The 42511-nt window shown below is 62.9% G+C and carries 26 protein-coding genes and 7 pseudogenes; 7 read left to right on the top strand and 26 right to left on the bottom strand.

Annotated elements, in window-relative coordinates; genetic code table 11:
- The 16 genes and pseudogenes from pgaB to IQK56_RS22650 all read right to left on the bottom strand — a co-directional run.
- Nucleotides 1-1132: poly-beta-1,6-N-acetyl-D-glucosamine N-deacetylase PgaB (gene pgaB / locus IQK56_RS22725; protein ID WP_193901838.1), on the bottom strand; the 1132-nt coding region annotated here is incomplete at its 3' end.
- Between the two features lie 12 nt (nucleotides 1133-1144).
- Nucleotides 1145-3622: pseudogene (gene pgaA / locus IQK56_RS22720) on the bottom strand (poly-beta-1,6 N-acetyl-D-glucosamine export porin PgaA).
- A gap of 298 nt (nucleotides 3623-3920) precedes the next feature.
- Nucleotides 3921-5416, bottom strand: a pseudogene (locus tag IQK56_RS22715) (YdgA family protein).
- Nucleotides 5417-5562: 146 nt separating this feature from the next.
- Nucleotides 5563-6195: an NADH:ubiquinone oxidoreductase subunit N gene (locus IQK56_RS22710; RefSeq protein WP_112192895.1), complete on the bottom strand. Its 633-nt coding sequence runs from the start codon at nucleotides 6193-6195 to the stop codon at nucleotides 5563-5565.
- An 81-nt stretch (nucleotides 6196-6276) separates the two neighbouring features.
- Nucleotides 6277-7719 carry an efflux transporter outer membrane subunit gene (locus tag IQK56_RS22705; protein ID WP_193863625.1) on the bottom strand — a complete coding sequence of 481 codons (1443 nt, stop codon included), beginning with the start codon at nucleotides 7717-7719 and terminating at the stop codon, nucleotides 6277-6279.
- On the bottom strand, nucleotides 7716-8606 hold the full coding sequence (locus tag IQK56_RS22700; protein WP_193863626.1) for an efflux RND transporter periplasmic adaptor subunit: 891 nt from the start codon (nucleotides 8604-8606) through the stop codon (nucleotides 7716-7718). Before IQK56_RS22700 ends, IQK56_RS22705 begins: the two co-directional genes overlap by 4 nt.
- Nucleotides 8603-8812 carry a DUF1656 domain-containing protein gene (locus IQK56_RS22695; protein ID WP_003187469.1) on the bottom strand — a complete coding sequence of 70 codons (210 nt, stop codon included), beginning with the start codon at nucleotides 8810-8812 and terminating at the stop codon, nucleotides 8603-8605. Before IQK56_RS22695 ends, IQK56_RS22700 begins: the two co-directional genes overlap by 4 nt.
- Nucleotides 8809-10887 (bottom strand): FUSC family protein, encoded by a 2079-nt coding sequence (locus IQK56_RS22690; protein WP_193901837.1) that lies wholly within the window; start codon nucleotides 10885-10887, stop codon nucleotides 8809-8811. Before IQK56_RS22690 ends, IQK56_RS22695 begins: the two co-directional genes overlap by 4 nt.
- Entirely contained in the window at nucleotides 10884-11294 is a 411-nt protein-coding gene (locus IQK56_RS22685; protein ID WP_122307069.1) for a MarR family winged helix-turn-helix transcriptional regulator, read from the bottom strand. The genes IQK56_RS22690 and IQK56_RS22685 overlap by 4 nt, the downstream gene beginning before the upstream one ends.
- Nucleotides 11295-11793: 499 nt before the next feature.
- Nucleotides 11794-12181: pseudogene (locus tag IQK56_RS22680) on the bottom strand (hypothetical protein); the annotation flags it as partial.
- Nucleotides 12182-12236: 55 nt separating this feature from the next.
- Nucleotides 12237-12482, bottom strand: coding sequence for a DUF2789 domain-containing protein (locus tag IQK56_RS22675; RefSeq protein ID WP_122307071.1), 246 nt, complete (start codon nucleotides 12480-12482; stop codon nucleotides 12237-12239).
- A 9-nt stretch (nucleotides 12483-12491) separates the two neighbouring features.
- Nucleotides 12492-13103 (bottom strand): adenylyl-sulfate kinase, encoded by a 612-nt coding sequence (cysC, locus tag IQK56_RS22670; protein WP_193863752.1) that lies wholly within the window; start codon nucleotides 13101-13103, stop codon nucleotides 12492-12494.
- Nucleotides 13087-14601 (bottom strand): TolC family protein, encoded by a 1515-nt coding sequence (locus tag IQK56_RS22665; RefSeq protein ID WP_122307073.1) that lies wholly within the window; start codon nucleotides 14599-14601, stop codon nucleotides 13087-13089. The genes cysC and IQK56_RS22665 overlap by 17 nt, the downstream gene beginning before the upstream one ends.
- A 40-nt stretch (nucleotides 14602-14641) precedes the next feature.
- Nucleotides 14642-20648, bottom strand: a pseudogene (locus IQK56_RS22660) (Ig-like domain-containing protein).
- A gap of 53 nt (nucleotides 20649-20701) precedes the next feature.
- Nucleotides 20702-21543, bottom strand: a pseudogene (locus tag IQK56_RS22655) (sulfotransferase family protein).
- Nucleotides 21544-21653: 110 nt separating this feature from the next.
- Entirely contained in the window at nucleotides 21654-23258 is a 1605-nt protein-coding gene (locus tag IQK56_RS22650; protein ID WP_193863537.1) for a glycosyltransferase family 39 protein, read from the bottom strand.
- 177 nt (nucleotides 23259-23435) lie between these two features.
- On the opposite strand from IQK56_RS22650, the gene IQK56_RS22645 reads away from it, so the two are divergent.
- Together IQK56_RS22645 and IQK56_RS22640 are read left to right on the top strand one after the other, a co-directional pair.
- Entirely contained in the window at nucleotides 23436-24023 is a 588-nt protein-coding gene (locus IQK56_RS22645) for a phage tail protein (RefSeq protein ID WP_122308395.1), read from the top strand.
- 57 nt (nucleotides 24024-24080) lie between these two features.
- Nucleotides 24081-24389, top strand: coding sequence for a hypothetical protein (locus IQK56_RS22640; RefSeq protein WP_150762223.1), 309 nt, complete (start codon nucleotides 24081-24083; stop codon nucleotides 24387-24389).
- On the opposite strand, the gene IQK56_RS22635 is transcribed toward IQK56_RS22640, so the two are convergent.
- The 4 genes and pseudogenes from IQK56_RS22635 to IQK56_RS22620 form a co-directional block, all read right to left on the bottom strand.
- On the bottom strand, nucleotides 24365-24880 hold the full coding sequence (locus IQK56_RS22635) for a GNAT family N-acetyltransferase (protein WP_122308393.1): 516 nt from the start codon (nucleotides 24878-24880) through the stop codon (nucleotides 24365-24367). The genes IQK56_RS22640 and IQK56_RS22635 overlap by 25 nt on opposite strands.
- A gap of 15 nt (nucleotides 24881-24895) precedes the next feature.
- A pseudogene (locus IQK56_RS22630) lies at nucleotides 24896-26990 on the bottom strand (efflux RND transporter periplasmic adaptor subunit).
- Nucleotides 26990-28309, bottom strand: a complete 1320-nt coding sequence (locus IQK56_RS22625; protein ID WP_193863538.1) for an efflux RND transporter periplasmic adaptor subunit — start codon at nucleotides 28307-28309, stop codon at nucleotides 26990-26992. Before IQK56_RS22625 ends, IQK56_RS22630 begins: the two are co-directional and overlap by 1 nt.
- Complete coding sequence (locus IQK56_RS22620; RefSeq protein WP_425274580.1) at nucleotides 28306-29037, bottom strand: efflux RND transporter periplasmic adaptor subunit; 732 nt, start codon at nucleotides 29035-29037, stop codon at nucleotides 28306-28308. The genes IQK56_RS22625 and IQK56_RS22620 overlap by 4 nt, the downstream gene beginning before the upstream one ends.
- 202 nt (nucleotides 29038-29239) lie before the next feature.
- On the opposite strand from IQK56_RS22620, the gene IQK56_RS22615 reads away from it, so the two are divergent.
- From IQK56_RS22615 to IQK56_RS22595, 5 genes are all read left to right on the top strand, one after another.
- Nucleotides 29240-31399 (top strand): PA5441 family protein, encoded by a 2160-nt coding sequence (locus tag IQK56_RS22615; RefSeq protein ID WP_193863539.1) that lies wholly within the window; start codon nucleotides 29240-29242, stop codon nucleotides 31397-31399.
- Nucleotides 31396-32100, top strand: coding sequence for a DUF3142 domain-containing protein (locus tag IQK56_RS22610; protein ID WP_193863540.1), 705 nt, complete (start codon nucleotides 31396-31398; stop codon nucleotides 32098-32100). The genes IQK56_RS22615 and IQK56_RS22610 overlap by 4 nt, the downstream gene beginning before the upstream one ends.
- 80 nt (nucleotides 32101-32180) lie before the next feature.
- Nucleotides 32181-32876, top strand: coding sequence for a hypothetical protein (locus IQK56_RS22605; protein ID WP_193863541.1), 696 nt, complete (start codon nucleotides 32181-32183; stop codon nucleotides 32874-32876).
- A gap of 14 nt (nucleotides 32877-32890) precedes the next feature.
- Nucleotides 32891-33577, top strand: a complete 687-nt coding sequence (locus IQK56_RS22600) for a hypothetical protein (RefSeq protein ID WP_193863552.1) — start codon at nucleotides 32891-32893, stop codon at nucleotides 33575-33577.
- Complete coding sequence (locus tag IQK56_RS22595; RefSeq protein WP_193863542.1) at nucleotides 33574-34245, top strand: PP2C family protein-serine/threonine phosphatase; 672 nt, start codon at nucleotides 33574-33576, stop codon at nucleotides 34243-34245. Before IQK56_RS22600 ends, IQK56_RS22595 begins: the two co-directional genes overlap by 4 nt.
- Before the next feature lie 5 nt (nucleotides 34246-34250).
- Here the strand turns inward: IQK56_RS22595 and IQK56_RS22590 are convergent, their stop codons facing one another.
- The 6 genes and pseudogenes from IQK56_RS22590 to IQK56_RS22565 all read right to left on the bottom strand — a co-directional run bounded on the left by IQK56_RS22590 (nucleotide 34251) and on the right by IQK56_RS22565 (nucleotide 42377).
- Nucleotides 34251-36704 (bottom strand): TonB-dependent siderophore receptor, encoded by a 2454-nt coding sequence (locus IQK56_RS22590; RefSeq protein ID WP_193863543.1) that lies wholly within the window; start codon nucleotides 36702-36704, stop codon nucleotides 34251-34253.
- A gap of 92 nt (nucleotides 36705-36796) precedes the next feature.
- Nucleotides 36797-37746: pseudogene (locus tag IQK56_RS22585) on the bottom strand (FecR domain-containing protein).
- On the bottom strand, nucleotides 37743-38252 hold the full coding sequence (locus tag IQK56_RS22580) for a sigma-70 family RNA polymerase sigma factor (protein WP_193863544.1): 510 nt from the start codon (nucleotides 38250-38252) through the stop codon (nucleotides 37743-37745). Before IQK56_RS22580 ends, IQK56_RS22585 begins: the two are co-directional and overlap by 4 nt.
- Nucleotides 38253-38325: 73 nt before the next feature.
- Complete coding sequence (locus tag IQK56_RS22575; protein WP_122305257.1) at nucleotides 38326-39771, bottom strand: efflux transporter outer membrane subunit; 1446 nt, start codon at nucleotides 39769-39771, stop codon at nucleotides 38326-38328.
- The gene (locus IQK56_RS22570; protein WP_122305256.1) at nucleotides 39768-40826 is read right to left on the bottom strand and encodes an HlyD family secretion protein; all 1059 of its coding nucleotides are present in this window, start codon (nucleotides 40824-40826) and stop codon (nucleotides 39768-39770) included. Before IQK56_RS22570 ends, IQK56_RS22575 begins: the two co-directional genes overlap by 4 nt.
- A gap of 15 nt (nucleotides 40827-40841) precedes the next feature.
- Nucleotides 40842-42377: an MFS transporter gene (locus IQK56_RS22565; protein WP_193863545.1), complete on the bottom strand. Its 1536-nt coding sequence runs from the start codon at nucleotides 42375-42377 to the stop codon at nucleotides 40842-40844.
- Between the last annotated feature and the right edge of the window lie 134 nt (nucleotides 42378-42511).

Genomic DNA, 42511 nt, shown 5'->3' with positions numbered 1-42511 from the left:
GGTCGGCGCGCACCGGCAGGTGGCGGTTGGGGAAGTACAGCGAGTGCACCAGCCCGTCACCCTTGGGGTCGGCGAAGGCTTGCAGAAATACGGTACCGGCGCCCATGTCCACCACGCGCTGCACCAACTGGTCGAGGTTGCGCGCTTGTTGGGCGGCATCCGGGTCGTAGACGTTATCCAGGTCCACATGCAGCACCCGCAGCGGTGCCGGGGTTTGCACCGCGACGATGCTGTTGGCGAAATGCTCGCCGTCCGGGTCGGAAGCCACCAGGAAGCGCGGGCTGTTCATCAAGTCACTGGAGCTGTCGAGGCCGTCTTCCAGGGTCAGGGCCATCTGGTAGCCCTGCTCGCCGACAATGGCCAGCGAGGTGCCTTTGGCGGCGCCGTATGGCCAGACCCAGACCCGTGGTTTCTTGCCGGTCACGGTTTGGATTTTGTTGGAGATCGCCACCACATCCGCACGCAACCGCGCATCGAACTGCGCCTGGCTTTCATAACGCCCGGTTGCCGGGTCATAACGCAACGAGGTCGCCGCCGGCTCCAGGTTGCCCTGGGGGTTGGCGAGGATGCCTTTGTGATTGGCGTCGGTGTGCGCGGCGATTTCCACCAGGCCGGACTGGGACACCTCACGAATCTGCTGCCAGGTCAGGAACTCGCCACGCGGCCGGGGCGAGCCGGCAAAGTCCACCGGCTGGTTGAGCGGTGTGTCGATCCAACTGCCCACTGGCGCCAGCAGGGCCGGCCAGTGGTAGGCGCGCAGAATCGGCAGCACGCGGGTGTAGAAGCTCGAATAGCCATCGTCGAAGCTGAGCATGATGGCTTTGGGCGGCAATGCCGGGCCGCCACGGCGGGCGGCCAGGATCTGGTCAACGCTGACCGCCTGGTAGCCGTTCTCGCGCAGCCAGGCCAATTGTTCGATCAAACGCTCGGTGCGCACCGCCACCACGGCCTGGTCGGGATCGCGATCCGACACGTCGTGGTAGGCAATGCCCAGGAAATGGTTTTTCGGCCACGCCTGTTCGTTGAGCGGGGTCGGCCGCTCGGCGGGTGGAGTGAAAGGTGCGGGTTGCTGGGCGCAGGCACTGGCCAGCAATACACCCAGAACCAACAAGCAACGGCTGAGGAAGGTCATGGTCAGGCTCTTTTAGAAACGGTAAGTGAGGTCGACGAGCAGGCGCAGATCGCGTTCGCGATCACCGTCGTAAGGTCGGCTGATCAGGCTCAGGTTGGCGCCAACGTCCAGTACGTCGTTCCAGCGATAGCGTTGGCCGTAGCCGATCAACGCCATGCCGCCGGTGGAGTAATCACGCTGGCTGTACGTACCCGCACCGACCTGGAACTGCTGACTCCACTGGGTCTCGTAGCGGTGATAGAGCACATGGTTGATGGTGAGGACGGCAGCACGGTGAAATCCGACTTCGGATTGAAGTACACCGTGTCTTCCTTGCTGTTGCGGCTGGCGCCGACTTCCAGGCCCAGGTCGACTTGCACCCTCGGCGAGCTGTAGAGGCCCTCGCGGCCGCTGAGCAAGGCTTCGAAGCGGTCGTTGCCGTCGCTGAAATGGGACGGGCTGAGGGTCAGTTTCCACTCGCGGCTTTCGTTGGCGCGCCAGCGGATAAACCCGCTGCCGCCGTTGGCGGTGATGCCGTCATTCAGCGCGCGCAACGGCGTGGTGCTCAGCAGGTAGCCGAGGCTGCCGCCGTATTGCCAGTTGTCGTTGATGTCGCGGGCAATCAAGATCGCGGCGCCTTGTTTGGAGCCATCGCCATAGGAATGGTTGGAGACCTCGGCTTCGATGGTCATGTCGCGGGTGCGCCGCTCTACGCCGACCACCTGCCAGCGATGCTGGCCGGTGCCCTCTTCGAAATCTGCACGGGCGTAGCCGGCACCTGCGAACAGGCGCCAGTCTTCGTCGATGGGCGGCGTGTAGAGACGGCTTTCGATGCCCCAGTCGCGACTCCCAGACACCGCCCCCGCCTCGCTGTCGTTACCGCCGCCGAAGCTTTTACCGGTGTAGGCCTCGACGCGCAGCTCAGCCATGTCATGCACATCGCGCAGGCGGCTGAGGCGTTGCACTTGGCGGTTGTCCGGGTTGCGCGCAACCACGTCGTCGGTGAGCACGTCGAGCTGGCGCCACTCCTGCAAGTCCATCGCGGTGTACGCCTGGCTCACTTCCAGGCCGATGTCGCGCGGGGCCTGGGCTTCGGTTTCCTTGAGGATGCCTTCGGCGCGCGTGGCAGATCGCGGGCGCGGTACATGTCGGCCTGGGCCAGGCGCAGGCGACGTTGCCCGGGGCCTTGGCGACCAGCGCTTCCAAACCGGCTTCGCTGCCCGGCAGGTCGCCGCCGTAAACGCCGGCCTGGGCCGACAGTTGCTGAGCGTCCATCCACGCGTCGTTGGGGTTGCCGACGGGCAGGCCTTTGAGTTCGACACGAGGCTGCTGGCTGTTGGCGAGCCCCTTGGCGACCTCGTTGGCATCCTCGCCTTTGTCGCTTTCCTGCAAGGCGTAGAACAACGCGGTGGTGTCTTCGACCCGGTCATCGGGCTCGGCGTCGGTGGCGCTCAGGGCCTGGCGATACAGCGGCTCGGCTTTTTCCGGCTGGCGTTGGTCGAGGTAGGACGCGGCCACCCAGCGCACGGCGTAGGTCGGCAATTGCACGCCTTCGCCTTTAAGAATTTCGTACTCACGGATCACTTCGGCGGTACGCGCCCGGGCCTTGAGCGCCCCCAGGCGGTCGATGCGCCAGCGCACTACGTCGTCATGGGCGGTGGCGTCCGGGGTCCAGCGGGCGAGCAGTTTGTCGTAGTCCGCCAGGGCGCGGTCGGCAATCACGTAGCGGTCTTTTTCGCTGCGCGTGGCGAACTCGGCCATGCGCACGCGCTCGGCGGCCAGATCGCCTTCCAAGCGGCGCTGGGTTACCGGGTCCAGCAGGCCCGGACGTTGGGCCGAAAGGCGCAACGCGGCTTCCGGCAGGCGGGCCTTTTGCAGGGCAACGATGTATTCGCGGGCGACTTCAGGCTTGTCGCCGGCGCGGATAAACGCCTGGTCGAATTCAAACAACGCGTCGTAGTTCAAGCCGGCGCGGGTCAGCGCGTACCCCAGGGCCATGCGGCGGTTGGGGTCATCGGGCTTGGCGGCCACCAGCGCACGGGTGCGTTGCACGGCTTCGGTGGTCTTGCCGCCGTCGGCCTGGGTCAGGGCGAGGCCCAGTTGCAGGTCGATGTTATTTGGCTCACGCAGCAGCGCCTGGCGATAGACCGCCTCAGCCTGGGCCCACTGTTTTTGATTGCGATAGGTGCGTGCCACGGTGGCGAGCGCCTGGGTGCTGAGGTTGCGATGTTTACCCTCGGCCTCGTACACCTTCAGTACTTCAGCGTCCTGGCCGGCCCAACCGGCGATCACCACATGGTCGCTGACCTGGCCTGGCGTCTGACGCTCGGCCGACAGCTGGCGCAATTGGGTAAGGGCGGGTGTGAAGTTGCCGTTGCGCGCCTGGATGATCAGCGCGTCATAGGCCGGATCGGCCATGGCGAACGCGGGCACCAATAGCTGGCTGCATAAAGCTGCCCCGACGAGCAGTCGCAACCGGCCTGATGCACTGAGTGGTAGGTTTCGCAACATATCGTGAGCTTCCTTACACACGGAAAGCTGTAACGATAGGTGGTCCTGCGCGATTTGCTGCAGGGTGCCGGCGTCTAATGACCCGGCCTAGCTTTCCTGTGTGAACTATCTCTTAGGAAAGTTGGCAGAAGTCCAATTCAGAACAATTGTTCAGAATTGCGGGCAAATCTGAAATGTGAATGCGCGAGCAGACTTGCCTGCAACAGAAGGGCTCGGTAGGCATGAACGCCAGCCGTTTGACCTCTGTTGCGGGCAGGCCCGCTGCCCCATTATTTATTTGCGAGCCAGGGCAGACTATTTACTGCGCGCCGCTCACCGCACCGACTTTGGCCATCACAAAACCAATGAATTGCTCGACAGTCATCTTCTGGCCGTTGAACGTCACTTCATTGTTGGCGTAGTGCAGCTTGGACACCACGTCGCTGCCGACCAGGGTCGCCAACTGCGTGCCCACCGCCATACCGCTGACCATCTCGGCGGCCATCTGGGATTGCTGTTCGATGGCTTTCGGGTCGGTCAGGCCGCCGAGTTGCGCTTGCAACGCGGAAACGTCAGCGATCATCGGCTTGGACATGGTCAGGTTGGCATCCAGCAGCGCAATCATCTGCTTGCCCAGTTCAACCGGTGGCAGCTCCATGGACACCGGCTTGGCCAGGTCGACCAGCAGGCTGAACTTGCTTTCGCCGTGGGTGGTTTTCAGCGACAGGTTTTCCACCGCCACTTGCGGCTTGGCGGCCAGGACCTGGTTGACGTTGGTTTCGGCCAGGGCCTGCTCGGCTTCGGTCAGTTGCAGCTCAGGTGCCGGCTGGTTGGCGGCAGCGGCGGCTTGCACCGGCTGCATCTTGTCCTGGTAAAGCTTGGTCAGCACCAGCATGGCCGGGATGTCGACATTCTTCATGCTCACAGCCAGCGCCGCCGAACCCACGGGTTTGCCTTGGTAGCCGATCTCGTCGATCTTGTAGTCGACACGCCGGCCAGGTTGTTGTCCTTGGTTTCGCTGGAGTCTTTCTGCTCGAAGCCTTTGACGGTCAGCACGGCTTTCTGCGGACCGAAGGTGAACTTGCTGTCGGTCAGCTCAACGGTGTTCTGCCCGGTGTAGAAACCGAAAGTGGATTTTTCCAGGTTGCTGGCGATGGTCAGCCCGGACAGTTCAGCTTCGAAGTGCTCGCCCTTGCCGTCCTGCCCGGCAACCTTGAAGCTGTTCATGAAGCCGTCAGCCTTGACCTTCTGGCCTTCGGCGGTGCTGTCGAAGTTCAGGTTGGCGCCGGAGAAGCTCACAGAAGCCGTCTCGTCCTTGAACTCCAGAGGCAGAAATTCGACGTTGCCGTTGACCGAACGGGTGTAACCGATATTGGCCACGCCTTTGAGCGGCGACACGTCTTTGGCGGCGGCGAACCACTTCTCGGTAGTGGCGTTCTTTTCCAGTTCGTAGTGACTGGTGGCCATGACCGGCAGCCACTTGAGCGTCACCAGGCGCGAGAACGGCAGCGGGCCATGTTCGATATGGTCGACGAACAGCAGTTCCGGATTCGGGTTGTCTTCGCCGAAGACCGACCCTTGGCCTTTCAACCGGTAATGGGCGGTGCTGCTGAACACCCCACGATCCAGGGAGACCAGCTCCAGGGCCACGGTGCCATCGACGCCGGCCATGGAGGTCTGCAGTTCCTTGTTGGCGTTCTGGATTGCGGTTTGCAGCACCGGCTCCAGTTGTTTACCGGTGTACCAGGCGCCGCCTGCACTGACGACGCCAACGGCGACAACAAAACCCAAAAGAACGACTGCTGGCTTATTCATGAAGTGACCTGATCAAATCCTGTGAGAAGTGGGCTGTCTTCCTTGAACCCCGTAGGGGTTGGCTCAAGCCCGCCGAAAGCGGGGGAAGATTAGCACTGGCGGCCTTAAACGGCCCAGCCTTTCAGAGGGATCAGTTCAGTAGTAGTTCAGGAATACTCCAGCTCGATTTCATCCAACTGGTGATCAAAACTCTTCAAGCGCGCCGTCCAGGTGTACACCAGCACCTCAAACTCGCGGTGTATCACCGCGTTGCCGGGGGTGTCGGCCTTGGGGTCGCAGAAGTCCAGCTGATAGCGTTCACGGGCCATCTGTGTCGCAACATCAGACAATTCCCGCGCATTATTGAGCCAGTGCCTACCCTCGGCGACCTGCTGATCGAGGGCCACGCACTGTTTTTTCAGGACTTCGAGGCTTTTTTCCAACGGCGTGCCGGTGAGGTCGCCCATGACTTCCTGGAACGTGCGCCCCGGCTGCCAATAGCTGCCCCAGAAATAACGGTCGAACACCGTTTCCACCCGGCGCAGCGCAACCTTGGTGTCCCAGATCGCCACGCGGGTCTTGCCTTGTTCGAGGAGTTTTTTCTTGATGCGTTGATTTTGGTAAGAAGCCCAGGCCACCACGCCGATGGACAAGGTACCGATCACCAGGCAGGCGCTGTCGAGAAAGACCATGGCCTTGTCGAGCTGGTGAGCGAGCATGACGCCGTAGAAATACGCGGCCGATAACAGCACCAGTGCGAAGAGCACGCACCAGAAAGCGGGAGCATAAGGGTTTTTCATTATTGGAATCCCCATGAGCAAACGCGAGCAGTGTCAGGCAGGGCATCACGGCGCCCCACCTGACAAAGCATAGCTATCTGCTCAGGGTTTGCTGGCTTGTGCAGGTTGCGTTCGTCCGCTTTCCCAGCCGCCGCCCAACGCCAGGAACAGGTCGATCTGACTCATCGCAACCTGGGTGTTGGCCGCCGCCAACTGCGCACGCACATCGGTGTAGGTGCGAGTGGCTTGCAGATCCGCCAGGAACGACGCACGGCCGGCCTGGAAGAAGCGGTGGGTCTGCCCCGCTGCTTCCTTGGCGGACGCGCCGGCTTCCGCCAGCGCGTCTCGGCGTTGCAACTGCGCCGTGTACTGCGCCAGGCCGGTCTGGGTTTCGCGGATGGCGTTGAGTACCACTCCGTCGAAATGCGCCAGGGCGCCCTGGGTCGCCGCTTCGGCTTCGTGGATACGGGCGCGGGCGCCGTTGGTCGGCACGGTCCAACTGATCATCGGGCCAAAGCCCCAGCGGTTGGTCGCAGGCGTGCCGAGGTTTTCGAGCAGGCCGACGGTGCCCACCGTGGCGCCGATGGCGATGTCCGGGTACAGGGCGCCGGTGGCCACGCCGATACGAGCAGTGGCGGCGGCCAGTTGGCGTTCGGCCTGGCGCACGTCGGGGCGGCGCTTGAGCAGGGCCGCGCCATCACCCACGGGCAGCAGTTGGGCGATGTGCGGCAGCTCGGCGCAGCTGCCGGTGCCCGCTGGCAACTGGTCCAGCGGCTTGGCCAGCAGCATCGACAGGCGGAACAACCCGGCCTGGCGCGCCGCTTCGTAGCGCGGCATGTCGGCGCGCAGGGATTTGTACTGGGTTTGCGAACGGGTGACCTGGGTTTCGTCGCCACGGCCGGCGTCGCGCAGGCGTTGGGTCAGTTTGGTGCTCTGGGCTTGCAGGTCCAGGGACTCGTTGGCAATCGCCAGTTCTTCGTTGGCCGCGCACACCTGGGTGTAGGAACGCACCACATCGGCCACCAGGGTGATGCGTGCGATATCGGCAGCGGCCTGGGCCGCATCGGCGCTGGCCTGGGCGCTTTCGATGCCGCGTTGCAAGGTGCCGAACAGGTCGAATTGATACGAGGTGGTAATGCCGACGCTGCCGATGTTACCCACCGGCACTTTGTCGGCCAGCAAAAATGCTTCGCCGGACTCCTGCAGGCGCTGCGCCTCGGCCTTGGCGCCGAGGCTCCAGCCGCCGGCGGATTCAGCCTGTTGGGTCTGGAAACGCGCACGCTGCAGGTTGGCGGCGGCCACGCGCAAGTCGGTGTTGGACGCCATGGCCTGGCGCACCAGCTCATCCAGGCGCGGGTCCTTGTACAGCTTCCACCAGTCGCTCGGCACCGGCGCCGACACCACGTTGGCGCCCTCGCCCGCGAGTTGCCCTTGCAGGTCGCCACGGTTGACGGCGGCCTGACCCGGCAGTTGGTAATCGGGGCCTACCACTTGGCAGGCCGACAGCAGCACACCCAGCGCGGCGGTTGCCAACAGCTGCTTCATGGCGTGGCTCCGTCACTGGGTTTGTCGCCAATGATCGACACTGTGGCTGTGCGCCCGGCGATCATGCGGAAGTCCGCCGGCACGTCGTCAAAGGCGATGCGCACCGGAATCCGCTGGGCCAGGCGTACCCAACTGAACGCCGGGTTGACGTTGGGCAGCAGATTGGAGCCGCTGCTGCGGTCGCGGTCTTCGATACCGGCGACGATGCTCTGCACATGGCCGCGCAGGCGGGCGTTGTCGCCGATCACGCGGATGTCCACGGCCATGCCGACGTGGATGCCGTCGAGCTTGGTCTCTTCGAAATAGCCGTCGATATGGAAGGAATTGCTGTCCACCACCGACAGTACTGGGCGGCCAGCGGTGACAAATTCCTGGGTTCGTGGCGCACGGTCGTTGACGTAGCCGTCCACCGGGCTGCGGATCACCGAGCGATCCAGGTTGAGTTGGGCCGAATCCACTGTCACTTGCGCTTCGGCCAGGGCCGACTGGGCACGGGCCACGCGGGACTGGCTTTCTTCCAGTTGCTCGCTGGGCACCAGGTTGCCGAGGCCACGGTTACGCTTGTACTCGCGGCTGGCCTGGGCCAGGGTTTCCTGGCGGTCGGCCACGGCGGCCTCGGCCTGGCGCAGGGCCAGCTTGAAGCGGTCCTGGTCGACGGCAAACAGCACCTGGCCCTTGGTCACCAACTGGTTATCGTGCACGTCCACGCGCTGGATCAGCCCGGACACGTCCGGAGCGATCTGCACGATGTCGGCACGGATGTGGCCGTCGCGGGTCCAGGGCGCAAACATGTAGTACATGACCATGCGCCACACAACGACGACCGCGAAGCTCACGATCAACAGCGTCAGGACTACACGGCCGATGGTCAAAAAAGGTTTTTTCATGTCATCAGGTATCGACTGAGTGAGTCCACCGCGCCCAGCAACAGCGCGTAGAGCCCCACATTGAACAATGCCCGGTGCCAGACCAGGCGATAGAAGTGCATGCGCGTCAACAGCCCGTGCACCACCAGGAACAACACGTACGTAATGCCCATCAGCACCAGCAGCGTGGGCAGGAACACCCCGCTGATATCCAGATCACCGATCATAAAGGCGCTCCATCCGGCAGCGGCGCTTCAAGCTCCGTGCCACCAATAAATTCGACGCCGGGCAGCAGCGCCAGGCGCAGGCCGGCCAAGGCGTGCAACAGGTGCAGGCGGGTATCGTCTTCGTCTTGCAGGCCTTGCCCGTTGAGGGCGCGGCGCGTGCGGTCCAGGGTCATCAGCAGACCGCTGGGCGCGGGCAAGCGTTCACCCGCCTTGAGGCAGGCCTTGAAGTAAGCGCCGACGCCTTCCACCACTTGGTTGAGCAACACCCGTGGCACGCCGAGGATGCGCGGCGAATAGGCCAGCAGGTCGAGCAGGTTCAGCGCCACGCGCAAATCGCGCAGGGCGATGCCGGTGTCCTGGCCGGTGAGGGCCAGGCGCGGCAGGTGCTGCATCAGGCGGTCGAGCATTTGCACGGCCAGGTGCCGGTGTTCGGCCAGGGTGGCGGGTTCGGTGAGGCCGACGATGTCGCGCCAACTGAAACGGGTCAGGCGCTTGGCCGCGAATTCGGCGCCAAAAGGCCGTGCGACCAACGTCCACACAAAGGCAAACAGCAGGCCCACGGGCCCGGCCAGGTTGACGTTGGCGAAGTTGAGGAAGTCCGCGTCGTAGGCGCCCTGGATGCTGATAAACGACGAGGTGTTCACCAGCGTCAGCAACATGCCCAAGTAGAAACGCGGCTGCACGGTGAGGGTGCCGATGCAGATAAACGGCACCGCGAACGCCAGCACCAGCATCGGGAAATCGTGCAGGTTGGGCAGCACCAGAAACAGGTACAGGCTGGCGAACAGCACCGACATGGCGGTCCAGAAAAAGAATCGATAGATCTGCGGCGCCGGGTCGTCCATCGACGCGAAGAAGCTGCACGCCACGGCGGCCAGGATCACGGCGCTGCCGCCGTCGGTCCAGCCCAGCAGAATCCACAGCACCGAGGCAACGATGATCGCCGTAACGGTGGAAAACGCCGAGTAGAACATCAGGCCACGGTCGAGGAATGGCGTAAGCCGGCCCAGGCGCCAGTGACGGTATACGGCGCGCCAGGTGTCTTGGCTTTCGCACTGGATCGCGGCCTGCAGGCTGCGGCAGTCTTGCCACAGGTCGATCCATTCGCCCAGGCGGTACAGCGCGTTGGAGAACAACAGGGTGTGGCGATCATCCAGCGCTTCGCCTTGGGGTTGCAGGGCATCGACCTGATCACGCAGGGCGCGCCAGCTTTCCATGGGTGCGCTTTCTTTGGTGGCTTCCAGCCATTGGCTGGTGGCTTCCAGGATCGGCTTGATGCGCTCGAGAAATTCCGGCGCACGGTGTTCGATGGCGTACAAGGCATCATCCAGGGCATCCACCACCGGCAGCAGATGGATCATGCGCCCACGCAGTTCCTTGGTGTTGCGCACCGTCTGCGGCCGTGCGCCTTCGTGGGGCAACTGGCCGATCATCAATTCAAGGGTGTTGAAGGTGGCAACCATGCCGCCGCGCAGGGTGCTGACCTCTTCAGGCGCCACGTTGCGCGTCAGAAAGCGCTGGCTGTAGACCTGGGCATCGGCAAACCACTTGGCCACCGAGCCATCGAATACCGGCATCAGGCGGCGCGGCCAGAACATCGCGCCCACTACGGCGGCGACCGCAATGCCGAGGAAGATTTCTTCAGTCCGCGCCTCGGCGACATCCCATACCGCCAGCGGGTTATCCACCACGGGCAGGGCGATCAGCGGCAGCGTGTAGCCGGCCAGCATCAGCGCATAGTTGTTGGCGGTGCGCAGGTGCATGGAGAGAAACAGCAACGTGCCCGTCCACAAGGCAATCACCACCACCAGGATGTATGGCGACTGCACGAACATCGGCACAAAGAACACCGCCGCCGCCGCGCCCATCAAGGTGCCAATGGCGCGGTACAGGGCCTTGGAACTGGTGGGGCCGACAAACGGGCTGGAGACGATATACACCGTGGCCATCGCCCAATAGGGACGCGGCATTTGCATGAGCATGGCGATGTACAGCGCGATCATCGACGCGGCGAAGGTACGCACGCCGTAGAACCAGTCGCGGGCGGGCGGAAAACCGCTAAAGAACCCGTTCAAAGCGTCGCCGCCTCAAAGGCCCGCAGCACACGCAGCGCGGCCTCCATATCGGCGGGGGTGATCTGCGCCAGCACTTCACGGCGCAGGCGCACCAATTGCACTTCCACCGCCTGCACCAGCTCACGGCCACGCTCGGTGAGGCTCAAGGCCTTGGCACGACGGTCGTGGGCGTCTTCGGTGCGACACACGTAGCCGTCACTGCACAGGCGATCAAGCAGGCGCACCAGGGACGGGCTTTCCATGCCAGAGGCCTGGGCCACTTTGACCTGGTGCACACCGTCGCCCAAACGACCGATCATCAAGAGCGGCACGGCGCAGGCTTCGGAGATGCCGTAGCTCACCAGCGTGCTCTGGCAGATTTTGCGCCAGTTACGGGCGCCCACCACCATGCTGCTGCTGAGGTTCATCTGGAGTTGTTCGAGGGAGTGAGGCACTGGATAGTTCGCATACAGTTAGTTTGCTAACTATCAATATGATGGAGGGTGGTTGTGCCGTCAAGTTTTGAAACAATTTCTCGATGGATGGAGCGATTCAGCGGCAACAGCGCAGGACCCATGTGGGAGGGGGCTTGCCCCCGATTGCGGTGGGCCAGTCATTGATGCATGCGCTGACACTCCCTCATCGGGGGCAAGCCCCCTCCCACATTTTGATCGATGTTGGCTTCAGGATTGCTCTGCGGCCTGGCCATCCAGGCGGCGCTTGTTTTGGCCCATCACATCGCGCAGGGGGATCCGTGTGGCCGTGACCAAGTGGATGGTTGGGTCTGTGCAACCGGCTTATTGACCGCTCAGTCTCCTAAGCGGCCCTGCTGGAAAACGTCAGCACCTTTTGCTCCACCGCCAGACGCTCCAGATTTTCACTGCCTCGGACGCAACGACTAACGCAGCCATCAACACCAAGCTGTATATGCAGGTGGTTTTGTTCGTGGCGAAAGGCAACGGCCTTGTCGAAAGGGTTGGAAACGATGCTGTTTTGGAGCTCAACCAAATAGTCTTCAGTGAGCAGGCGACCTTCGTGAGCCTGGCGCAACATCCAGCACCCGCCCCGTTAACCCCTCCCATAAAAAACAGGCTTTGCGGATAAACGCGCCGTTTGGCGACTCCGTTAATCCCGCCAAAAATGGCTCAGGCCCAAGCCGTTCAAAAACCTGAGCGAGAACAGCCAAATTCACGCCCTCATGCTTGAGAGCAAACAGCACATGGTCAAATAATGCATCGGGTGCGGGCGCCACGATGGCCGGGACCGCCAGACAAGTGCCGATGAGAGTAATTCTGGTCACGGGTTTAAAGGCCAGATTTTTTTACTGCTCACCATTTTTTTTACAAAACCTTAGCTTTCAAAAGATTTTTTTACACCCCTCGCCCATTGCGCAACATCAGATTCAGCTCATCCACCACCACCGCCCAATCCGCATCGTCCAAAATCTCCTCACGCAAGAAAGCGCGCTGGCTGTCGGTCCAAAAAAACGCGTCCGCCAATTGCAGATCCGGTTTGAGCGGTGAATGACTGGCCAAGAATTGATCAATGCTCTTCGGGTCATCCGGCAAACCCAACTGTTTGAACAATGACGGCAAGCTATGCACTGGCGATTCCATGGCGGGCTCCTAAGAAGGTGATTCTCCAGAGTCTAGCCCAGGCGCCAGCCAGGCCAGCAAACGTTCGACGCACTGCTGTGCCGATAACACGCCGGTATCCAGCACCAATGCAGTATCCGTTGGCGGCTCATAGGGTGAACCCACGCCGGTAAATCCTGGTAATTCGCCCCGGCGCGCCCGTGCGTAGTGACCTTTGGGATCGCGCCCTTCGCACACCGCCAAGGAGGCGCTGCAAAACACTTCCCGGTAATCCGCGCCCAGGCGTCGGGCAAACACCGCCCGCAATTCGGTCAGCGGCGCGATCATGGCCAGGATCACGATCTGCCCGTTGTCCACCAGCAGCGCCGCCAGTTCGCCGGCACGGCGGATGTTTTCCTCACGGTCGCCGTCGGCAAAACCCAAGTCTTTATTGAGACCGCCGCGCAAGGCATCGCCGTCGAGCACGATGCTTTGGCGACCTTGTTCGAAGAGCGCGGCCTGGAGGCCCTGGGCCAGGGTCGACTTGCCCGAGGCGGGCAAGCCGGTGAGCAGGATCGCCACACCGCGATGACCGTTGCGTGCTTCGCGTTGACGGCGCGTGATGCTCGCCGTCGGCGCCACCAGGTTACTGGGCAACGGCACGCGGCACCGGTGTGGCGATGTTGCCGGCAGCCCAGGCCGATTCGCGGCTGGCCAGCGCGGTGGCGATGGTCTGCACGCGGTCGGAGTCCAATTGCTCGGGCAACGGGTCGAGCCCGGCGCTGGCGAAGATCTGGCCGTAGGCATTGCGCAGGTCGGCATAGGCCAGGTCACGGCGCAGGTCGGCTTGCAGGGTGTTGAGTTCGCCCTGGATCAGGTCCAGTTCGCCCAAACCCGCCGCTTGGTAACGATTGCGCAGTTGCGTGAGGATTTGCCCGTCGATGTTCGCCAGTTGCTCGTTGGTCTTGAACTGGCGCACGGCGTCCTGGTAATTGGCGTTGGCCACATAGACTTGTGCCAGCACCGCGATCGACATGGCCTGGCGCCGTGCGGTGGCAACTTCTTCGCCAGCCTTGGCGACATCGATGGCCGCCGGGGCGGAGATCACGTTGAACAGGTTCCAGGTGATCTTGGCGCCATAGTCAGCCCAACGGTTGTCCACCAGGAACGAGTTGCTGTCGTAGTGCCCGCCAGCGGAAAACTCCAGGCCCGGCAGCAGGCGCAACATGGCCTTGCGGGTTTCCGCAGCGCTGATGCGGGTCTGGTAATCCTGCTCACGCAGCTCCGGGCGATTGGCCAGGGCTTCCTGTTCCAGGTTGCTCAGATTGACCTTGAGTTGAGGCACCGTGTACTCGTCTGGCGTGGCCAGCTTCAGGTCGGTGCCCATGGGCAGGTTGATCAGGGTGGCCAGTTCGGTCTTGGCCAGGGACAGGGCACGGCGCTGCTCCTGCAATTGGCGCGTGGCTTCGATCAGCGAGCGCTGGTAACCGAGGGCCTGGACCGGGTCGCCGATGCGCTGCTCGCTCATGTTTTGGCTGTTGGCCTGCGCTTGATCGACCCGTGCCATCAGGCTGTCGATCTGGGTCAGCAGACGCTCGGCGGCCACGGCGCGCCAGTAGGCAGAACGCACGTCCTGTACGATGGTGTTGATCACCTTGCGTCGACGTTCCTGGATGATCAGGCGCTGGTCGCCCTGCTGCTTGGCGCTGATGTAGCTGACGCCGAAGTCGAGCACGTTCCACACCATGGTCAGGTCCGCCACGCGGCGGTCACGATCCTGGGAGGTGGACGGCTCCAGGGACTGCGTACCGGTGAGCACGCTCTGGCTGCTGGAGGCGTTGGTGTTATTGCGCCCGGCGTAGCCTGCGGACAGGGCCATGCGCGGCAGCATGTCGAAACTGGACAGATCGGATTGGCGCTTGGCCAAGGCTTCTTCCATCACCTTCAAGCGACCTTCGAGGTTGTACTTCACCGCACGGGCCATGGCCTGGTGCAGGGTCAAGGGGCCGCTGAGGGGCTCTTGATCCTTGTACATGCCGTGTAGGTCGCTGCGGGCTCGCTGCTCACTGACACTGCGCTCAATCGGTTCGCTGGTGACCGCGCAACCGCTGATCGCCAGCACCAGCAGGCTGGCGCCGAACAACTTTTGACCTGTCTTCATCCCTGTAATGCCCCTGTTCCTGCGCAAAATTGGAGTGTGTTCAAGCCTGCATTTCGCTGATGCCGACCTGTTGCAACGCGGCCGCCAGGTCCATCACCTGACGATGCTCGGTGTCTTTGATCTGTTGCAATTGCTGGCCGAGGGTCGGGGCGCCAAACACGCCACGCAAACCCTGGGCTGCATCGCCGCTGCCCTTGATCGACTTGTTGTCGAACGCCTTGAAGCCACTGTCGTCGCCGCTGTTTTCGCGGTTGAACAGCCCCGAGAGGGTGCTTGAACCAAACACCCCGCCATCGCCGCCGCCAAACCCGAGGAAGCCCTGGCCACTGCCGTCCCCACTGCTATCGGTGCTGAACACCTGGGCGATAAAACTGGGCGACGAAGCGCCGTTGTTGATGAAAATACTGCCGATGGGCGGCAAGCCCCCGCCCATTTCACGTTGTTCGAACAGCGGCGGGAAGCCGATCGGCGAACCCAGGTCGCCCCCCGGCCGGCCGAAGATGATCGGCTGCAACGGCTGGTTCGGTGCGTCCACAGGCGCCGTCGGCGTGGAGACACGGAACAGGGGGTCGCCCGTCAGCGCGATGGTGTTGATCGCAAAATTGTTGGAGTTGGCAAAACCGCTGCCGGCGTTGCCCGCCAGGTCCGCCACCAGGCTGGAATCCAGCGTGATGAAGTTGCTCGGGTCGTTGATATTGGCCGTCGGTGTCAGGGTCGCGGTCCAGGTCTTGCCGCCGTCATTGGTGGCCAGGTTGGACAAGGTGCCACTGGCCACGCTGAGGTCATCCAGCTCAAAGCCGCTGACTTTCTCGCTGAAGGCGAAGGTCACCGTGGTGGTCTGCCCGACCGTCAGGTTGGGGTTGGCCACGCTGATGGTCGCGGTGGGCCGCTCACCATCAATGGCAAAGTTGTTGGAAATCACGATGCCGCTGCCGACGTTACCCGCCGCATCATTCACCAGGCCGGCGTCCAGTACGATCAGGTTGGTGGCATCGCTGATCGCCGCCGTCGGCGTCAAGGTAGCCGTCCAGGTTTTACCGCCATCGCTGCTGGCCAGGTTGGACAACACACCGTTGGCCACGCTCAGGTCCGACAGATCGAAACCGCTGACCGCTTCACTGAAGCCGATGGTCACTGTGGTGGTCTGGCCGATGCCCAGGTTGTTGTCCGCCACGGAGATCGTCGCCGTCGGACGCTGGGTGTCGACCGCGTAGTTGTTGGAATCGGTGGTGCCCACGCCGGCATTGCCCGAAACGTTGACGACGCCCGTGTTGTCCAGGGTGATCAGGTTACTGGTGTCGGAAATGCTGGCACTTGGCGTGAACGTGGCCGTCCAGGTGACGCCGCCGTCGGTGGACGACAGGTTATTCAGCGTGCCGTTGCTGACGCTCAGGTCGCTGTTGTCGAAACCGCTCACGGCTTCGTTGAACGTGATAGTCACCAGCGAGGTTTCGCCGATGCTCAGCGCTGTATCGGCGACCACGATGGTCGCCGTTGGCACCTGCGTATCGATGCTGTAGTTGGCCGAGCTGGTGGTACCGGTTCCGCTGTTGCCCGCCGCGTCACTCACGCCGGTGTTGTCCAGGACGATCAGGTTGGTCGTGTCGCGCACGCCGAGGGTCGGGGTGAAGACGGCGGTCCAGGTCAGGCCGCCGTCGCTGCTGCTCACCGCGCTCAGGGTGCCGTTGGCAACGCTCAGGTCATCGTTGCTGAACCCGGTGACGGCCTCGCTGAAGGTGATGGTCACCAGCGAGGTTTCGCCGACACTGAGGCTGGAATCAGCCAGCACAATCGTCGCGGTTGGAGGCTGTGTGTCCAGCGCATAGTTGTTGGAATCGGTGCTGCCGACATTGACGTTGCCGGCCAGGTCGACGACGCCGCCACTGTTGAGCGTGATGAGGTTGCTGCTGTCCGTGACGCCGTTGGTCGGCGTGAACGTCGCGGTCCAGGTGATGCCGCCGTCGCTGCTGCTCAACCCCGAGAGCACGCCGTTGGCCACCGTCAGGTCGGCGCTGGTGAACGCCGTCACGGCCTCGTTGAAGGTGATGGTCACCAGTGAGGTCTCGCCGGCGGCAATGGCGGTGTCCGCCACGACGATGCTCGCGGTGGGGCGTACCGTGTCGACCGCGTAGTTGTTGGAATCGGTGGTGCCCACGCCGGCGTTACCCGCGCCGTTGATCAAGCCGGTATTGTCCAGGGTGATGACGTTGCTGGTATCGGAAATGCTGGCGCTCGGGGTGAACGTGGCCGTCCAGGTGACGCCGCCGTCGGTGCTGCCCAGGGTGCTGAGCGTACCGTTGCTGATGGTCAGGTCCGAATTGTCGAACCCGCTGACCGCCGAGTTGAAGGTCACGGTGACCAACGACGTCTCGCCGATGCTCAACGTGGTGTCGGCAATCACAATGGTCGCCGTCGGCACGTTGGTGTCGACCTGGTAGTTGTTGGAGTTGGTGGTGCCAGTACCGGTGTTGCCTGCGACATCACTGATGCCGGTGTTATTGAGCGTAATGACGTTGGACATGTCACTGACCCCGAGGGCCGGCGTGAAGGTCGCAGTCCAGGTGATGCCGCCATCGCTGCTGCTGACCGCGCTCAATGTGCCGTTGGCCACGCTCAGGTCCGAATTGTCGAAACCACTGACCGCCTCCGAGAACGTAATGGTCACCAGCGAGGTTTCGCCGACGCTCAGCGCCGTATCGGCGACTACGATGGTGGCGGTCGGGCGCAGTGTGTCGACGGCGTAGTTGTTGGAATCGGTGGTGCCGCTGCCGGTATTACCTGCCCCGTCGACAATCCCGGTGTTATTGAGGGTGATCAGGTTGGTGGTGTCGCTGACGCCTGCCGATGGCGTGAAGGTTGCGGTGTAGGTGATGTTGTCGCTGGTGCTCAGGCCGCTCAGGCTGCCGTTGGTGACACTCAGGTCGGCCAGGGTGAAACCGGTCACCGCCTCGCTGAAGGTGATCGTCACCACCGATGTTTCGCCAACCGCAATGGCCGTGTCGGCGACCACGATGGTGGCGGTGGGGCGCTGGGTGTCGATGGCGTAGTTGTTGGAGTCGGTGGTGCCGCTGCCGGCGTTGCCCGCCGCGTCAGTCACACCGGTGTTGTCCAGGGTGATGACGTTGCTGCTGTCGCTGAGACTGGCACTGGGGGTGAGTGTCCCGGTCCAGGTAATACCGCCGTCGCCACTGCTCAGGCCGGTGACAGTGCCGTTGGCGACCGTCAGATCGGCGGCGGTAAAGCCTGTTACCGCTTCGTTGAACGTGATGGTGACCAGCGAGGTTTCGCCGACGCTCAACGCGGTGTCGGCCACCACGATGCTGGCGGTGGGACGCTGGGTGTCGACCGCATAGTTGTTGGAGCTGGTGGTGCCGCTGCCGGCGTTACCGGCTGCGTCCGCCACTCCGGTGTTGGCCAGGACGATCAGGTTGGTGGCATCGGTGATGCTGGCGCTCGGCGTGAGCGTGGCGGTCCAGGTGATACCGCCGTCACCGCTGCTCAGCCCACTCAAGGAGCCGTTGGCGACGGCCATATCGGCCAGGGTGAAACCGGTGACGGCCTCGCTGAAGGTGATGGTGACCAGGGACGTTTCACCGATGTTCAGCGCGGTATCGGCCACCACGATGGTGGCGGTTGGGCGTTGCGTGTCGATGGCGTAGTTGTTGGAGTTGGTCGTGCCCACGCCGGCGTTGCCGTTGAGGTCCGCCACGCCGGTGTTGTTCAGGACAATCAGATTGGAGGTGTCGGTGACCGTCGCATCCGGCGTCAGCGTGGCGGTCCAGGTGATGCCACCGTCACTGGTGCTCAGACCGCTGATCGAGCCGTTGGCGACGGTCAGGTCGGCACTGGTGAAACCGCTCACGGCTTCGCTGAAGGTGATGGTCACTGCGCTCGTCTCGCCGATCCTGAGGGCGGTGTCGTTGACCACGATGGACGCCGTGGGCGCCACGGTATCGTTGACGATGTAGTTGTTGGAGTTGGTCGTGCCCACGCCGGCGTTGCCGGCCAGGTCGGCAACGCGGCGTTGTTCAGGGTGATGATGTTGGTGGTGTCGGCGATGTTGCTGGCCGCAGTCAACGTGCCGGTCCAGGTGATGCCGCCGTCGCCACTGGTCAAGGTGCCGACAGTGCCGTTCTGCACCGTCAGGTCCGCCGCAGTGAGGCCCGTTACGGCTTCGGAGAAGGTGATGGTCACCGTCGAGGTGCCGCCGGAGTTCAGGTTGGTATTGGCCACCACGACGGTCGCGGTGGGCGGCGTCTCGTCCGGCACATAGTTGGTATTGATGGTGCCGCCATCGCCGTAGACGTTGGCCACCGAGGCCGGCGAAACACCCGCCGCGCCCGCACTGGTCCCCCCCACACCACTTCCGCCAATGTTGCCGGCCAGTGCCGCGAAGTTGGCGGCGGTGATCAGGATCGAGCCTTTGTTCCAGATGGCGCCGACCCCGACACCGCCCGCACCGCCTGCCTGGAGATAGCTGCCGCCGGCTCCACCACCGCCACCGCCACCGCCCGCGCCGACATTGTTGGAGATGGTCGAGTTACCGATGATCCGCAGGGTCGCGCCGGTGTCGTTGTAGATCCCGCCCACCGCGCCGCCGCCGTCGCCACCGAAGTTGTCGTACCCGTCCCCCCCACCGCCACCGCCGATGGACAAGCCGCCACTGCTGGCCGTACCCCCGGCCGAGCCGGTGCTGTAACCCGGATACGCCGCACCGCCCGCGCACCCGTGGTGGAACCGCCACGCCCGCCGATATTGAAGAAGCCGCCGCCCGCGCCGCCCTGCCCCGCGGTGCCATTGCTGCCCGTGGAGTTGAGCGTATCGCCGCCCTTGCCACCGGTACCACCGGTGATCGCGCCGCCACCACCACCGCCGCCACCGGCGTATTGCGGCGTTACACCGCCGCCGCCACCACCGCCGGAAGCGGCGTTGGCGGTCACGGTGACGTTTCTCAGGGTCAAGGTGCCTGCGTTGTAGATGCCGCCGCCCTTGGACACCAGCGCATCGTCGCCGCCATTACCGCCATTGCCGGCCGTCATGCCCCGGGTAATCACCAGGCCATCGAGGGTAGCCGTGGTGCCGGATGTCACTTGCAGGATCTGGGTGCGGTACTGGCCGTCGAGCGTCACGTCGGCCACGTTGTCGTTATTGAGGTCACCGTCGATGGTGACGTTTTTGTTGACCAACAGCACCTGGGTCAGGGCAACGGTCATGGAGCTACTGAACGTGACAATGTCGCCGTTCTGCGCGGACGACAGCGCCGCACGCAAGGAACCGACGCCGGAGTTGAGGTTGTTGGTGGCGGTCCAGGTGGCCAGGCCCCATTGGTATTCACTCATGGCGCTGGCGGACAGCACGTTGGCGCTTTCGATGTTGCCGGTAGCGATTTCCAGGTCCCAGTCGCCGCCCAGGCCGGTGCGGTCGTTGGATGCGGCCACGTCGCGGCCGGTCAATTGCGCCAATGAATCGACCAGGCTCAGGCCACGCTCGCCTTCGGCGGTGTAGCAGCCATAAATCAGGATATCGCCGCCCACGTTCATGTCCTGGCCGATCTGCGCCAATATCTCGCTGCGGGCCTGGACGTTATCCGCCGACAGGTAACTGTTACCCAGCCACAGATCGCCGGCATTGCCGTGGGCGATGATCTGCACCGAACTCACGCCCTGGTGGCTGTCCAGGTAATCGGCGATCTGCTGCAAACCGTCCTTGCTCGCCTCCAGTTGCACCACCTGGGTACCGGGCGCCACACCTTCAAGCAGGCTCGCGGAATCCTTGACCCGGGAATCGACGAACAACACGCTCTTGCCCGGCACCGCCGCCTGGGTCGCATCGACCTGGCCCTGGGGCGCGTGTGTGTCTGCCGGCTGGTCGGCGGTGGGAGGCTTGGCCGCCTCGGCCGTGGGATGGGCATCCGGCTGCGCGGCATCGGCCACGGTGGCCGCGACCGCGCCGTCGAACAGCATTCGCGGCTCCAGGCACATGATCATTGGCGATGCCAGGGCGTGCGCGCCCTCGGTTACCCGCGATTTGCCTTTGCTCCACCACATGACGATCACCCGGACTCGAACGACTTGAATACGCAAAAAAGGAAAAGCCGCAATCAGCTGATCGCGGCGTCGGTTTTCATACGAATGACATTGGCCGCACTGGCAGACCCATCGCGCCAGAACGACAACGCGGCGTACTTCTCAAACAAGTCCGGCGGCAACAGCGTGCGCCGTGCCTGTGGCGCGACCTTGGGCTTGACCTTGTGCAGGCCGGCCAGTCCCAGGGCCTGGTCGAAGAGCGGCGCGTCGTAGGTCAGGTGGTTGAAGTCATGTTCAAACCAGGGCTCGCCGATGAAGTCGTACACCAGCCGCATCACCCGCTCCGGGGCCTGGCTCAACAAGTCGTAATCGACGACCAGCAACGATTCGGCGTTCTCGCCGTAATACGCCTCTTTGAGCGCGGTCCAGGCAAAGCCCACCAGGCGATTGCGCTGGGCCAGGGTTTCGCAGCGGCTGTAGACGGTGTTGCGCTCGTCATCGTCGTTGAACAGTTTGGTGTTCTCGAACGGGTTGGCGCGGTACAGGCGTTCAAGGCTGTCCAGCACCAGGCCACGTTGCGCACACAGGCGATCACTTTGGCCTGGGGGAACAGGTCATGCAGCGCTGGCATGCGCGCGCACCATTGACGGTTGGTATCGAACACCACGGGGGTGGACGCCTTGTCGGCGTAGTAGGCGTCGAACAACCCGCGCAGCAGACGGCGGCGGGTGCCGGCGTCGATCACCGAGCCGAACTCGCTGCCCGCGCTGCATTGCGCCAGCACCCCGTTGAACAAGGGGCTCACTGGGCTGCTCATGCCGGCGTGAAAACGCGGGTTCTGCAGGAGAATCGCAGAGAGCAAGGTCGAACCGGAACGCGGCAGTCCGGAGATAAAGTGATACTGCAATCCATTCACCACTTTGTAGGACAAAAATCCGTTTTGTGATGCAAGCGTAGCTGAGGATTGCAATCTCAACTAGTGGTTAATTGCCACTATTTTGATATGCCTGTAATGCCAAACGGAGATTAGGGACAAGCTACCGCCTGGGCGGTATCCGGGCCGCGGCACAGCGCATATAAACGCGCCCTGGCGCCACCGCCGTCCTGTTGGGTGATCAGGCGCCAACCTGCGGGCAAGGGCGCAAATTCGTCCGGCCCGTCGTCGCTGCTGATCAGCCAGACGCGTCGGGTATCGGCCGGTAATGCCGACAAACGGTCGAGGTAAATGCGCCCGCCGTCCTGGTCCACCAGGGTGCCAAAGCCATAGGCATTCGGTCGGGTCGGCGTGCCGTCGGGTTTGGGCGGGGTATAGAGCTGCAGCTGCGCGTCGGTCTGGTCGTAATACACGTAGCTGAGATACCACATCATGTCGCTGAGGACGATGCGGTCGTCTTCCTGGTAGTTGCGATTGACGAACTCCACCGGCACGTTGAACTGATCGTGCTCAGCCACTGCGAAGTTATTCTTCAGCCCCACCAGTTCCACACCGACCAACAGCACGAACAACGCCGCCCCGAGCCACACCAGGCGTGAGGGCAGACGATCGATTGCCACCGCCACCAGCATCGGCAATGCCAGGGCGTATACGGTGAGGTAGCGCTCGATAAATACTGGCGAGATAAACGACACCCCATACACCAGCAACAGCGGCAGCAGAAAAAACAGCGCCAACAGCACCGCAGGGCGATCAGGCTCGCGGTCACGCCAGGCGGTAACGCCCACCACCGCTATCAACAGCAGTGGGAACAGCCAGAACAGCGGCCGCCAGAGGTCCAGGCCTTCGTCCTGGAGCACAAACTGCCAGATCATCGATGGCACCGAGAACAGGTCGACCGGCGCTTCCCAGCCAATATCGCCGCCGACCTTGAGTTGATCGACATGCTGCACCAGGTCCAGCAGGTTCGGCAGCCAGGGCAGATAAAGCAGCACGATGGCGACGTTAGCCAGCCACCAACTACGGCTTAAGATCAGGCGTTGGCCCGCTGGTTGCGACGTGCACAACACGCCCAGCCAGGCCCAGTGCACCAGTACGCACAGGGCGGTGAAGTAGTGGGTGTAGAAACCCGCGCACATGAGCAGCACATACATCGCCGGATAGCGCGTGCGGCCAGGTTGGCGCACCCAGTACACCAGTGCCAGCGTAGCGCCCAGCAGCCACACCCCCAACAGGGCATACATGCGCACTTCCTGGCTGTAACGCACCGCCGTGGGCATCAACGCCAGCAATATGCCTGCGAGGACGGCCGCACGTTGGTTCGACAGCTGCCGGGTGAGCCATATACCCAGGCCCACGACCGTCACGCCAGGGATCGCGCTCATGCTGCGGATCGACCAGATTGTGTCGCCAAACAACTCGATCCAGCCACGCAGCATGAAAAAATAAAGCGGTGGGTGCACATCGTGGGCGGCGTGAAACCACAGGTCGTCCAAGGCGTATTCGCTGAGCAATAGGCTGGAGCCTTCGTCGCCCCAGATCGCCGCAGCGGTCAGACCATAAAAACGCAGGGCCATGGCCAACCCGAGGATCGGCAACCACCACAGCCGGCTGAGCCAGCCGGCACCGGCCCAGGCACCGTAGAGCGCGGCAACGGCGCTTGCCTTTTGGTTTTGTTCTAACACAGACCGTCGCACCTCAAATTCCTCAACAACCGTACAGGCGCAAACACGCGCCACTCCAGGTCAAACGGGCTATCTGCGCTTGCTGTTGCGCAGGGTTCGGGCAGCGCGCCAAACCTGCGTCTACGCTCTGCAATGACGCCCCCCCTGGTGCGTCACACTCTATAGAGCCTCTACAAGGATGAACGATCCATGGAAGTATTCATCGGCACTATCCAACCCTTTGCGTTTAATTTTGCTCCTCGGGAGTGGGCCTTGTGCGCCGGTCAAACCCTCCCCCTCAGCCAATACCAGGCGCTGTTCGCCCTGATCGGCGTCAACTACGGCGGCAACGGCTCGACGACTTTCATGCTGCCCAACCTGCAAGGTCGCCTGCCGGTCGGCCAAGGTAACGGCCTTGGCTTGACGCCGCGTGTTATCGGCGAAGTCTCCGGCACCGAGAGCGTCACTGCCACACTGGCCAACCTCCCCGCCCACACCCATGGCAGCACAGCGCTCAAGGCCAGCACCTCGGTGCAACTGGCCAACGCTGCCAGCAACCCGGCGAACGCGCCCACCGCCACCAACTCGTTTATCGGCGCGTCCGGTACCGGGCCAGGCAGTGCCACCATTTACTCGGACCAACAGGGCACCAACCCGGTGCCGCTCCAAGGTGTGAGCACCACCTTGACCGGCACCATTGACCCCGCCGGCCAAGGCCAGCCCATGGGGAGTATGAACCCCTTTCTGGTCGTCAACTTCAGCATTGCCCTGAACGGCATCTTTCCGTCACGCGAGTGATGTCACCCCTTGGCCGAGGCTTGAATGCCTCGGCGCTTTTGAAGCGGAGCCATGCTTATGTTGAACCTGGTCACCTCTGAACATTTTCGCCCGTTGCTGGCAGGCAGCAGCACGCTTTACCTGCCGGATGGCTCGGCGCTGTCGATTCAGATCGAACGTGTACGCGAGGCGCCCCAAGCGACTTTGCCGCACAACCCACGCGGGGCTTTCAGCGTCTTGTTCAGCAGCCTTGGCCCTACCGATTTCGTGGACGGTCTATGCTGCCTGCCGCTGCCGGACGTATGCCTGGAACAGGTGTTCGTGTCCCGCGAGCCCGCCATGGGCCGAGATGCCGAACGCGGCTATTTCTGCATCGTGTTCAACTGAGACGGGTACCACACCAGCCGTTGCGCGGCAGGGGTCTCTTCCTCCACCCGAAACCCCAGCGCCAGGTAATGCTGGCGCGCGTGGGGGTTGCTCGCCCATACCACCGTGGCCACCGGGCAAAACACCTGGCTGGCGGCCTGCTGCACGCCTTGCAACACCGCTCGGCCAAACCCCTGGCCGCGAGCGGCCGGAATAAACGCCAGGTACAGCACCCGGATCTCGTTAGGCCCGAAGTCGGCACTCAACGCGCCGATGGGCGTGCCCAGTTTCTCGACCACGTAATGTAGCGCGCCGGGAAAGTGCTCATCCATGCCCTTTTCCTGGATCTGGAATTGCTGGGCGATCACCTCCTCCACCAGGGCCTGTTCGCTATCGATCCATTGCAGATCGGCCCGCGCCGAGCGGTAAAGCCCCTGTAGGAACGGCCCATCGGTACTGCGCGACGGGCGCACCACCAGGCCCTGCGCCAAAGCGCCATCCTTGTTCAGCATCGTGTTCAACTCCTGTCAGAAACCGCTTTCCCGGACGCCCAGCGCTGCCGCTCGTCGCCAAGCCACACCCAGCACTGATTCGCTGCGCCCTTGCAACACCACCACCCCGCGCAACGGCTGATGGGGCGTAGGGATTGATTGCACAGTTGTGAACCGAGCGCCGTATTGCGCCTGGACCGGTGCCGGACGCTGGTTTGCATCGCGGCGCACGGCAATCGGTCGTGGTGATCGGAGGTCAGGGCTTCTTGATCGAGATAGGCCACGCCGTTGGCATCGATGTCCGTCAACGCCACGGCAATCGCGGCGTGCATCGGGTCATCGGCGATAAACCGCCCGGTGGCCCCCGGCAGCACGCGCCACAACTCGGCCTCGGCCAGATAACCGCGCAAGCGTGCGCCGTCCTCGACCACTTGCGCCAGCGCGTCCTTGGGCGACAACCAGCGGCCTGTGCTCAGTTGCGGCAGCACGTCACGCACGGTCCCGGCATGGGGCGCACGCAACAACAGGCGCTCGCGCTGGGCGGCCAAGCCTCGGTATTCAGCCAGGGCCTGGGACAATCGCTGGTCATTGATGCCGGCATCCGCCGCCGTTTCGCTGCGCCCGGCCTGGCGACGCATCTGCAACTGCAGGATCTCGACTTCGCGGCGCACGATGCTCTGCCGGGCGTCCAGGTCAGGGGACTCCAGTTCGACCAACACCTGGCCCTGCGTCACCACTTGCCCGTCCACCACGTTCAATGCCTTGACGCGTGCCGCCACCGGCGCATGCAACGCACTGGCGCGCCCCGCTTCGAGCATCGTCGGCAGCTCCACCGCACTGCGCCAGGGCACCACCAGCGCAAGCACTATCAGCAGCAACCCGAGGCCCGTGAGCACCACCCTCGGCGTATGGGCCCGGCTGCGTCGGCTCCACCATTCGCGCCACTCCTTGATCACCGGCAGGCAGATGAACCACACCAACTCCACCAGCATCAGAAAGATCCCGAGCAGTTTGAAAAACAGGTGATACACCGCCAACGCGATCCCCAGAAACAGCGCCGCACGCCACAGCCACGCCAAGTAGCCCCACCACAGGAGACGTCGCTGCATTGTCGGCGACCAGGTTTCCGGCGCCGGTTCGCCATAGCCGAACAACCACTCACGCAAACGCCAGCGGCAGAGGGCGAAGGCACGGCCTTGCAGGTTATCCACGCCCCACAGATCGCTGATCAGAAAGTAACCATCAAAGCGCATGAACGGGTTCAGGTTGATCGCCAGGGTGGTCAGCCACGTGGCGCTGGCCAGCATGAACGCTGCGGTGCGCGCCGGCCGTCCGGCAACAGCGACCAGGCCAGCAGCGCAACGCAGGCGAGCAGCAATTCAGCCATTACGCCGCCGGCGCCAATCAGCAGCCGCGAGCGGCGGTCATTCACCCGCCAGGCGTCGCTGACATCGGTGTAGAACATGGGCAGCAACACCATGAACGCCACACCCATGCTCTGCACCCGGCACCCGGCACGCTTGGCCATGAAGGCATGACCGAACTCATGGCACAGTTTGGCGAAAAACAGCGCCACCCCGAACGCCAAGGCACCACCCAGGCTGAACAGATGTGGAAAGGTCGCCAAAAAACGCTGCCAGTCCCGCGCGACCAGAAACACCCCCAGGCCCAGAATCATGGGCAACCCGTAGCGCAACAAACCCGGTCCAAACCGCGCCAGCCACGGCCAAGCCCGGTTGAGGAAAGCGTCTGGGCGCCACAGTGGAATGCGAAAGAACAGGTATTGATGCAGCAGTACTTGCCACAGGCTTTGCTTCTGGGCGGCGGCTTTATACAGGTAGCTGGCCCGTTGTTCCGGGTCCAGCGCGGCGATCAGGTCGTGGGTGCGTAGAAAACTCAACAGCTCATCCACTTCGCTGTCGCCCAGCGGCAAGCCCGGCTCGCGGTTGGCAGCCTGCAGGACTTTTTGCACATCGCCCAACGACCAGTGGCGCAACAGCCGAATGGCGGTGGCGCCAAGTTTGAAGTAACGCCCGCGCACCGGGTCGGCCAGGGTCCAGCGCGGCGAACCGTCCAGGGCGACACCAGCGCTGGACAGTTGCAGGTCGTCGCGCAATCTGGGCAAGCCCATCAAAGCCCCACGCTCTGGCGCAGGCCCGCCAGCGGTCGACGCAACAGGTACAGCGCCAGCGGCGCACGCTCGCCAAAGATCTTCGCGGTACCGCGCAGGCCGATACGCGGCGGCGCGTCATCGAACTGCGCGTCCAAGCGATAGGCCAATTGCCCTCCCGGCGTGGGTTGGGCCTCGTAGGCGGCGCGTTGCAGGGTGGCGAGGTGGCGTTGCAACGGGTCGCTGTCAAGAAAGAGTGCGACTTGGGCGTTCGGTGCCAGGGCAATCGCATCGCCCACCGCCAGCTCGATGCGCAGCTCAGCCTGGCCGGGGTCGGCGATCTGCAACAGGCGCTCGCCGGTCTGCACCGGTTTGCCGAGCCAGCGCTCGGGATCGGCGAAGACGGCGATACCGTCACGCTCGGCGCGCACTTCGCTGCGCTTGAGCAGCTCACGGGCGTAATCGCGTTCGGCGCGTTTTTGTTCGACGCGCGCGGCCAGCAAGTCGATGCGCGAATTGGACTCGGCGTCGGCAAACGCCCGCTGGGCATTGGCCTTGAGTTCGGCTTCGGCCACGCCCAACGCACGCGCAGCCACGTCGGCCTGGGCCGTGAGGGTGGTGCTTTCAAAGCGCAGCAGCACGTCACCGCGCTTGACGGGTTGGTTGGGTTTGACCAGAAATTGCGCAATCACACCGTCCAACGGTGCCGCCACCACTTGCCCAGCCAGCGGCACCACCTCGGCAGGCGCCAGCACCGACTGGCGCACGGGGATCAACAGCAACAGCAGCAACGCGACCACCACCAGGGCCTGTCGCTTACGGGTCAGGCGCAACCGCCAAGGCTGACGGGGTTGCAGCGCGAGCCAGGCATGACTGTAAGTGTCACCCAGTTGCGCCAGCAGCACCTGCTCGGCGGGGTTCCACGGAGTATCCCGTGCCAGCCACAAACCGCCGAATACTCGGTCTTGAGGGCCGATGAACGGTAACCAGAACACATGCCCGGCAGACAAACTCAGCCAGTCGGCCTGCACCTGTGCGCTCATTAGCTCGACAGGCACCACACGGGCGGTCTCGCCCAGCGCCTGCTTGTGCAATTGCGCCACCGCCTGCTCGACGAACGCCACAAACGGCGCGTTCGGATCGACGCTACTCACAGCGGTCACCGCCTGCACCTTGCCGGCGATCAACAGCGCCGCGTGGCGGTAGCCAAACAGCGGCTGACCATCATTGACCAGGCTGTAGGCCAGTTGCTCGGTGCTGCGTGCGGTGCGGGTCTGACGTTCAAGCTCGAGAAACTGGGCAAACACCCGCTCGGTATGGCCTGGCATCGGTGCGTTCATTGCAGTTGCGCGAAGTGGGCGGTGCCGCTCATGCCGGCCATCAGCCCGGTTGCATTGGACACCGTGGCCACCAACAACAGCGTCTGGCTGCCCTCGTCAATGCGTGCGCCCAGGCGTTTGACGGTGGCGCTGAACGCTTGGCCGGTTTCATCGGGGGTGAAGTTGAACGTCTGCCCGGGCTTGAGCCTACTCATCCAGCGCGACGGCACCAGCAAGTGGATCTCCAGGCTGCGGTTGTCGACGATTTCCAGCAAGGGCGAGCCCGCCGAGACGCTTTCATAGCGTTGCACTTTGCGCTGCACCACTTGGCCGTCATACGGCGCCAGCACGCTGCAACGCTTGATCTGCACCTGATAGACCTGGGACTGTGCCTGGGTTTCGGTGAGTTTGGCTTCAGCGCGTGCCACTTCGAAGCGACCGACGGAATTGAGCGCCGCCAGTTGCTTATTGTGGGCCAGTTCTTCACCGGCGCCGCGACTGGCCGCCGACGCTGCATTGAGTTGGGCCTGATAGGCCGAACAGTCGAAACGCGCCAGGGTGTCGCCCTTCTTGAATGACTCACCCTCGCTGAACGGCAGATCGACAATGCGCCCGGACAACTCACTGGCCAGCATCGCCTGGTCGCGAGCGCGCAACACACCACGCGCCTCGCTGCCGGTGCTCACGGCGGCCGTAGCCGGATGATCCAGTAACGGGTCATCCGCCATCACCATCGGCACTGCGCCCATCAGGCAGGAAAAACTCAATACCCATCCATGCAACGACTTCATACAAATCTCTCCCTGATCATCAGCGCAGTCTAGGGCAGCGAGGTTAAATTGCCACCAATCGAAGCGGACAAATCTGTGATTTGTGTAGGCCTTCACCATAGCCAACATCGGATCAGGCTACTATTGGCGTCCTCCAAGGACTCAGGATCAAGGACACGTCATGCGCATCGGTTTTCTGTCACCCCTGGCACTGGCCCTGCTGGCCAGTCTTTCCCTGCCGGCCCAGGCCAGTTCCGACGATTCGTGCTACCCGGATTGGCGGGTGTCACGTGACAGCCTCGATCCCTGCAACAACCTGCCGTTCCTGAGCCCTGGCAACGACAGCCGGGCCAACCTGCGCCTATTGCTGGCCGACAAAAAAGCCGAGCCGCTGACGCCTAGGGCATTGAGCGAAGACGATCTGTCCCAGGGTTTTGGCCCGGTGCCATTTGCGGTGTATCGCCTGATACCCGCCTCAAGCGCAGAGACGGAGGCCGACTCGGACCAATCGCCCACCGCCGAGTTGGACACCTTGCTGACCGGTCTGGGGATCAAGCGCGAGGACTATAAAACCGCCGGTGCAGCCTTCGTCGATGGTGAAGGCAGCCGCTGCCGCAGCAACGACGATGACAGCGCCACCGCATTTACCCGCCAAGTGATCAACGCCGACATGCCGAGCACCGAGCGCACGGCGCTGGTGAAGGCGCGTCTGCAATTGCTCACCACCTGCGACTGGGATGGCCAGGTGGTGAGTGATCCCATCGAGTCCGCCCACGGCCTGCTCTTTCGCACTTATCTGCAAGCCGCCGCTGACTTCTACAGTGGCCGCTTCAGTGACGCCGAACGCGGATTCGCCGCCGCCAACCTGTCGACGGTCCCTTGGCTGAAGGAAACCGCGCTGTACATGACGGCGCGCACGTCACTCAACCAGGCCCAGGCCGAGGCCTTCGATGAGTACGGCATGCCGCAGCTTGAGCATGTGGATAAGTCCGCCCTGAGCCAGGCCGAAGCCGGGTTTCTGAGTTACCTGAACACTTATCCACAAGGTGATTACGCGACGTCGGCCCACGGACTGCTGCGCCGCGTGCATTGGCTGGCGAACGACAATGACAAACTGGCTGAAGACTTCGCCTGGCAGTTGACCCAGGCCACCGAGGCCCAGCGCAATGTGTCGGTGGACGAACTGGTGGAAGAAGCCGACCTCAAGCTGCTGATGGTCAACAGCGCCAACCTCAAGGAGCCGCTGCTGCAAACGGTCACCGACCTGATGCTGATGCGCGCCAACACCCCGCCACGCCTGACCCGCGAAGCCCTTGACCAGCAGAAAGGCACATTTGCCAACGCGCCCGCGCTGTACGACTACCTGCAAGCGGCTTTTGCGCTGTATGTCGAGCATCAACCCGACGCGGCGCTGAAGCACCTGCCCCAGGACGTGCCGTCGAACCTGGACTACTTCGCCTTCAGCCAACACACCCTGCGTGCGTTGGCCCTGGAGGACAAAAAGGATTGGAAAGGCGCCGAAGCCCTGTGGCTGAAACTGCTCGACCAGGCCAAATTGCCGCTGCAACGCGACCAACTGGAACTGGCCCTGGCCATGAACTACGAGCGCAGCGGCCAACTGGCCAAGGTGTTCACCAGCGACTCGCCGATCAGCGCCACGCAGGTGCGCTACATCCTGCTGCGCACCGTCGCCGGGCCTGAGCTGCTGCGCCAACAGATCGCCCAGGCCAGCGACCCGCTGGAGCGCCAGACCGCGCAGTTCGTGCTGCTTTATAAAGACCTGTTGCGCGGCCAGTACGCCACCTTCGCCGACGACCTCAAGCAACTGCCCGCCTCGCCCCCTGAGGACAAATTGGGCACCAGCCTGGGTTATGTCTACAGCGGCAACCAGACCTTGAAGCTGTTCCAGTGGAACGGTGACAAAGCCGAATCCGGCTACACCTGCCCAAGCATCGCGCAAACCGCAGCGGCGTTGCAGGCCGACGCGAAAAACCCGCAAGCGCTGAACTGCTTCGGCGAATTCATCCTGCGCAACAACCTGGACGGCATGCCCCTGGAACAGGCTCGCGCCGCCGGTAGCCTGGGCAGCAGCGCGTCGGACTTCAAGGGCGAAACCTTCTCGCGCCTCGACGGTTACAAGCAGGTGATCGCCAACGCCAAGGCGTCGAAGAATGACAAGGCCTACGCGCTGTTCCGCGCCATCAACTGCTACGCGCCGGCCGGCTATAACAGCTGCGGCGGCCAGGACGTTGAACCGGCGGTGCGCAAAGCCTGGTTCCGCCAACTCAAGACCGGCTTTGGCGACACCCAGTGGGGCAAATCCCTGCAGTACTACTGGTGAAACACCTGTGGCTAGGCTTGCTGCTGCTGGCAAGCCCGGCCTTCGCGGCCGTCGACGCTCGCGACTATGACGCCTTCTGGCTGTGGAGCGGCGTCACGCCCCAGCCGGTACTCAAACAGGCCAAGACCCTGTACATCCTCCAGGGCCAGATCAACTCAACCCGCCGCGCGCCCCAGCGCGGCGTGCAATTTATCGCCCAGGGCATCAGCGTGCCGCGCATCACCCAAGGCGAAGTCTGGGTGGTCTACCGCGCCCACACCCTGCACTGGCCGGAACGCGTCTACACCCAACTGCTCGGCCAGGTGCAACGCTGGCGCGACGCGGGCAACCCGGTGGTCGGCATCCAGATCGACTTCGACGCCCGCACCCAATACCTGCACGAATACGCCGCCTTCCTGCGCGACCTGCGCCAACGCTTGCCCTCCGACCTGCGCCTGAGTATCACCGGCCTGATGGACTGGAGCAGCAACGCCGACCCAGCCGCCATCGCCCAGCTCAAGGGCGTGGTGGATGAAGTGGTGGTGCAGACTTATCAAGGGCGCCAGAGCATCCCGGATTACGCGGCGTATTTGCCACGGATGAACCGCATGGGGCTGCCGTTCAAGATCGGTTTGATTCAGGGTGGCGAGTGGGAGGAGCCGGGGTATTTGCAGGGGAGTGAGTGGTTTCGGGGGTATGTGGTGTTTTTGCAGAATCACTGATCATCCTTGACATCGGTATTGAAGCCGTGCAAGAAAGTGTCCTCTGTCCGCGGACAGAGGACACTTAAGTTTGGAGCCCCATGAAAAGTCAAGACGTACTTATCTTGTTCAAACTCATAAGCCTGGAATTGCAGGCCAGGGGGGAGCGCGTGAAAAAACGCGAGTTCTCCGTGATGCAAGATTCGGAAGGGGCGGTCATTTCGACCATCAAGCAATTTTTTGAAAATGAAAACGACATACAAGCCGTTCAGCTTTCTGATCTCGAAGACTGGCGCGGCTGGGACGAGAGCGAGCCTGCCGAACAGGACAATCAACAAAGCTACTCTGTAAGAGCCCTCGCATCGGCATTGGGACTGAGCAAAACAGAGGTATCTTCATCTTTAAGCCGGTGCCGCGAAATTGGGTTGGTGTTTACGGACAATAACGACGGTTCGCCCCTCGTCAGAAAAAAAGCACTGCTTGATCTCGTCACTTACAGCATTCGTTATATTTTTCCGGTGAAGCCAGGCCCCATCGTTCGGGGCATTCCGACCGCCTTTGCGGCCCCCATCCTGGCGGGGAAGGTCATCAGCGGCGGCGAATTAATCCCCGTCTGGCCGGACGCCTACGGCAAAAGCAAAGGCCAGGAAATCACGCCCTTGTACAAGACGGTGCCAGGAGCGGTAAAAAAGGATGAGCTTCTTTACCATTTCCTGGCCCTCGTTGATGCCATCCGCATAGGAGGCCCCCGCGAAGCCAAAGTGGCCGACGCCATGCTGAGGGAGTGGATTCTGTGAACTACGCCCGGGCAATGATGCTGCAAATGCTTGAGGAAGTCGCCGATGCGCTGGGGGCGGAGCTGCGGCGGCAAGTGGCTTTCGTGGGTGGATGCACGACAGTTCTGCTGATCACCGACGAATACACTCAGGAGTCCATTCGTGGCACCGATGACGTGGACTTAGTCATCCACCTGACAAGCACCGCAGCCTGGTACCGACTGGAGGAAACTCTCAAGACCAAGGGATTCAAAAACACAGGCCAGGATACGGTTACATGTCGCTTGCGCTTGGGTGAATTGAAAGTCGACTTCATGCCCACCGATGAGAAAGTACTGGGTTTCTCTAATACTTGGTTTGTCGGTGGACTGGAAAACGCCATTGATTATGCGTTGCCCAATGGCACCCGCATCAAAGTATTTGCCGCCCCCTGGTTTCTCGCCGCAAAACTACAGGCGTATCAAGGAAGGGGTAACGGCGACGTCCTGATGTCCAACGACATTGAAGACATCATTGCTTTACTGGACGGCCGGGAGGAGCTGACCGCAGAACTAGAACAGGCGCCTGTCGGACTGCAACGCTTCGTGAGCGATCAACTGTCGGCGCTGCTCAAATTGACGGCGTTTCAAGACGTAATCCAAAGCACAGCCCAAGACCCCGATCGCGAGGCCTTGATTTACAGCCGCCTCACTGCATTGATTGATGCAGGAGGGAGCGCTTGATCCTGCGCCTGAGCCTTAGCCGCAAAGGAACTCATAGAGCAGAAAACCGTGACTTCAGCGGCTGGGCGCACAATGCTGGCGCCCAGCTCTATGTCATCGCCGATGGGACGTCTAAACCCGGAAGCGGTCAACTGGCGAAAGCCATGATTCAACATGTGCTCGATGCGTTCGCCCATGCACAGCCAACTGAAGTATGTTCGCTCGATGAGGCGCTGAAGCTGACGCTCACTTCATTCAATGACGTGCACTCAAACCTATGCCCCGACTTCCCATTCGCTTCCACCAGCTACCTTGCATTGCTGGTTCTTGGACAGACCGCAATCACTATTCATGCTGGCGATTGCTGCCTGGGGCATCTGGAAAAAAATCAGCCCGTGACCTGGCTCAGCTCGCCACACTGCGGCCCCAACTGGAAAGGCGATCTGAGCCACTCGCTAATTGCCAGCAGTCCGGCCCGTAAACAACTACTCAACTGCATGAGTCATCGTAGGAGCCACGAGCCCCGCGTTCAATCGTTGCCAGTAACCCCAGATACATTATGGGTTCTGGCAACAGACGGTTTCTGGGCAGAGCTCTCACCCGAAAGCCAATTAGCCGTCATTGCCGCGCGATCTCTCGACGCCTACCCGACTGAAGACGATGTGACCTGTTTGCTGATACACATCTGAAAGGCTCACCAGTTGTAGGTCAAACTCGACACCACTGTGCGCCCTTCCCCGTAGTAACAATCCAAATCACTGGTGCATTGCGACACATAGGTCTTGTTGGTGAGGTTCTGCACGTTCATCGCCAGCTTCACGCCCTTGAGTTTCAGCGCCGAGCGGCCCAGGTCGTAGCTCAGGCTGGCGTCATAGACACTGTAGGACGGCACGGTGAAAGCACCTGCGTAATAGTCACCCAGGCTTTGACGGGCATAGCGCACGCCCAGGCCTGCGCCGAGGCCGGCCAACGGGGTGTCGCCGAGCACGGTGTAGTTGACCCACATCGAGGCGGTGAGCGGTGAGATGCCGGCCGGGTGGCGACCTTCGCGGCCGTCATTGTCCTTGGTGTACTTGACGTCGTTGCGCGAGGCCGAGGCCACCACGTCCCACGCATCGCTGAGAGAGGCCTTGGCTTCCAGCTCGACACCCCGCGAACGCATCGCGCCACTTTGGGTGCTGTAGGTGGTATCTACCGGGTTGGTGGTCAGCACGTTTTCCTGGTCCAGTTGGTAGACCGAGACCTGGACGGAACTCTTCTGGCCGGGCGGTTGGTACTTCACGCCCACTTCGTATTGGTTGCCGGTGGACGGCTCGAACGGTTTTTTATCGATACTGGTGCCGGCCAGCGGCAAGAACGATTCGGTGTAGCTGACGAAGGGCGCCACGCCGTTATCGAACAGGTAGACCAACCCGGCACGACCTGTGAAGGCTTGGTCCTTGCTGGCGAAGCGGCTGTTCTGGATCGGTTCCTTGTTCACCACATTGGCCCAGTCGTAACGACCACCGAGCACCAACGCCCATTTATCCAGTTTGATCTGATCCTGCACGTACAGGCCTGTCTGGGTGATGGTGCGGTCCCAGCGATACGGCTGACCGAAGTTCATCCGCTGGCCGTAGACCGGTTTGAACAGGTCGATGATCGGCGGGTTTCGGTCGTAAAGGCCGAGGAACTGGGAGTTGGAGTGGTAGTAATCCAGGCCGACAATCAGGGTGTGGTCCAGCGCGCCGGTGGCGAATTCGGCCTGGGCGATGCTGTCCACGCCGAACACTTTGTTGGTTTGCGACCAGTCCACGCCGAAGCGTTGCAGGTAGCGTTGGTCTTGCACGCCGGTGGCCGGGTTGGCAACGAAACGATAGCCGTGCAGCGGCGCGGTGTAGCGATCGTCGACCTCGGCGTAGCGGGCGTTTTGCTTGAGGGTCCAAGTGTCGTTGAGTCGATGGGAAAGCTCGTAGCCCAGTACGTATTGCTCGCGGTTGTACTGGTTGACACCCGGCTCGCCGATAAACAGGTCGCGCTTGATCTTGCCGTTGGGGTTGGCCCAGAGGGTGCCGGACGCCGGCAGGCCTTGGGCTTCGGGCACGCCTTTGTCTTTCTGGTACTGGGCGAAGACGGTCAGGCGGGTGTCGTCGTTGGGCTGCCAGGTAACGCTGGGGGCGATGAACTGGCGTTTGTTTTCGACGTAGTTGATCTCGTCCTGCCCATCATTGGCCAGGCCGGTCAGGCGGTAGAGAAATTGCCCCTGCTCATCCAGCGGACCACTGAGGTCGATGGCGGCGCTTTTGTGTTCGTAGGTGCCCGCTTCCAGCACCACCTGATGCACGGGGGTTTCGCTGGGCCGCTTGCTCACCATATTGACGATACCGCCCGGCTGGTTCTGCCCGTACAGCACCGACGCCGGGCCCTTGAGCACTTCAATGCGCTCCAGTGAGTAGGGTTCGATCTGCAATGCACCGCCGGTGCTGCCGCCGCCGTAGGGCAGGTGCAAACCGTCGAGGTACAGCGGCGTGGGCGAGAAACCCCGCGAGGTGGGTTCGTCAAACAATTTGACCCGGTCAGCGAAGCCGCCGGCGCTCATGCCGGGGGTGTAGAGCAGCGCCTGGGTGACGCTCTGGGCGCCACGGGCCTTGATCTCCGCCGCGGTGATCACGTTGATCGTCTGCGGGATCTCCACCAGTGCCGAATCGGTCTTGCTGCCGGATGCACTGCGCTTGGCGACAATCCCGTCCACCGGGCCCCAGGCGCTTTCCTGCCCCTGCTGACCACTGATCTGCGTGGCGCCCAACTGCAACGGGCCGCCCGCAGAACTCGCCTGCAACGACCAACTGCCCTGGGATTGCACGGCGGCCACCCCGCTGCCGGCCAGCAGTTGCTCCAATCCCGCCCCAACCGCATAACGGCCCTGCAGACCCGCAGTACGCTTGCCTTCGGTGAGCGTGGCGTCGACCGACAGCAAAATGCCCGACGCGCTGGCAAATCGATTCAGTGCCTGGTCGAGGCTACCCGCCGGAATGTTATAGGCGCGCTGCGCTTCGGCGCTTTCTTGCGCTTGAACAAAGCTCGGCACCACAGGCACCGTCGCCAAAAGGCTGACAAACAAGCCACGGCGCAGCGCGCGGGCCAAGGGTTGGACTGGGTGGTGCGGCATTGCAGGACTCCCCGTGAGATCGCTTCTTGATTGGCTTTCAAGAGGTATCCCGAGCGGGCAGCCGAAACCGACAAGCACTGATGAAAATATTTTCAGACCCGCGCCTTGATCGTCACCCAGTAGCGCGTCACCGCCTGCACCTGCACCGGCAGTGAGCGCTCCAGGGCCGCGAGGATCGCGTCGGTGTTATCCAGCGGAAACACGCCGGTGAGCAACAGCCCCGCCACCGCATGATCACAGCGCAACAGCCCAGGCCGATAGCGACTCAATTGCGCGACAAACTCGCCCAGCGGCTGGCGCTCGGCGATCAGGCGATGCTCGGTCCAACTGCTGCTATTGGCACTCAACCCAGGCAATGCGGAGCTTTGGCCGGCGTTGAACCACAGGCTATCACCGGCCTGCATCTGCACGGCGGTGCCGTGCAACGGGCTGACCCGCACGCGGCCTTCGTAAAGGTCGACGCGACTGCGTCGGGCAGTTCGCGCACGGCAAAACGGGTGCCCAGCGCTTGCACATCCCCGGCTGGGGTTTCGACGATCAGCGGGCGAGAAGGGTCGTGGCCGCTGGTCAAGAGGATCTCACCACGCACCAGGCGGATACGCCGCTCGCTGGCACTGAAGCGCAGGTCCACGGCGCTGTCGCTGTTAAGGTCCAGGCGCGTGCCGTCACTGAGGGTGACGTGGCGGATCTCGCCAGTGCGCGTGCGGTACTCGGCAAACACCGCTTGCCAGGGTTCGCTGCGCTGCACCAGAACGCCGCTGCCACCGGCCACCAGCAGCAAGCCGAGCAGCTTGAGCGCGGCGCGGCGCTGGGTGTCCGGGGTGTCGCGCAGCACCGCTTGGGCACTGTGGGTGGGTACACCGCCGAGGGTGTGCTGCAACTGCTGCAAGCGCTGCCAGGCACGCCGGTGTTCCGGGTCTGCGGCCTGCCACCGGGCAAAGGCCTGGCGTTGATCGCCTTGCAACTCACCGCCCCATTGCAGCATCAACCACTCACTGGCTTGCTCGACGATGGCCGGCGCGATGGGCGCGTCTTGTTTCATTCTTCGTAGACCACCTGGTAGCAGGCGACGATGGCGCGGGTCATGTACTTCTGCACCGAACTGACGGTGACTCCCAAGCGTTCTGCGATCTGTGCGTAGCTCAGCCCTTCGAATTGCGACAGCAGGAAGGCACGGCGCACGTTGTCGGGCATGCGGTCGAGCATGGCGTCGATCTGCATCAAGGTTTCGAGGATCAGCGCACGTGTTTCCAGGGACGGCGACTCGGGCTCGGGCAGGTGCGCGATGCTTTCCAGGTAGGCGCGCTCAATGCGCAGCCGTCGCCATTGGTCGATCACCAAGTTACGGGCAATTTGCACTAGGTAGCTGCGGCTTTCCTTGTCGCCGGGAAAGCGACCGGACACCAACAGGCGCAGGAACGTGTCCTGGGCCACGTCCGCCGCATGCTCACGATCACCCAGGCGCTTGCGCAACCAGCCTTGCAGCCAGCCGTGATGGTCGCGGTACAGGAGGTGAAGCTGTTGCTGGCCGTCAGTCGCGATGCCCATGAAACGCTCAGATAAGTTATTGAGAGCAATTATCATTACATCTTATTTCGCGACTGACAAAGCTCTTTGTTGCTCAGCGCTCGGCGGTGTGCAACGGATACACCGACTCCCAGCCCCCACCCAACGCCTTGTACAACCCCACCATGGCCAACGACACGCCGGTAGAACTTTCCACCCATTGCTCCTGGGTCGCCAGCAATGCGCTCTGCACGGTGAGCACGTTGACGAAGTCCGCCACGCCTTCGACGTACTGATGCTGTGCGGTGATCAGGGCGATCTGGTTCTGGCGCACGGCTTCGGCCAGGCTGTCGCGGCGCAGTTGACTGGCGTTGTAGCGGGTCAGTTGATCGTCGATTTCATGCCAGGCGCGCAGCACGGTTTGCTGGTAGGCCAGGGCCGCTTCCTGTTGCTGGGCTTCGCGCAGATTCACCATGCCTTGCAAGCGCCCGCCATTGAACAGCGGCAGGCTGAACTGAGGGCCGAAGGCGAAGGCGCGGGAGCCCCAGGAGCCGAAATCCGACAGCTGCATGGCCTGGGAACCGAGGCTGCCGGAGAGGGTGATACGCGGGTAGAAATCACCCTTGGCCACACCGATGTTGGCGGTGGCCGCGTGCAAACGGGCTTCGGCCTGACGGATATCCGGGCGGCGTTCGGCAAGCTGCGACGGCAGGCCGATGGCGACTTGGCGCTGGGTCTGCGGCACGGCGGCGTCCTTGGACAACTGCGCATGCAGGGCTTGGGGCGGCTCGCCCATCAGCAGGCTCAGGGCGTTGATCAACTGGTCCTGGCGTTGCTGCAAATCCGGCAGGCGCGCTTCGATGGCGGCGACTTGAGCAGCGGCTTCGGCCACGTCCAGATCAGTCGCTACGCCGTCGGCCAGGCGCAGTTGCGAGAGCTTGAGGCTGTGGCGCGCAACGTCGAGGTTTTGCTCGGTGACGGCACGGGTGTTTTGCACGCCGCGCAGTTGGATGTAGTCCTGGGCGGTCTCGGCCAGCACCGATAAGAGTACGGCGCGCCGGTCGTTTTCGGCGACTTGCAGGGTGGCGTCGGCGGCTTCGGTTTCGCGTTTGACGCGGCCCCAGAAGTCCAGCTCCCAGGAGGCGGAGAAGCCTGCGTCCCACTGGTTGAAGGCGGAACGGCCGTTTTCGCCGGACGGGTCGCTCAAGCCTTTGCCGCTATTGCGTTTGCGCTGGTAAGCCCCTGTGGCATCAACGTCAGGGTAACGCTCGGCGGTGGTCACCTGGCGCACGGCGCGGCTTTGCTCCAGGCGGCTGCTGGCCAGTTTCAGGTCGAGGTTGTCGGTGAGCGCACGGCGCGTGAGAGCCGACAGTTGTGCGTCGTGGAACACGTCCCACCAGCGCTCCTGGAGTGGGTCGCTGATGGCGCGGCTGTCGGCTTGGCGGCCTTGGGGCTCGTTCCATTGCGTCACTTGAGGGCTTTGCGGGCGCTGGAAATCCGGGCCGACGGTGCAGGCGCTCAGGCTGATCAGACTCAGGGTGAGCCAGGCAAGGCGTTTCATTGCTGCGCTACCTCACGCTGAACGGCAACAGGCTGGGTGTCGACGCTCGCCTCCACGGACATGCCGACGCGCAGGCGCTCGGTCAGCGGCTGGTTGGGTTCCAGCACAATTTTGACCGGGATGCGCTGCACCACCTTGGTGAAGTTGCCCGTGGCGTTGTCCGGTTTGACCGAGGCGAAGGTCACCCCAGTCGCGGGGGCGAGGCTCTCCAGATGACCGTTGAGCAACTCGCCGTCGAGGCTGTCGACCCGCACCTGCACGGCTTGGCCGGCATGCATGTGAGAGAGCTGGGTTTCCTGGAAGTTGGCCACCACGTAGGCCTCGGCCAACGGCACCACGGCGAGGATCTTGCTGCCCGGCGTCACATAGGCGCCGACCCGCACGGCGCGCTCGCCGACCATGCCATCGACCGGCGCCACGATGCGCGTGTAGGACAGCTGATAGCTGGCCATTTCCAGCGCGGCCTGGGCGCGCTTGAGCCCGCCTTCGGCGGCATCGCGCTGGGCGGTGAGAATCTCCACCTGCTTGCGCTCGGCCGCCAGCACCGCCGTGGCATTGGCCAGGCGTGCGGTGGCCTGGTCGATGCGGGTCTTGGCTTGCTGGGCGTTTTGCACGGTGCCGGCGCCCACGCCAGCGAGGTGGTTGTAGCGGTTCAGTTCGTGTTCGGCGAACGCCATTTCGGCGCGGTCTGCGGCGACGGTGGCCTGGGCTTGGGCGATCACCGAGCTTTGGCGCTCCAGGGTGGCGGTGGCGTTTTTCAGTTGGGCCTGGGCGACCAAGGTGTCGGCATCAGCGGCCTGGGCTGCAGCGCGAAAATCACGGTCGTCGATCAGCGCCAGCAGTTGGCCGGCCTTGACCCGCTGGTTGTCCTCCACCAGCACTTCCTTGATAAAACCCGCCACGCGCGGGGCGACCAGGGTGAAGTCAGCGGCGACGAACGCGTCGTTGGTGCTTTGGTGCTTACTGCCCCACAAGCCAGGCGCGACCAGGTACACCAGCACACCGACGGCAAATACGGTGATGACGGAGACGGCGATTTTGTCTTTGCGTTTCATGGAAAGTCCTTGTGGCTAGGTCGGTGCGCGAGGCGGAAAGATCCGCGTGGGCATCCAGAAAATCAGCAGGATCAACGCCACGGCGACGCCGCCCATGACGTAATAGAGATCCGAAGAGGTGAGCACCACGGCCTGCTCGTGCAGCCGATGGGCGAGGCCCGGCGCATCGCCGTCGGCCAGGGGCGAATTGCCCAGGCGGTCCACCAGCATGGTCGAGTGAAAGTGCAGGCGCTGGGTGGTCAACGTGTCCAACACGCCAGTGGCAACCACGGCGGAAAGGCCTTTGACGGTGTTGAACCAGGCCGAGGCAAACGGCCCGTCCTGTGGCTGAATACTGCCGGTGGACAGCATCAGCAGCGGCAACACGGCCATGGGCTGGCCGAAGATCTGCAGCAGGTACAGGCCGTAGAAATCGTCACGAATCCATTCCGAGGTGAGGTGCGCGCTGCCGATGCAGCACAGCACCAGCATGCCCAAGCCGATCCCCAGCACCCAGCGGCAATCGACCCAGCGCAGGTTGCACAGTGCGGCCACCAGCGGCAGCGCGATCAACTGCGGCAGCGCCATCAGCAGCATCACCGGCGCGGTTTGCAGCGGTCGATAACCCTGGACCTGGGCGAGGAAACTCGACGGGATGATGATCACCGAGGTCAGCACCATCAGCACGCCCGCCAGTACGATCAGGGCAAACGACAAATTGCGCAGACCGAGCATCTGCAACTTGAAAAACGGTATCGGGTGCGACCACTCATTGAGCATGAACAGCACCAGCAACACGCTGCCGCCACTCAGCAAAAAGGTGATCAGGCCCGACTCGAACCAGTCCAGGCGGTTGCCTTGCAGGATGCCGATCACCAGCATGCAGATCGCCGGGAAACCCAGCAGCAGGCCGCGCCAGTTGAACTGCTTGAAACGTTCCAGGCGCAGCGGGTCCTGAGGCAGGCCGTAGGCCACGGCGGCCATCGCCAGCAGGCACGGCCCGACGATCTGCCAGAACGCCCACTGCCAGCCGACGTATTCGGTCCACAGCGCCGCCAGCGGTGTGCCGAGGCTTGGGCCGAAGGTGGCAGTGAGCGCGTAGCCGGCCAGGCCATACAACTTGACGTTGGCCGGCAGGAAGCGCAGCGCCACAGTCATCAGCATCGGTGGCAACGCGCCACCGGCCAGGCCTTGCACGGTGCGCAGCAGCAACAGGCTTTCATAGTTCGGCGCGAACGGGCACAAGATGCCGAGCACAGTGAACAGGCCAATGGCGCAGAGGGTGAAGCGGCGCAGGGAAAACGTCACCGAGCACCAGGGCGCAAAGGCCATGGCCGCGACCGAGGTGGCAGTGTAGGCCGCGACCAGCCAGGTGCCTTCATCAAAACCGATGTACAGCGCACCACGGATATCGGCGAGGGCCACCTTGGTGACCATCTCGTTGAGGCCGGACACCAGCACCGCCAGCAACACCCCGACCAGGCCGATGATGATGCGCGGGCCGAACACGGGCGGGGTGATGGCGATGGGTCTGGCTGCGGCCGCAAGGGTGGGGGCAGCGAGGGAAGTCATGAACAGGTAACTCGGGACTAGAAATACCCGAGCAGTTTAATCAGGCGCATGCATGACAAAAAGTTACATATCGGCAGCTTATAACTGCACCACACACAATCCTGAATCCGACACAAATCTACATGTGGGAGGGG

Source organism: Pseudomonas cyclaminis (assembly GCF_015163715.1).
Taxonomy (GTDB): Bacteria; Pseudomonadota; Gammaproteobacteria; order Pseudomonadales; family Pseudomonadaceae; genus Aquipseudomonas; species Aquipseudomonas cyclaminis.
The sequence above is the reverse complement of the archived record's forward strand: the minus strand, read 5'-3'. Positions and strand labels throughout refer to the sequence as shown.

Bases quoted from the DNA above. Each gene is read 5' to 3' on its own strand.
- IQK56_RS22710 (WP_112192895.1), bottom strand. From the start codon at position 6,195: ATGAAAAACCCTTATGCTCCCGCTTTCTGGTGCGTGCTCTTCGCACTG.
- IQK56_RS22695 (WP_003187469.1), bottom strand. From the start codon at position 8,812: ATGATCGGTGATCTGGATATCAGCGGGGTGTTCCTGCCCACGCTGCTG.
- IQK56_RS22580 (WP_193863544.1), bottom strand. From the start codon at position 38,252: ATGGGCATCGCGACTGACGGCCAGCAACAGCTTCACCTCCTGTACCGC.
- IQK56_RS22645 (WP_122308395.1), top strand. From the start codon at position 23,436: ATGGAAGTATTCATCGGCACTATCCAACCCTTTGCGTTTAATTTTGCT.
- IQK56_RS22605 (WP_193863541.1), top strand. From the start codon at position 32,181: ATGAAAAGTCAAGACGTACTTATCTTGTTCAAACTCATAAGCCTGGAA.
- IQK56_RS22700 (WP_193863626.1), bottom strand. From the start codon at position 8,606: ATGAAAAAACCTTTTTTGACCATCGGCCGTGTAGTCCTGACGCTGTTG.
- IQK56_RS22635 (WP_122308393.1), bottom strand. From the start codon at position 24,880: ATGCTGAACAAGGATGGCGCTTTGGCGCAGGGCCTGGTGGTGCGCCCG.
- IQK56_RS22575 (WP_122305257.1), bottom strand. From the start codon at position 39,771: ATGAAACGCCTTGCCTGGCTCACCCTGAGTCTGATCAGCCTGAGCGCC.
- IQK56_RS22590 (WP_193863543.1), bottom strand. From the start codon at position 36,704: ATGCCGCACCACCCAGTCCAACCCTTGGCCCGCGCGCTGCGCCGTGGC.
- IQK56_RS22615 (WP_193863539.1), top strand. From the start codon at position 29,240: ATGCGCATCGGTTTTCTGTCACCCCTGGCACTGGCCCTGCTGGCCAGT.
- IQK56_RS22570 (WP_122305256.1), bottom strand. From the start codon at position 40,826: ATGAAACGCAAAGACAAAATCGCCGTCTCCGTCATCACCGTATTTGCC.
- IQK56_RS22705 (WP_193863625.1), bottom strand. From the start codon at position 7,719: ATGAAGCAGCTGTTGGCAACCGCCGCGCTGGGTGTGCTGCTGTCGGCC.
- IQK56_RS22675 (WP_122307071.1), bottom strand. From the start codon at position 12,482: ATGGAATCGCCAGTGCATAGCTTGCCGTCATTGTTCAAACAGTTGGGT.
- IQK56_RS22640 (WP_150762223.1), top strand. From the start codon at position 24,081: ATGTTGAACCTGGTCACCTCTGAACATTTTCGCCCGTTGCTGGCAGGC.
- IQK56_RS22565 (WP_193863545.1), bottom strand. From the start codon at position 42,377: ATGACTTCCCTCGCTGCCCCCACCCTTGCGGCCGCAGCCAGACCCATC.
- IQK56_RS22620 (WP_425274580.1), bottom strand. From the start codon at position 29,037: ATGGGCGCAGTGCCGATGGTGATGGCGGATGACCCGTTACTGGATCAT.
- IQK56_RS22625 (WP_193863538.1), bottom strand. From the start codon at position 28,309: ATGAACGCACCGATGCCAGGCCATACCGAGCGGGTGTTTGCCCAGTTT.
- IQK56_RS22665 (WP_122307073.1), bottom strand. From the start codon at position 14,601: ATGAAGACAGGTCAAAAGTTGTTCGGCGCCAGCCTGCTGGTGCTGGCG.
- IQK56_RS22600 (WP_193863552.1), top strand. From the start codon at position 32,891: ATGATGCTGCAAATGCTTGAGGAAGTCGCCGATGCGCTGGGGGCGGAG.
- IQK56_RS22685 (WP_122307069.1), bottom strand. From the start codon at position 11,294: ATGAACCTCAGCAGCAGCATGGTGGTGGGCGCCCGTAACTGGCGCAAA.